Genomic DNA, 53,877 nt, shown 5'->3' with positions numbered 1-53,877 from the left:
CCGAGCGATCGCAACACGCTACGACAAACGTGCTACAAACTTTCTAGGTGCAATTTATCTGGCTGCTTCTGTCATTTGGCTCAATTGATGACACGCCCTAGAGCTAGAGTTTCAATACCCCTCACAGCTTGAGGCGGGTTGAAAGGCTATCAAAAGCCCAGGAGAAGAGACGACATGGCTAAGTTTCAATACCCCTCACAGCTTGAGGCGGGTTGAAAGGGCATTGATTCAAAAATACCCCATCATCATATTTTTGTGTTTCAATACCCCTCACAGCTTGAGGCGGGTTGAAAGGCTTATGTTTCTGACAGCTTTTTAAGCCCATCTAGTAGTTTCAATACCCCTCACAGCTTGAGGCGGGTTGAAAGAAGCTGGTAGGAGTTTTATATGGCAATTCAAAACCAAGTTTCAATACCCCTCACAGCTTGAGGCGGGTTGAAATATCCACACGATAGTCCAGTAGCATTTTTTATGTAAAATTACAAATTACCTTAAATGTGAATTAAGCCTTGAAACCCTTGAAATTTCGTAGGTAGTTCCTAAACAATGATTTTGAAGGAATCTTGAAACCCTGATGGGATCAGAGGCGTTTCTAATTCACATCAGGCGTAAAGTTCAAAATAAAGAGGTGGGTTGAAAGGAATGTCACCTTCCCAATTTTTATTCTTGCAGTGACTGAGTCCAAATTTGCATTGATAAATTCAGGTTCAGCATAGAATAAAAGGAAGTGAGTTGTTGAAGAGGACATTAATTTGTTAACAGTGACGCTAATTTGTTAAAAATGACATTAATCTGTTAACAGTGACAAATAATTAGTTAATGTACAATTTGCATCAAAAGCGGGCGATGGGACTCGAACCCACGACGTTCACCTTGGGAAGGTGACATTCTACCACTGAATTACACCCGCAAACAGCAGCTAACTATAAAGCTATAATTAGCTACTATTATACCACAATTTGGCAAAGTTGAATTTAAGAAGCAGATTTTTCACGCTCTGATGGTAGGCTGATGACTTCATGTTCGCTGGATGCTGGGCGGGGTGGTTTTTTGCCGAAGCCGTAGCGCAAGGTGTTTATTATCCAGTTTTGGAAGTTGTCTATATAGCTAAATATGACGGGTACTACCACCAATGTCAGCAATGTGGAAGTTGTAAAACCACCCATGATGGCGATTCCCATCGGTTGACGGACTTCGGAACCGACGCCAATTCCTAAGGCTAGGGGTAGAGTACCGGCGATTGTTGCCAGGGAAGTCATCATAATTGGGCGTAAGCGGGAGACGCCAGCTTCGATGAGTGCTTGACGTTGGCTTTTGCCTTCTTCCATGTTGATGATTGTATAGTCTACTAATAGAATTGAGTTTTTGGTGACAATTCCTAATAGTAGTACAATGCCAATTAGGGCATAAAGTCCTAAGGGTTTTTGCATTACCATTAAGGCTATTAGTGCGCCGCCTAAACAAAAGGGTAAGGCTGCCATAATTGAGAAGGGATGGAGAAAGTTGTTATATAGCAAGACGAGAATTGCATAGATGCAGAGAATTGCTAATCCTAAGGCGCTACTAAAGCCTCTAAATATATCTTGCATAATTTTTGCACCGCCTGAGGGTTGTTGCATGACTCCTGGGGGGAGGTTTTGCATGATGGGTAGTTTATTGACTGCTTGGACTGCTTCTCCCAGGGCGATACCTTGTAGGTTGGCTTCGACTGCAACTTGACGGGCGCGATCGTAGCGGTTGATGGTTGCAGGGCCGCTACCAAAGCGGATATCTGCAACGGCAAGGAGGGGAACTAAGCTACCATTTTGGCTGGGAACTTGGAGATTTTTGATATTGTTGATGTCTGCGCGTGCTTTGGGATCGATTTGCACGCGGATGGGAATTTGCCGATCGCTTAAATTATATTTGGCTAAGTTGGCATCGTTATCACCAATGGTAGCTAGGGAGGCGGTACGAGCGATCGCTTGTACGGTGACACCCAAATCTGCGGCGCGTTGCGGATCGGGTATGACTAAAATTTCTGGTTTCACCAAACTGGCGCTAGAAGAGACTTCTACTAATCCGGGTATGGTGCGCATCCCCTTTTCTAAGGCTTCTGCTGCTTGACTTAAGGCTTCGGGATTTTCGCTTCTGAGAACTATTGATAAACCTTTACGGCTATCACCTGGTACTTGGCTTTGGAAACTGATTCTCGCTCCTGGTATTTGTTGGAATAAGGGGCGGATTTCTTCTTCAAATTGTTTTTGGGAAATCTTGCGTTCTTCTTTGGGTTTGAGGTTGACCGCGAGGGTAGCTGTATTTAAATCTTCAGTGGCTACTACCTGGGCAACATACGGATTTTTTAAAAGAATGTTAGTTGTCTGTGTTACTACCTGATTCATGTCTGCTAAGGTGGAACCAGGGGGAATTTCTATAGAAATACTAGAAAGTCCGTAGTCGCCGTCATCGACGAAACCCTTAGGAATCAGGGGCACTAGCATTAAACTAGCCATAAAAAAGGCGATCGCGATCGCAATTGTGGTTAATCTATGTCTTAGTGCCCATTGCAACATGGACTTATAAGGCTGAAAAGTTCGGGGCTTGATCGTGCTAAGTTTTGTATTTTTCTTGTTGTTCTTGGGTAGTTTTAATTTAAAGTTGAATAATTGGGTAAATCTTGCCTGTTTCTGATTTTGGCTTTTATCCTTGAGTAAATACGCCCCCATCATGGGTGTAACCATCCGGGCTACCAAGGTTGAGAAAATTGTGGAAACGGCAACGGTGACGCCAAAGGGTTGGAAAAATTGCCCCGGTATCCCACCCATAAAGGCTACGGGCATAAATACAGCAATAATTGTGGCGGCAGAAGCGACTACTGCTAATCCCACTTCGGCAGAAGAATCATAAGCGGCTTGCAAAGGTGATTTCCCCATCGCCATGTGCCGTTCCATGTTTTCAATTTCCACCACAGCATCATCGACTAGGTTACCGACTGCTAGGGCTAAGGCTAGCAATGTCATGTTGTTGAGGGTGTAACCTAATGCTTGCTGGACGGCAAAGGTAGGAATTATGGATAAGGGGAGGGCAACGGCGGTAATTAATGTGGCTCGCCAGTCACGTAAAAATACCATGATGACAATTACCGCCAGTACTGAAGCCTGAATCAATTCATCGATGGTGCTTTCATAGGATTGGCGAACTACATCAGCCCTGGTAAAGACTAAATCTAGTTTGACATCTGGGGGTAGGGTTTTTTCTAATTCTTTAACTGCAGCTTTGACTCCCGATTCTACTGTTACCATGACGCTACCAGTACTGCGGAGAACCTGAAACGCTACAATCGGTTTGTTATTCAAGCGTGCAGTTTGGCGGATGTCACCAAATTGATCCTCGACGGTTCCTAAGCTGGAAAGAGGTACGGAACCGCCTCCGGGAAGGATGATTTCGTAGCTTTTCAACACATCCACGCTAGCGGCGCTACCTAATGTCCTGATACTTTGTTCGCTACCACCTAATTCGGCTCGTCCACCGGGTAGGTTAATGTTCAAAGCGCGCACTTGATCGTTTACTTGGGTGGCGGTGATACCTAAAGATTGTAAGCGATTGGGGTCGAGGTTAATTCTGATTTCTCGGTCAACCCCACCGACACGTTTAATTTGGGCGACACCTTTAACTGCTAGCAAGGCGCGGCTGATGGTTTGGTCTGTGAGGTTGCTTAATTCTTCTACAGAACGGCGATCGGATTTGACTACATAAGTCATGATCGCCCCACCGGCAAAGTCTAGACGTTGGACTACTGGATCGTTGATGTCTTGGGGTAAAGTTTGGCGAATTTGGGCGATCGCATTTCGCACGTCATTGGTAGCGCGATCGCTATTTGTCCCCAACAAAAAACTGATGGTGGTTGTCGAGTTACCATCAGTAACCTTCGATATCATGTTATCGATATTACCCAGCCCAGCCACGGCGTCTTCAATCTTCTTCGTCACCTGAGATTCAAGTTCTGCGGGGCCTGCACCTGGTTGGGTGACGGTAACTGTAACTGCAGGAATATCTACGTTTGGGTTAGTATCTATACCTAAAGAAGTGAAAGAAAACCACCCAACTATCGTCAGAATTAAAAATAAAACTATCGTCGGAACAGGCTTTTTAATCGACCAAGCAGAGATATTGAAGGACATAAATTAATTCAAAATTCAAAATTCAAAACTTGTACTGAGCTTGTCGAAGTATTCAAAATTAGGGAATTTTAGACTTTATCCTTCGGGGGATATCAAGACTTTGTCACCATCTTTGAGATAACCTGCTCCTCTAACAACCACGCGATCGCCTATTTTTAACCCGCTTTTGATTTCCACTCTGTTACCGTTTATGGGTTCTCCTAGTTCTACTTTCTGAGCGCGAACAATGTCTTCACCCGATAGCATGAATACCACGACGCTACCGTCAGGTTGAGGTTGGACGGCTTTTTGTGGTACTGTCATGCCCATAGCGTTATTGGTGGTAATCGCCGCCCTAGCAAACATCCCTGGTTTGAGTGAATTTGTTGCTGGTAAGTCGATTTTGACGATAGCTTCCCTTCTTTGGTCGTTTACCATCGGTTCTATCTCTCTAACTCTTCCTTCCAACTTCACAAGCCGATTCATATCAGAGGAGACTTCTACCGTTGCGCCTACTTTCACCAAGGAAAGTTGAATTTCTGGGACTTTGGCTTGCAGTTCTAATTTGCGATCGCGAATAATCGAAAATAGCTTTTGTGTACCGCCAATAATATTACCTACTTGGGTTTGGGGTGGGATACCGGTGACATCGCCAACTCTGGCGAGTTTTTCGGCAATAATTCCCGAAACAGGCGCTAATACTAAAGTTTGCCCCAATTGCGTCTGTAATTGTCCTACTCTCGCCGCACTACTACGCACATCAGCCTGCGCCTTATTCACATTTGCTTCGGCAATACTGATATTTGCTTGACTACTACCCACATTAGCTTGGGCGCTACGCACATTTTCCTCTGCAACCCGCACTGCTTCAGTTGCAGTTTTCACAGTGAAGGAACGAGTATCCAGTTCTTGTTGACTAATTGCCCCAGAAGCCGCAAGTTGTTGATAACGCTGAAAATTCTTCTGGGCTTCTTCCAATCGCGCTTTTGCTTGGGCTAAGTCTGCTTGTCTTTGTTTGACAATCGCCTGATTTGCTGAGACAGTTGCTAACTTAGATGCCACATCTGCTTGCTTAGATTCCACATCTGCTTGCTTAGATTGGACATCGGCTTTAGCTTGGATAATTTGAGTTTGCAGGATAGAATCATCTAACACTGCCAAGACTTGACCCTTTTTGACAAAAGCCCCTTCCTTAATATTTTCGGGAATTTGGCGAATTTGCAGTCCATTACTTTGAGGTAACACAGGAATTAAATCGGATGCGGCGACAGTACCAGTAGTATTGAGTTTCTGGGCTATACTCGCCGGTTCTACAGCTGCAATGGTTACCGTCATCGCAGGTTTAGCAGATGATACTGGGTTATTGGCAACAGCCTTTTGTGGAGAATTGGTGTTATGTTTGAATGCACCCACACCACCAATGGCGATCGCAAACCCTAAACCAGTACCTAGCAATAAAGGCTTTAACCACAGGCGATTTGACTGAGAATTGAGTTTTTGCCCAACATCAGCATCATCAGCCTTTAAAGCGTCTTCCATTCCCAATTCTGATGAACTTTCGTCACTCACATTCATACTTTTATCTCCTGTAATATAAATACTCTAATAGTTTTTTTAAATAAAGTTGAATATTTGTGAAGAAATATTAAATAAGCTGAATTTGTTGAGGCTTTAACTGTCATATCTCTCAGCCTATAAGCATGACATCGGTAGTATTTTTATTACCATTGAAGAATATTTGCAATATATTTAGATATGCAAAATATTGTCAATGAGTATTTGCACCGAATTAATTGAACATCTTTAGTATTTAATATGCAATTAACTGTTGACGGTTGACACTTCGACAAGCTCAGTGCGGCGCGGTTGACTGTTGACTGTTGACTGTTGACTGTTGACTGTTGACTAAATTTCAAGGGTGATTTGCTGATTACTTGCCCAAAACACTAAAATGACTGCGTGATTTACCGAAATGAGTAAGCGTTAAGGCATTTTGAGAACTTGTTAAGACATTTCGTTTGCGGAAAACACTAAAATGAGTTGATGATTCATTAAAACGAGTAAGCGTTAAGGCATTTTGAGAACTTGTTAAGACATTTCGCTTGCGGAAAACACCAAAATGAGAACTCGTTAAGGCGTTTCGAGAACTAGTTAAAGCATTTTAAGAACTAGTTAAGGCATTTTGGCTAGTAAAATCAACTTAATGTATTTTGGCGTTGCTGAATCGAGGTACAAAAGTCAAAAATTCGATCTCTCAAACTCTTACTCTCTGCGCCTCTGCGTCTCTGCGTGAGACAAATTCATACTTTTACTCAGCAACGCCTGTATTTTTTGATATAGCGATCGCTTATCTTCCCCCTTCCCCTTTAAGATCCAGACTGACAAAGATTGTTGATTTTGTCTGAATTATGAAAGGATAGGCTATCCTATGGGAAAAATAAACCAATAGAAAAAAATCTCATAGGATAACAAAGGAGAAAACCTGTATTCATAGTCAATTCCCCAAAGGCGAAACTAATCTAGTACAACAAGTGACGGTTGACGGTTGACGGTTGACGGTTGACTATTGACTATTGACTATTGACTGTTGACTTCCCCATAGCGGTACTAGAATTTTTGCCAATAATCAAAATAATTCTTAACAAAGAGAGTAACCACAGATGTTCAATGCTACAGAAATTTTAATTGATGCTTTTGTTAATCAAATTCGTGAAGGCTATCGTCGTACCTATGGCGCTTACAAAAATGATTATCAAGATATCATCGCCTGGGCTGGCAATATGGCTTTAGAAAATATTGCCAATAGTGACGCCCTTTATCATAACGTCGAACACACTATTTTAGTCACCCTGGTAGGACAGGAAATTTTACGCGGTAGACATATCCGCGAAGGTGGGGTTTCTAGTGACGATTGGTTACATTTTATTATCTCCTTAGTATGTCATGATATTGGCTATGTCAAAGGAGTTTGTCGGCAAGATCAAGAAGCCGAAGGTTTATATGCTACAGGTAAAAATCACGAAATGATTTCTTTGCCGGCTGGTGCTTCTGATGCTAGTCTCATACCTTATCATGTCGATCGGGGTAAACTATTTATTGATGAACGGTTTGGCGGACACAAATTAATTGATGCTGAGGTAATTAAGTCGAATATTGAATTAACTAGGTTCCCCGTTCCCAAAGCCGAAGATCATCAAGATACCATTAACTATGCAGGCTTAGTCAGAGCAGCCGATTTAATTGGACAATTAAGCGATCCGCGTTATTTAAAGAAAATTACTTCTTTATTTTATGAATTTGAAGAAACCGGGATGAATAAAGTCTTAAACTATCAAAATCCTGGCGATTTGCGGAAGAATTACGCCAAGTTTTACTGGAATGGTGTTTATCCCTATGTGAAAGATGCATTACGTTACTTAGCATTAACACAACAAGGTAAACAAATATTAGCAAATCTTTATTCTAATGTGTTTGTTGTAGAACATGAAAGACAGCAAGAAGAATTAAGATTATTAGTCAATAGTCATTAGTCAATGGTCAATGGTCAATGGTCAATGGTCAATGGTTAATGCTTAATGGTTAATGGTCAATGGTTAATGGTCAATGGTTAATGGTTAATGGTTAATGGTTAATGGTCAAAGAATTCCGGACTATTGACTCTGGACTATTGACTGTTGACTCTGGACTATTGACTATTGACTGTTGACTTTTGACTCTTAACCCATGACTATAAACTATTGACCCTTGACTTTTGATTAAAATTATGGATTGGTGGCAAAGACTAAAGAAGAATCCTTTGGCACGATTTGGGGCAATTTTGCTATTAGTGTTTTATATAGCGGTAATTGCTGCTGATTTTGTCGCCCCTTATCGACCATGTGACACTGCTGATTTATCTAGCGGTCGGTGTGATGCGCTAAGTAATAGTTCCTTATTGCCACCAACAAAGATTTACTGGACTACACCTTCAGGACAGTTTATCGGCCCTCATGTATATCCGACAACCCAAGGAAACACTAATTTAGAAACAGGCGATCGCCAACTGATAGTAGACTTTAAAAAACCTTCACCCCTACGTTTATTTGTCTTTGGTTCCGAATACCGCCTGTTTCAACTCAGTTTACCCCTACCCCCCACCTGGGATGAAGTTACCATTATCCCCGGTATTCCCTTTAATTTGCATTTATTTGGTACAACTGGCGAAGGTAGATTTAATATTTTAGGTACTGACGACCAAGGACGTGACCAATTTAGCCGATTATTACATGGTGGTCGCATCAGCTTATTTATTGGCATCTTTGGTGTAATTATCACCTATCCTTTAGGTTTAATCATCGGCGGTATTTCTGGTTATTTCGGCGGTATAATTGATACCTTAATTATGCGCCTAGCAGAAGTGCTAATGACTTTCCCCAGCATATATTTATTGGTGACATTAGGCGCAGTCTTACCGCCAGGATTAAGCAGCACTCAGCGCTTTTTATTAATTGTAGTCATTACTTCCGTCATTAGTTGGGCGGGTTTAGCCAGGGTCATTCGCGGACAGGTACTCTCAATTAAAGAACGAGAATTTGTCCAAGCAGCACGAGCAATGGGGGGTAAACCAATATATATCATCCTCCGTCACGTTTTGCCCCAAACCGCTACCTATGTAATTATTTCCGCTACCTTAGCCGTTCCCAGTTTTATCAGCGCCGAAGCTGTACTCAGTCTCATTGGTTTAGGAATTCAGCAACCAGATCCATCTTGGGGTAATATGCTTTCTCTTGCCAGTAATGCTTCAATTTTAGTATTGCAACCTTGGTTAATCTGGCCGCCAGCCGTGTTAATTATTCTCACAGTACTTGCGTTCAACTTACTCGGAGATGGGTTAAGAGATGCACTCGATCCCCGCAGTTTACGGCGTTAAATCTTAGCCTGAATTAACATTGGTATTGATTTCGTATTGAGGACTTTAGTCCGGAAATTATGACTAAAGTCCTCACTACAAACTTTATTATTCGTAACATTTTTTGAAATATTTTGTAATAATGGAGAGAAGAAGATTATTTATTTTTTAATTCAGATATAAACAATAAATTAGATATATAAACATCTAACTTTAGAGAGATATAAAATCTGACTCTTTTTATATTTTATTAGTATTAATAAAACGCTAATCTAGATTGATAACGCAAAATATCCGTTGAAAAAGATTTCAGCAAGCTATAGGGTTGCTGCCTATTTTCTATTATAGGAATCCAATTTAATTATTGAAAATCTATAGTAGCTTAACATCTCAAGTTTTTAGCGGGCAATGTCCAAAGTAATGACTAGCTTTGGCGTAAACTTTTCACATTCATAATCAACCACACAAAAAAAGTGCAGTTGTCAAACATTAACTAGTGCAAAACTAGTGAAATTTTTCGTGTCTATGTAATAGCAAAATCAATATTTGTATGTTTGAAATATCACTATGACCACTACTACTACTCGGCGTAAATCTAACACCTTCTATGTCATATTAATTGCTGGTGCGGCTGCACTGGGAGGTTTTTTATTTGGTTTTGATACGGCGGTGATTAATGGCGCAGTTGCGGCTCTAGCTCAAGCTTATAATGCTAATAGCGTACTCACTGGTTTAGCCGTTTCTCTAGCATTATTAGGCTCTGCAATTGGTGCTTTTTATGCAGGTAAAATTGCCGATCGCTATGGACGAGTTAAGGCAATGATTATTGCTTCGGTATTATTTAGCATCAGTGCTATTGGTTCGGGAATCGCCTTCACTATTTGGGATTTTATCTTTTGGCGGATATTGGGAGGATTAGCTGTAGGTGCTGCTAGCGTGATTGCGCCGGCTTACATTGCAGAATGTTCTCCTTCAAATTTGCGGGGAAGATTGGGATCTCTGCAACAACTAGCGATAGTCGTCGGTATTTTTATTGCTTTGTTATGCGACTATTTTATTGCAGTATCAGCAGGTTCAGCGAGTTCGCCGTTTTTGTTTGGAATAGCAGCTTGGCGCTGGATGTTTTGGACAGAATTTCCGCCAGCTGTGCTTTATGGAATGGCTGCGTTAATGATTCCCGAATCGCCACGCTACTTAGTTGCACAAGGAAGGGAACCGGAAGCTGCTAATGTTTTAACTAAGATTTTAGGCGGTAATGTCTTTGCCAAAATTGAAGAAATTCGTCAAACAGTACTCCAAGAACGGGAACCAAAATTTTCCGATTTGTTAAGTAGAAATGGTGGATTGTTGCGGATTGTGTGGATTGGCATCGGCTTATCTGTATTTCAGCAATTGGTGGGGATTAACGTCATCTTTTACTACAGTAGTGTTTTGTGGCGTGCAGTCGGATTTTCTGAGCAAAATTCGCTAACGATTACAGTGATTACTGGAGCCGTTAATATTATTACTACCCTAATTGCGATCGCATTTGTCGATAAATTTGGTCGTAAGCCTTTACTTATCTTAGGCTCAATCGGCATGACTGTTACCTTGGGAACAATGGCTTACATGTTTGGTAACGCTGTAACAGATGCTGCTGGTAACCCCACGTTAACAGGTAATGCAGGTATCATTGCTTTAGTCGCCGCCAACCTATATGTATTCTGTTTTGGTTTCTCCTGGGGGCCTGTGGTTTGGGTATTATTAGGAGAAATGTTTAATAACCAAATTCGTGCGGCTGCGCTTTCTGTGGCTGCGGCGATACAATGGATAGCTAACTTTGCTGTTTCTACGACATTTCCACCAATCTTGCAATATTTAGGCTTAGGTGCTGCTTATGGGTTGTATACAACTGCTGCGGCTATCTCGCTGTTTTTCGTTTTGTTCTTTATCAAAGAAACCAAAGGTATGGAATTAGAAGAAATGTAAATTTTAATTCGTAGTTCGTAATTCGTAATTCGTAATTATTGGAATTACGAATTTTTTATGCTTTATTCCTTACGGTTACTGCTTAAATATCTTTGGGAAGATGACGCTAATAGGGGAATCATTATCCAATAATCTCATGCAGGCAACATTGGGGATATGGAGACTAATGGTATGAGATGGCAAGCGATTTGGAAATTATTCCAAGAAACTTTTAAAGAATGGAGTGACGATAAAGCTTCAAGGTTAGCAGCAGCATTAGCTTATTACACAATTTTTTCCATCGCCCCATTGCTCATAATTGTAATTGCAATTGTTGGTGCAGTTTTTGGTGAAGAAGCTGCTAGGGGTGAAATTGTTCGTCAAATTCAAGGTTTAGTGGGGAGAACAGGCGCAGAATTTATTGAAACTGCAATCCAAAATGCTAACCAACCAGAAACGGGAACTATTGCTTCAGTTATTAGTATCCTCGTTTTATTATTAGGTGCGACTGGTTTATTTAACGAATTACAAGATGCTTTAAATACGATTTGGGAAGTTAAGCCAAAACCAGGCGCAGGTGTAAATACGATGGTGCGCCAACGGGCTTTATCTTTTGCGATGGTTTTGGGAATTGGTTTTTTACTGCTGGTTTCTCTTGTGCTTAGTGCTGGATTATCCGCACTGGTGACTTTCTTTAGTAACTTGGTACCTGGTGTTGATTTTATTTGGCAATTTGTGAATTTCTTGCTGAGTTTTGTGATTACCACAATATTGTTCGGTCTGATTTTTAAAGTTCTACCAGATGTAAAAATTACTTGGGGTGATGTGATAATTGGTGCTTCTATTACCTCAATTTTGTTTTCTATCGGGAGATTTTTATTAGGACAATATTTAGGTAATGGTAGTTTTGGTTCAACCTATGGTGCTGCTGGTTCGGTAGTAGTTATTTTGGCTTGGATTTATTACGCTGCACAAATTCTCTTTTTTGGCGCGGAATTTACTCAGGTTTATGCAAGAAGATATGGCAGTGGAATTAGACCGGCGAAACATGCTGTACCTTTAAATAGTCCAGATATTCCAGAGGATAATCATCCACCTAGAAGACCTAATAATAATAGAAAATCTTCGTCTAATATTATTAGTAGAATTATGCGATCGCTGACAAAATCTAAGTCTATGAAAAAGCGTAATAGGAGTTAGGAGTTTATGAGAAAATAGGGTGCATTATTTGGCTGGCTTTTTAAACGCAAAGGAACGCGGAGGTTGGCGCAAAGTTTCGCGGAGTATTTATTAAGTCAATCAGAGATGACAAAGGACAAAGGACAAATGACTATTGACTATTGACTATTGACTATTGACTATTGACATTTAATTACACCAACCTATTTAATTTGCTCAATCAAGTTAGCAATGTTGACTAACAGCTTTTCGGCTTCGATGGGTTTGGAAATATGTTGTTGAAATCCAGCAATGTAGGCTTGTTGGCGATCGCTGTCGCTAGCGTGAGCTGTGAGAGCGATCGCTAAAATTTGCCGATTTTTATTTAATGCTTGCATCTGGCGTAATAAACTATAGCCATCAACCTGTGGCATCCCAATATCGCTAATCACTAAATCTGGCTTGATTTGGGCAAATATTTGCAAAGCTTGCGTCGCTGAAGCAGCTGTATTTGCGATCGCACCTTGTTGTTCTAACAAAAACGCGACAAATTCGCGAGAATCTGCATCATCATCTACAACTAAAATTCGCAACCCCTGCAAATTAATCGTCCGTGCTAATTCCCGTTCTGTTTGCTTGTGTTGCGCCGTAGCAGTCATAATTGGTAATTTAACCGTAAAAGTCGCACCCTGTTTTTTACCTTGACTCTCGGCTGTCACTGTACCACCATGCAGTTCGACTAAATGATGCACAATAGCTAATCCTAACCCTAAGCCATTAGAGGCGCGTGTAATTGAACTATCGGCTTGACGGAAGTAATCAAATACATAAGGTAAAAATTCCGGTGTAATCCCCTCACCGTTATCTTTGACGGTAATTTGAATTTGCGTATCTACCTGCTTGAGTTCAACTTCAATTCGTCCCCCTGATGGCGTGAATTTCACCGCATTAGACAAGATATTCCAAATTACCTGCTGTAATCTATCAGGATCGCCTAATACCTTCGCGACATCTGGCGGAAAGCTCACATTAATAGCTACATCCTTAGCTTGAGCTGCTAAACGTACAGTTTCCATCGCCGCTTCCACAGTTGCCGCTAAATTTACCGGACATTTTTTCAAGTTCAGCTTACCGCGTAAAATTCGCGATACATCAAGCAAATCTTCGATTAATTGCGCCTGGATTTTGGCGTTGCGTTCAATTATCTCTAAGGCGCGATTTAAGGTTGTGCTGTCATACTGACGAGTTTGTAACAGTCTCGCCCATCCTAAAATCGGATTGAGAGGCGATCGCAATTCATGAGACAATACTGCTAAAAATTCATCTTTAATTCGGTTCGCTCTTTCTGCTTCTGCTCTGGCTGCTTGTTCGCGAATTAATCTCGCTCGTTCCTGTTCAACTCGTTTAGTTTCTGTGACATCGCGACTAAAAACTAACACATATTCTGCCAAACCTTGAGAGTTTAACTCTGGCACAAATCGCGATTGATAAATCCGCTCTTCTGTAGGTGTGGGTAATGCTAATTCTATTAACTGTTCTTGCGCAGTCGTCAAAGCTAAACGCAGCGAACGTTCCCATGCAGCATAAATATCAGCAGGTAGCTCCATTTCCGCCAGGGTTTTTCCAAGAAACGTGTTAGGGGGTTTGCCAGTGGCTTTTTCTATCGCCAGATTCACATACAACAACCGCAAATTCCCATCGAATTGAAAAATCACGTCAGGAGAATTATCTAACACCGTCTGCCAATGTTGTGCTTGCCAAGGCAGAGTCAGGGTAGGCGGTAGCGAAGCATTTGCGGATGATACTGAACGATCTACCTGTAGATAGATTTCTAGTTGCTGACGCTCCGTGATATCTTGGAAATATATTGTGGAGCCTGTTTGACTAGGGTAAATACTCACCTCAAACCAAGCATCCAACATCGGAAAAAATTGCTCAAATCTAACTAAAGATTGTTGTGCGATCGCCCGATGACATTCATGATAGAACCTAGAGCCAACAGTTTCGGGACAATTAAACCAAAAATTTTGTTCTAGTAAATCTTCACAGTTTTTATTAAATATTTGGGCAGCCTGAGGGTTAATCGAAGTGACTCGCCACTCTTGGTTGTAAGTAACAAAGCCTCCAGATAGCCTGTTAGCCACCTCTCCAACTTGATTTTTCACAAACTAACCTCATTGAGAAGCCAACAATTTTATCAATAGCCAAAGATGCAACAAAAACACACTTCCTGGAAAATAGTAGCAATGTTACTAGAGAGCCAGTTGGTTTTGGTTAAAATATCGATTGGCTAATTTATTACGCAAGTTGCTGACAAAAGCTACAGTAGTTTAACAAACTTATAAGAGTAAAAATAGCGACCGTAATATCAGCCGCTAATTACCATATTACGGCCTGATTATCAAAGTGTGACAAAAATTATATTGCGCTTTGACTCTCAGCTACAAAACAGTATCGTCATTGTTAGTCATGCGATCGCATTTTGACCGATGCAATTGTGTTACATTGTAATGCGATCGCACGAGCGCCTGTTGCATTGCAGATTAACTACAGTCTGTAATCTATTCAACCCCGACTCGGTAAAAACATCTTAATTAATCTATCTGATGTGATTTTTGATATCTAAAACCAACTATTTACTGTCAATTGCAATTAACTACCGTATCGTCAATTAAACCCAATCCTTGATTAATTATTTCCAGCGATTTACAAGTTGGGTTAAATATCTTATATTTGCGATTAGCATTAAGCTGGAGATAAGGGGGGAAATTCTCTGGTTTGAGAGATTTACACTGACTATAAATCAGGCGCATTAATTCCACATCAGCTTTATCGATTGGTAATGCAGAAGAGCGATTGCGAATTTTTCTGCCAAAAATTTTACCTTTAACTTGCGTATCTAGGTTTTCGACTAAACTACAAACACCTAATTGTCTGGTGACTTGACAAGCACCAATACAGACATTAGTATCATCCAAAATTTTCAGCGTATCATAAAGTTCTGTTTTAACTTGAGCAACAGATTTAATTTTTTGAGCAGTTTCGGTGCTACCAATAGCCGCCGGATTGAATACAGTTAAGCTGATTGCAGTAGTCAAAAATAAGGTTTGCAATTTCATCTATCGTTACCTGGTGATGAATAATCAAATGCAGATATGTTGTCTGAATTCAGGAAATGAACACTAAGATGGAAAAAATGCGAACATCTTGCACATCTCGATTTCAGTTTCCTCTAGTCAATCTTTCCCGACTGGTAAAGTAGCAAGATAGGCTATTCTGCTTTTAAGTTGCACAATCCATCGTCAGGGCTGTTGACAGTTGACAGCGATGCACTGAGCTTGCCGAAGTGTTGACAGTTAACAGCCCATAAGTAGTTATGCAATTTAGACGCCCATTACCTGAGCAGCTGTTTTCACAATAGAGGCTTAAATCCTCCTATGCTTTCTCAACGTGGTTTTGCGGTTACCAAGTTTCCACAAGCTGCAAAGTTAATCGTTCTTGCTGGATTACTTAATTGACAGTATAAAAAATAACTTTATTTTGCAGTGATCCGAAACACTGCCAAAATTAGGAAAAACGAATAGCAAGTATCAGCTATTCTGCTTTTAAGTTGCACAATCCATAGCGAGAGCTGTTGACAGCGCCGCACTGATACCAATTCTCTGTAAACTTGCACTTAATACTTGCTTCTTTTCTCTTGGCGTACTTGGCGTCTTGGCGGTTCATTAAATAAATATTAAATGCATCATCATAGCGAATTGGTATGAGTTTGTCGAAGTGTCAACCATTAACAGTCAACAGTAACAGCCCTGATAAATAAACTATCCTTGAAAAATATTTCCTTCTAACTTCTGCCTTCTATTTTATCGTCAATAAAAGGGTTTAAGACCCCTGCGTCTATACGTAGTATTATTTTCAGTCGGGGTTTAAATCCCCATCTGAAAATGTCTTTAATTTTGAATTTTGAATTTTGAATTTTGAATTGTTAAGATTAATAACTTGCCACTGTCGGGGCTGATAAAATAACGAACGACTAGTAATTTTACCTGCTTTGACCATAAAACGAAAAGATTCAACGATATCAAAAGAACGTACACCTTCTTTGATATATATCTTCGCACTATATAAACCCGGTAATAAGCAAAAATAAGGCATCTGCATTTGAATTTCCACCCTTCCCGGCAGAATCTTTAAGGGTTGATTATCGCTTGCAGAAGTTATATATAAAATCCGCTCATTTTGTCCCGATAAAGCTGTAATCGATACGCCTAAGTTAGCATTATCAACTTGTTTATAAGCTTTGCATTCTACAGATAAATAAGCTAATTCTCCACATAAAGGAGATGTCAAGAGATTACCATGCGCATCTTGAAAACAGAGAGAAACAATATCTATACCTAAGCTTTGACTTTCTGGCTTTTCTGGTAAAAACATCATTCCTAAAGCTGTATCTGTCCCTGCTAAACTTAAATCTTCTTCATATTGACGAATTACAGCTTCGGTTTCGCCAGATTTAATTAATTTTCCTTTCGCTAGATAAACCGAATTTTCACAAACGTTTAAAACTACATGGGGATTATGAGAAACTAACACAAAAGCTGTCCCCGCTTCTCGCAGTTTGGCTAATCGCTGATAGCATTTGACGCGAAAATTTATATCCCCAACCGCCAGCACTTCATCAATTAATAAAACATCAGGTTCTATGTGAACTGCGCAAGCAAAACCCAATCTCGCTGCCATCCCCGAACTATAGGTTTGTACTGGTGCGTCAATTGCATCTGCAATTCCAGCAAAATCGACTACAGCATCAAATCTTTTTTCTATTTCTGGTGTCGATAATCCCAAAATGGACATATTTGCATAAATATTTTCTCTTCCTGTCAAAACCGGATTAAAACCAGCACCTAAAGCAATTAATGGTGCTAATTTCCCCCTAACTTTCACCGTTCCCGTATCAGGATTAATCAATCCGCTAATAATTCGCAGTAAGGTACTTTTTCCGGCTCCATTGGCTCCCACTAAGCCTAAAGCTTCTCCCCGGCGCAGTTGAAAGCTGACATCTTTTAACGCCCAAAATTCTTGAGGACGTAAAATATCACCGTGACGATTTCCTCCGGTTAACTCTGTACAAATATCTTGGATACCATATAGTAAAGAGCGTTTTAAATTGCGACAAAATTTTTTAGAAACTTTATCGACGCTAATCAGTAATTCAGAATCATTTGGGTGATTAATCATGATTAAGAACTAACTCTCTCAACTACAAAAGGCATAGCTAAACGAAATGTTATCCAGGTGATAATTAAACCGAGTATAGTAATTGCACTCACAACCCAAAAACCAGCAGGATTGGAGATAATACCAGTAGTTGCTAATTCTCGCGTTGTTACTAATAAAGGGGTGACAGGATTAAGCTGGACTAATATACTAAATATTCCCTGTTTGGGTACGGGATAAACTACGGGGGTGAGAAATAACCAAAAGCTTGTAATTAAAGTTAACCCTCGCGATATATCCTGATATAAAATCCCCAAGGGAGCTAATAAAATCCCGAAAAATGTCCCCAGTAAAATTAAATGAATCAGCGCTACTGGTGCGAGAATGACTGTCCAACTTACAGGAATTTTCCACCAAAGAAAAAATGCTACAATTAAAATTAATTTGATAGCAAAGTTAAAAAATACCTCACCTAATTTAGCTAAAATTAACGCTTCTCTCGGAAAGTTAACTCTAGCTAAAACTGGTTTAGCGGCGATTACAGCTTGTACCGGGCCATTTACAGCTTCAACAAATGTTTGCCATAATGCAGTGCTGAACAAGACATAAGCTGGGTAAGGTAAATCTGTATTTTGAATATTAATTACTTTGGCATCATGGGCTAATGTAAATCCTGCTGCCATAATAATTGGTGGTAAAAAAGCCCATGCTATTCCTAAAAAAGATTGACGATATTGGGCGCTAATATCCCGCACTAACAATCGCCAAGCAAGTTCGCGAGATGCTAATAAGTCTCGCCACATTTGTTGCGCTAATTGTTTGGGATTTCGCAATCTACTTTCAGGTGTATAGATAACTTCTTTTAGCTGAGATTTGAATTGCTGAGGCTGCTTCATTGCTGATTTCTGCTTATCTGGGCATAACTATACCAAAGTCTGATGAATCACCAACTAGTAATCCAGCGATTCAGCACTCTATCTACCCCCCGCAGGATTTTATTGACAACCTGAAAACCAAATTTTCCTAAAGACAATTTCCGCGCTACTGGACGAATAATTGTCATTTGTCTGCGCGATCCTAAGCGTTTGTATCTATTTTGAAAATATTCATCTTCGCTTAAGTTCCATTTTTGGCGCAGATGTTTTAAGCTGGCTAATTCCCAGCGATCGCTCCACCGCAACATATAGTAATGTAAATCTGTCCAGTCTAATGGCGACCCTGGTACATAAGTCACCACAGATCCAGGCTCTAGGTAAACTGTACCACCAACCGCCGCCACCGACATACACAAATCTACATGTTCTTTAGTAGAAAGTAACGCTTCATCTAAAAACCCAATTTGCGCAAATATCTCTGTGCGGACTAGCATACAGTGAAACTCGGCTAAACCAGTGGGTTGCTGTGTTAATTGCGGACGTACATCTGCAACTTTTCGTCCTTGATCGTAAATTTTTTCAATAATTCTGCGGCGATCGCGATCTAAGCGTACCCCTGTTTCGCCACCAGCACAATGTACTTCTTGATGGATGGGTGTACCTTGACATAATAACGGACTAACTATGGTTGCATGGGTGGTTTCTGCACAGTCTACCAAAGGTTGTAGCCAATTGGCACTGACAACCACATCGTTATCTATAAACACAACATACTTAGTCTTCACTTCCTTCAACCCAATATTCCGCGCATGGTTGGGTGATAGGTAAGTATTTTGGCGAATCAGTTGAAATTGCTTTTCTTTGGCTTGCGCTGCTAAATAATCGCGAATCTGCGACGGTGAATTACCATCTACATAAATTAAGTTAAATGGATAATCTGTATGCTCGTAGATACTTTCTAAGGATTGGCGGGTGTAGCTAAAACGCTCTCTTGGTACTACTACAATTGTGACTGAAGAATGTGCTATTGCTGATGAGTTCATGTTGTTCACATCCTTGTTACCGCTAAAGATTTGTCTGCGATCTGTAAATTCTGATTGCTAATTTGCTGATAAATTTGTACTAATTCATCGTTAAGCTGATTGATATTGTATTGTGTTTCGACAAAAACACGACCGGCTTTTCCCATTTTTGCCCACATTTCTGGATGCTCAAGTAGATAAATTAATTTTTTGGCGATCGCATTCGCATCTCGTTCGGGAACAAGAAACCCAGAAATTCCGTCTTCTACTAATTCAGGAATACCTCCATGTCTTGTACTAATAACTGGTAAACCCATAGCCATTGCTTCTTTTAATGTATTCACAGGTGCATCTTGATTTCCATCCTCGCTAGTAATACTCGGAGCCAAAAAAATGTGAGAATTATCCAGAAATTCAACAATTTCTAGTTGATGTTTCCAACCTAAAATCTGAATTTTATCCCTAATATTCAATGCTGTAATTAACTGTTCTAACTCTTGCCTTAAAACACCATCACCGATGATATTGTACTCAAGATTTGGGTACATTTTCGCCACTTGAGCCACGGCACGAATACTGTATTCTAAACCTTTTTTCGCTACTAAGCGAGCAGTTGTTAGCAGGTAAATTTTTGCATTTGCTTGAGGTGCAACTCTGGGTTTAAATTGAAATCGACTACAATCTATCCCTGAACCATGTACAACAATTTTTTGAGGAGCGCAACCTAAACGAATAGCTTTTTTTTGAAAAAATCGGCAATTGGCTAAGAAAAAATCTCCTTTAATAAAGAGTTCGTCATAAACATCCTCTCCATATTTATGGATAAATGAACTGATATCGTAGCCGCGAAATGAAGTTACCAATTTACCGCGAATTGCACCCAAATCTCGCCACAGCATAGTTTCTAGTCCCTGGGGGCCAAACTGACAATGAATAATATCGTAAGCTGGAGACTTTAATAGGGGAATGACTGAGTACAGTAATTTTAATGAAGCTGCTCGTTTACCATATTTAAAAATATTCAGCGATCGCAGTAAGACTAAAGGAGCTTTCTTGAAATTCTCAATCATTAATTTAATTGCTTTCAGCAATCGCCAAAATCGATTCGTGGGTATGCTTGGTTGATAATAAGTGCGGGATAAAAGCTGATACTTATGAAAATTGGGATGTACTTTAGAACTATGACTAGGTTGATAAGCATAAATATCAACCTCATGTCCCCGTTCGATTGCACCTGTGATTTGATTAATGATAAAGGTTTCCGATAATATCGGAAACTTCCCAACTATAAAAGCTATTTTCATTATTCATGCGCCGATTAGTATGTATTCGAGACTTTAGTTAGACAATTTCTATCAAGTTACTTGCTGAATACTCCTTCATCAAAACTTCATGAAATAGAGTAGTAGGTATCTTTATATATGTGAAGTTTATTCTAATAGATACGAATGCTTATTTCAAGCAAAAATCTCGCACTAGGAAGAAAATTTTGGCAAAAAAGTATAATTTGATTCATTATAAAATGAGTTAATTTAACCTAGATTGTTGTTAACTAACTTGTGTTTGTATAAAATTAAGCTCGGATTCACTCACCCATTAAACTATTACAAGCACAGCAGGAGATAGAAATATTCAGCTAAATTATCGTCTGTATCAAAGCCATACAGCGTTTGCTGAACTACTTATAATTATCCAAAATAACTCAAAATAAAATTCCGTACATCTACCCATAATCTGATAACTTTAAGTTCAGCAAGTTGCAGGGATAATGTATTACCGCAAATATTCAATTGTTTTCAATCACCTTTGGGTTGATATTGAACATCACAATAACATCATCATTTGAACGAAAATGAACAATGAAAACAGAAGGCTGTCATTCTGACAAAGTTATTATCGCCAAAAGCCGATACTGAGACTTTGCATTCCAGCCTATTTACGTTTCTTAATATAGTGAGATGCAATTACCGACTTACGGAAACTGATTAATCAATCAAAGTATTTATACAGAGTAAGAGGCTGATAATAAGCAGTTGGAGCGATTATTTATCTGGTAATTTTTTCACAGTATGCATACAGTAATATCCTCTATTTATGGTGGATTTATTTTGAATATTCATATCAAAAATTTGATAAAACAGCATAATATTTCATTAATAGTTCATTAACTTCATGCTCGGAAATTGCTAAGTTAAAAGCGACTATAAAAAATTCACAGTTATCAAAATCATATGCGTATAAGCATTGCTATTTTCTCTTTAATTACAACATCATGCGCTATTATGTGTGTGAGTATGCCAGCGCAAGCACTGAAGTTGAACTTCACATACGATACAGAAGTCACAATGGAGGAAAAAGTTGCTGCGGAATTAGCCGGGAGTATTTGGGAACAATATCTTACGGATAATGCAACGATCAATATTCATCTGAAGAAGGGTAATTCCAGCAAATTACCTTCAGGAGTTCTAGCTGGGGCGATTCCAGCTTTTATGAACAATGTAAATTACAGCAGCTTTTACAACGCCTTAAAAAGCGATCGCACCACCGACAACAGCATTTTCACATATACCAATGATGAACTGGCTGTTGAAAATTTACCAACACCAACATTTTTCAGCAATTTAACTGCGGAAATGGAAGGTTTCAAAAATAAGTCCTTTAACGGACTTAGTGTGACGAGAGCCAATGCTAAAGCTTTAAATTTACTGGACACAAACAATACTGATTTAGATGGGATAATTGTATTCAACGATTTGATGAATACTGGTTTCGGTTGGCAAAATGATTATCTCAGTCTTGGTGTTGGCATTAACAAATTTGATTTTACTAGCGTCTTAATCCATGAAATTGGACATGTTTTAGGTTTTGTCAGTGGCATAGATGCTGTTAATAATAGTAATTACAATAATGAAACTGAACGAAATAAATATATTACGTCATTTGATTTATTTCGTAAATCATCCCTCAGCAGCGACCATGAAATAAATATGGCTTATGGAGGAACTGGTAATTCCACTCCTTTCTTTTCTATTAACGGAGGAGATACAGCTTTAGCTAATTTAGCTACAGGTGAAGATGAAGGTTTAACATCTAGTTTTTTTCTGACAAATTACCTACCAGATGGTTATCAAGGAAGCCATTGGAAGCGGAATATTACTGGAATTCCTCTGGGAATTATGGACCCATCTTTACCAACAAATACTAGAAGAGGTTTGAGTAATTTAGATTTACAAGCCTTGGATGTTATTGGTTATAACCGAGCTTCTAGTATTTTTAGTTTACTGTCATTAACACAATTATCTACCCTTAAAAGCCAAGCTCAAACAATTGCGAGTACTAAGGGAAATAGTAACCCAGTAAGTAGCATTAATAAAATGTTTAAACAAAGTCGCTGGGGTGGTACGACAACTACAACAACCCTAAATCAAGGTCAAGATTTAGTTGACTATTTGGCGCAAGAAGCACTGTTTCAAGTGAATAATGGAACTATGTGGGATAGTTATGATGAAGAACCACAACAAGTCCCTGAACCTTCTGCTATTGTAGGATTGTTGAGTTTAGGTTTATTTGGTTTGCGGTTAGGGAAAAAGAAAATAGATTCAGAGACTATTAATTAAGTAAATTTCTCATCTTATACCAATTTGAAAAAGGAACGAGACAAATTTTAGAGGCATGGCACTGCCGTGCCTTATAGAATATATTGCTGTATCACCAATATTCTGAAAATTGGTATTAATGATGGCTCTGATATGGTATTATATCCATAATTATTTAACCAATTATTTAACAATATCAATACTCATAAATTTCTAATGGTAAGTTATCCGGGTCTTTAAAAAAAGTAAACTTTTTTCCTGTGATTTCATCAATTCTAATATTTTCTACTTCTATACCTTGGGCTTGTAAATCAGTGACAGTTTGCTCTATATCATCAACTGCAAATGCTAAATGTCTTAAACCGCAAGCTTCTGGATTATTAGGCCTTTGGGGGGGATGGGGAAAGGAAAATAATTCTATTTGGCTATTTTCACCAACTTTTAAATCTAATTTATAGGAATTTCTCTGAGCGCGAAAAGTTTCGGCAATAATTGGAAATCCTAAAACTTCTACATAGAATTTTTTAGAACGTTCGTAGTCCGAACAAATTATAGCTATGTGATGAATATCTTTTATTTTCATAAAATAGTTTGGCGAAATTAAAGATAACTGGCTGTCATTAGTCAGAGACGCGATGAATCGCGTCTGTACAATTGTCATTAGTCATTAGTCATTGGTAAAAATTTCCAGCCTGTTTACAGTTATTAAGATAGTTTGGTTTCTTGCCACTGACTTACCAAATTACGAATTACAAATTATTCTTGTAAAATTGTCTTAGAAACAATTCTGGTTTTCTTGCGCTCTGCTTCTGAGAGTTCTTCCCCAGCTTGCAGGCGGGTAGCGGAAGTTTGTAGTACTGTGGCTGCACCTTTATCTCCAATTTGCAAGGCGGTTTTCGCGGCGGTTTGTAGCATGGTTGCAGCACCAATGAGATCGCCCTGTTGCAATTTGGTTTCTGCTAACTGGGTTTGGCGATACTTGGCTAAAGCTAAAATTGACTGCTGTACCTGGGGATTGAGATTTGGTTGGTAAGTAGAAACTACATCTGCATATACAGGTGCGATCGCAGAAAGTAAACCTTGGCGATCTAGCGCCGGATCGTCATAACGAATTTGTACCTGTCCAATCTCCTGTCTACCTTCCGGTAAATTACTGAGATAAATATTAACTAAAACTACTCTTTCCACATTTTGCATCAAGTCGCCTAAACGCACGGCAAAGCTTCCATCTGCTTCCTTTTGTACTGGTAATTCTATTGTATCTGGTGCTACTTGGGCAATTGGTTTAAGTTCGGCTAACCGTACTTGCGGTATCAAGGATAATAGCAAGTAGGCGTTAGTTAAACCCACCGATTGCATCCGTCTAAATAAGCGGCTAAATTCTTGGACAGCTTGTTGTGGATGCTCAATATAAGCTAATGTGCCACCACCAGCATCGGCAATTTTCTCCAGTAAATCAGAGTTCCAGTTACTGCCAAAACCCAATGTATTTACAGTTAAGTTCAATCTAGCGGCTTTTTGGGCAAGTTCTAGACAGCGTTTGTTGTCATCCGCGCCTAATTGCCATTTCCAGATGCGCAAACTGCTTTCACCATGTCCATCTGTGAGTAAAAAGGCTTGGGAAACAGCGCCTTTGGTACCTTTCATTAATTCTGTAATTCCCAGTTGCAAACCTTCGGCAATGACTGTACCACCGCTTGCTTTAAGTTTGTTTTTAATTTGTGATTTAATGTTACCTAAATCTGCAACTACCTGGTTAGGGATAATTACTTCTGCCGAACCCGCAAAAGCGACTACAGAAATGCGATCGCCTGGATTTAATCGATCTAATAATCCCTCAACTGCTTGAATCACATTCTTGATTGGTTCTCCATGCATCGAACCACTGCGATCGAGAATCAAGCATAAGTTGAGGGGTAAATTGCTACCAAACTCCTCAGCAATTGCCGCAACAGAAATTCCCAGTTGACGCTGGCTATTAGCTTGAGCCAGGTCAACATTACTATCATTGAGTACAGACAGTAATTTTACTTTCATGGGTGAGGCGTATCCTGCAATACTGTTTTGGAGACAATCCGCGTTTTCTTGCGATCGCTTTCGGATAACTCTTCACCAGCTTGCAAGCGAGTAGCGGAAGTTTGCAATACGGTAGCTGCACCTTTATCGCCCATTTGCAATGCAGTTTTTGCTGCTGTTTGTAACATTGTCGCAGCTCCAGCGCGATCGCCTTGTTGTAATTTCGCTTCTGCTAATTGAGTTTGGCGATATTTAGCTAAGGCTAAGATAGACTGCTGCACTTGGGGATTAGCATCTGGCTGGTAAGATTTAACTACATTGGCATAAATGGGGATATTGGAGGTAAATAAATTGGTTTGGTTGTTAGCCGGGTCATCGTAACGGACTTGCACATTCGCGATCGCTTGTTTACCTTCAGGCAACTGTCCCAAATAAATATTAGCTAAAATTACCCGCTCTACATCTTTCATCAAATCACCCAAGCGCACAGCAAAGCGTCCATCTGCTTCTGGTTGTACAGGTAACTCAATAGTATCGGGAGAAACTTGGGCGATGGGTTTAAGTTCCGCCAACCGTACATTGGGCATTAAAGAGAATAGCAAATAAGCATTAGTCAAGCCAATTGTTTGAATCCTGTTAAACAGACGGCTAAATTCTTGGACTACCTGATCGGATTTTTGAATATAAGACAGCGTACCCAAACCAGCATCAGCAATTTTTTCTAAAATATCCTGATTCCAGTTATCACCAAAACCCAAGGTATTCAAAGTCAAATTATAACTAGCCGCTAATTGAGCAAATTTCAAACAGCGATTGTTATCTCCATGCTCATTTTCGCCATCAGTTAACAAAAATACTTGAGAAACAGTATCTTTTTTCGCCTTTGCTAACTCCTCAATCCCCAGACGCAAACCTTCATCAATCGCCGTTCCCCCATCAGCACTAAGGCGATTAATTTGCTTTTTGATCTGTTCGCGATCTTCAATTACTTGATTGGGTACTAAGACTTTAGCGCGGTGATCGAAAACCACAACACTGAGACGATCCTCAGGACTGAGTTGATCGACCAAACGAACTGCTGCTTGCTTGACAGTTTCTAACGGACGCCCATTCATCGAACCACTATGATCGAGAATTAAGCATAAATTCAGTGGCACATTGCGATCCAAAACTTCGCCAATCGCAGAAATCGAAAGCGACAATTGACGCTGACTGCTCAGTTGATTGACATCTAAATTACTATCATTGAGGATCGGCTGCAAGTTAACTTTCATAAACCAAAGTCCCTAGAGAGGATACACATTTTTATAAATAACTTCACAAGGCAACATCAAACCTACGGAAAACAATATAGATTAATCAGCTGTAATTTTTGCAAATGTCCAGAGTCAAGAGTCAAAAGTCAATAGTCCAGAGTCGCGAATTTCTTTACAAATGACCAATGACCAATGACCAATGACCTATATTCAAGAATATCTTAGAAGCTAAAGATTGGCAGATACTCAGCACCCTGAGGCATTAGCCAGAAATCCACACCTTGAAGATAGCTAGCATCGCGCTAGTATGTATTACAGTTAACGGCATAATTTCAGGCGATCAGTTGCTATGGACATTTCCCCCATCAAGGCTGTTCAAGCCCCCTACTACGGCGATAATTCTTACCGGACACCGCCGCCAGATTTACCTTCCCTGTTATTGAAGGAGCGAATTGTCTATCTTGGAATGCCCCTGGTGCCTGCTGTCACAGAATTGATCGTCGCTCAACTACTGTATCTACAGTCCGACGATCCCGACAAGCCGATTAAAATTTATATCAACTCTACCGGCACATCGGGTTATAGTGGCGATCCCATTGGCTTTGAAACCGAAGCCTTCGCTATCTATGACACCATGAAATACATCAAGCCACCTATTCATACTATCTGTATCGGTTCAGCAATGGGTATGGCAGCGATGTTACTCGGTGCTGGTACCAAAGGTTGCCGCGCCAGTTTACCCAACGCCAATATTATCCTGCATCAACCAAAGAGCTACGCCCAAGGTCAAGCAACGGATATTCAAATTCGGGCGAAGGAAGTTCTGGCTAACAAAGCCTCAATGGTTGATATCATATCTCGCACCACAGGGCAAGCCCCAGAAAAAATTACTAAAGATATGGATCGCCTCTTTTACATGACTCCCTATCAAGCAAAGGAATACGGTTTGATTGACCGAGTTTTTGAAAAAGAAGAACTTGCTAATCCACCTTTACCTGCGAGCATTCTTTAATTTGTCAAGGGTCAATAGTCAATGGTCAATGGTCAATAGTCAATAATATTTGACTGTGGACTGTGGACTTTGGACTCTGGACTAAGTACTAAATTACAAACGGAGTAACACAAATGCCTATAGGTGTTCCTAAAGTTCCTTACCGGATGCCGGGGGGTCAATTTACGGATTGGATTAGCATCTACGATCGCCTGTACCGAGAAAGAATTATTTTCTTGGGACGGGACATTGATGACGAAATTGCTAACCAAATTATCGCTGTTATGTTATACCTGGACTCGGAAGATCCGGGTAAGGACATTTATTTGTATATCAATTCTCCTGGCGGTATGGTTACCTCAGGTTTGGCAATTTATGACACCATGCAGCACATCAAATCCGATGTGGTGACAATTTGCGTTGGTTTAGCGGCTTCAATGGGTTCTTTCCTGTTGGCGGCTGGTACCAAAGGCAAACGCATGGCATTGCCGCACTCACGGATTATGATTCACCAACCTTCTGGTGGTACGCGCGGACAAGCAACGGATATCGAAATTGAAGCTAGAGAGATTCTGCGGATTCGTAACCAGCTCAACCAGATTTACGCTAACAACACCGGTCAAACTTTAGCCAAAATTGAAAAGGACATGGATCGTGACTTTTTCATGTCTGCCGCAGAAGCTAAAGAATACGGTTTGATTGACCGCGTGATTGAAGAACGCCCGTAGGGGATGAGGCAGGGGCAGGGAGCAGAGGGAGACAAGGGGGATAAGGGAGACAAGGGAGACAAGAAATTTTGGATTTTGGATTTACGATTTTGGATTGGAATTCAATCTAAAATCCAAAATCTAAAATCTAAAATTGTTTCCAATGCCCCATGCCCCATGCCCCATGCCCCATACCCAATGCCCCATGCCCCAATTTGTCAATCCTGAACTTTAAATTAGAATATAAGTCTTTATTATTAATGACCTCAGACTTTAAGTAACAAGCTTGAAGCTGAATATTTGATGGCTGATAGCTCAAGATGGATCTTGGAGATTGCTACCGTTTATTGGGTTTAAGGTCGGGAGCCTCTTTTGCTGACATTAAGGCGTCTTACAGACGACTGGCGCAGCAATATCACCCCGATATTAACCCAGATGACCACAAAGCTAAAGACAAGTTTATTGCCTTAACAGAGGCTTATAAATTTCTGTTGACTGTAGTTATACCAGAAGATACTGTTGGCGTTGCTAGTCAAACGCCTGTTTCTGCACGGGAGGAAACAAAAACAGCACCTCAGGAGAAGGCACCAGCAGCAGCAAAAAAGCGACAGGCGACGACACCAAAACCGCCTGGTGTAACTGCTATAGAACAGCGCCTCAAGTGGAATACTTATGAGCAGTTACAGCGATTTTTAAAAGAGAAACGGTTTCCGCAAGCGATCGCATTGGTAGAAGCTTTGGCAGATCGGTTACCTGAAGATGCTGAAGTGCGTCAGTGGCAAGCTATTACCTATCAAATATGGGGGCGAGTGCTGATAGATCAACATCAAGTACTTAAAGCCAGAATTTACCTCAAAAAAGCGCTGAAGACAGATCCCAATAATAAAGCTTTGGGGAATGAAGTGCAGCGAGATTTACAGCGTTTAGAGCAGATGTTTTGATAGTAGGCGGTGCAATTGTCATTTGTCATTTGTCAATTTGAAAAAAGAATGCGACAGATTGTAGGGGCACTGGCACTGCCATGCCCCAATGCCCCATGCCCCATGCCCAATGCCCACTCGCCCTGAGCGAAGTCGAAGGGATGCCCAATGCCCCATGCCCCATGCCCATTTACGACATCTGCTGATTATCTTCACATTGTCGTGAATAGTGAAATTCTAGGTTTTGTTTATCCCTAGTTCCTGTGTAAGCAATGGGGCAAAATTTTGTATTCGCACTCATGCAATCCATGTGGGGTGTTTTGGCACACACTATGAGTAAGCCGCCCAAAATGAATAATAAACCACACATTGCGGCTGTTTGAATTGAGGAAATTTCTAACGCACCGTGAACTACTACTTCTCGCAAGACAGATACAATGGTAACTTCGACTGCTACACCCACGGCAATACTATGCTCTTGCAGGTAAATCATCATCAGCCGAAATAATTCTACCAAAATTAATACAAAAAGTATTTTTGCTGTGACTAATTTGTAATCTAATGGCTGGGTAATGGCAATAAATATGCCCCATAATTGCAGCAACATCACAGCAAATAAACCTAAACACAAGATGATGACAATTAAGTCTTGAAACGCTTCCATGTTCTGCACGATCGCACGACGATCAAACCAGCGATCGCAAAATAAAAACCGACTTTTGACGCGCTTTTGCATTTACAATACCATTGCGATGGGTTAGGCTTAGACCACGCCAGATAGTCTAGTCCACAATACCAATTCACTCAAATTAACCAAAAATGCCAAAATTAAAAGTTCAAATCGCATCTGATTCTTTTAATTTTGACTTTTGAATTTTGAACTGGTATAGCCCTATTGTTGCTCAATCTTCAGGATTCGCGCCTTAGCGAGGTTGGTAATTTAAATTCTGTGCTTGTTGTAACAATTGTTGAGCATTTCTCGCCCATTGGGGATTATTTTGTTGACTAAATAAATCTCGCGCATATTGAAAAACTTGTGCGGCTTCTGCATATTTTTTTAATTGCATAAAAACTAATCCTGCACCATAATAAGCGCTGGCATAATTGGAGTTAGCAGCCGCAGATTTTCTAAAGGCTTCTAAGGCTTCGGGTAATTTACCTTGTTGAAACCAAAGTGAACCAAGATTATAGTGCGCTTCTGCATATCTAGGGTTAATTTTAATTGCTTGGCGAAACGCTTCTCTGGCTTGGTCGATTTTACCTTGTTGTAAATAAACTAATCCTAAATGGTAAGCTGGCTCTGGTGCATTTTGGCTATATTGCAGTGCTTTTTTAAAAGAGGCGATCGCTTTTTCCCAATCTCTCTGCTGTACTTTCAACAATCCCATATTATAGTGAGCAAAACCGAGTTTACCATCGAGTTCGATAGCTCGTTGTAAGTAATCATTGGCTAACTGTAAATTATTTCCTTCTAACAGCGAACCGCCTAAATTAGCAAAAGCGGGCGCAAATTTGGGATCGGCTTGGGTAGCTCGATAAAATGCATCCGCCGCAGGTTGTAATTGCCCAGCTTGGCGTAATGCTAGCCCTAAATTATAGTACGCTGGCGCTAATCTGGGATCGATTTGGGCGGCTCTTCTAAATAAAGCGATCGCATCTTGCAATCTCCCTGCTTGAATCGCTTGTAAACCCTGATTTAATACATCTATCGCTGGCGGATTACCAGACTGAGCTATTATTTGAGGTGGAGATATCGCCAAAATAGCACCAGGATAAACAATACCACCCCAAAGCAAAATAAAACTCAGCGCTATAGTTGGGCGCAAAGTATGCAATCCTGGAAAATAGCCAACCATTTTATATATTAAGTTTCCTTTCCTCCTCCCTGATTGCTGACTCCAAATCCTGAGTAAGTTCATTTCAACAGTCATACTTTCAACTTGCACGTTTAGTTAACTTTTCTTCATATTTTTTTGAATAAAAATCGGTTGAATTAACAAAAGTTCAACATCTGGTATTAAAGTTTGATTTAATTAACTTTTCTTTAGCTAAATCTTACAACAAACTACAATTTTTCGTTGCACCGATTAAAGGGAGGATAATAACTGATTAAAGAGGAGATGATTCTCCTTTAGAGAACCATTTCTATCCTTGAATACACAGGATAATGCGGTTAGTGATGACTTACCGCAAGGGAGGTTTTATGAACGAAAAAGTAAAATCGGGTTCGCGGAACGTTGCAATTGTCGGCCCCTATTTAAGTGGAAAAACAACTTTACTTGAAAGTTTGTTATTCGTCACAGGGGCGATTTCCCGGAAAGGTAGTGTCAAGGATGGTAATACAGTTGGAGATAGTGCGAATGAATCGCGCGATCGCCATATGAGTGTAGAAGTCAGCGCGGCTAGTGCCGAGTATAAAGACTTACGCTTTAACTTTATTGACTGTCCCGGCAGTGTAGAATTTGCCCAAGAAACCTATAGTGCCTTAATGGGAGTTGATGCGGCGATTGTAGTTTGCGAACCCATCCGCGATCGCGTCCACACCCTTGCTCCTTTATTTAAATTCCTCGATGATTGGGAAATTCCCCACATCGTCTTTGTAAATAAAATGGACAGGGCAAATATTCATGTTCTCGAAACATTACACGCCCTTAAAGCCGTTTCCAGCCGTCCCCTAGTCGCCCATCAATATCCCATCATGCAAGGGGAACAGCTCACAGGCTTTATTGATATGGTCACAGAACAAGCATATCAATATCATGCAGGCGCACCAGCTGATTTGATTCCCTTCCCCGAAGATTTAAAAGAAGAAGAACATATTGCACGAGCCGAAATGCTCGAAGCTTTAGCAAATTTTGACGATCACTTATTGGAAGAACTTTTAGAAGATATTGAACCACCCCAAGAAGAAATTATCAAAGATTTAAAAATGGAATTAGGGGCAGATTTAGTAGTCCCCGTATTCTTTGGTGTGGCGGAACAAGATTATGGTGTGAGACCTTTATTAGAAGCATTAGTCAAAGAAGCACCAGAACCAGAAGTTACAGCAGAACGTCGCTTAAGTAAAGTTGGCAATACACCAATTGCCCAAGTATTAAAAACTTACTACACTCCCCAAGGCGGCAAACTTTCCTTAGTCCGTGTCTGGCAAGGTAAATTAACAGATGGTATTGTTCTTAACGGTGTGCGTGCTGGTGGTATTTATCGGTTGATGGGACAGCAACAGCAGTCAGTGAATGAAGTATTAGCTGGAGAAATTGTTGCTTTAAGTCGTTTAGAAGGCATCAAAACAGGCGATATCCTGACTCTAGAAGGTCAGGCAAAAGTAAAATTACCCCAAGCTGGGCAATTGGAACCAGTGTATGCTCTGGCGATTACTCCCGAAAAGCGCAACGATGAAGTTAAACTCAGCAGCGCGATCGCTAAACTCTTAGAAGAAGATCCATCTTTAACTTGGGAGCAACATGGCGATACCCACGAAGTAATTTTGTGGGGACAAGGGGAAATTCATCTGCAAGTCGCTTTAGATAGACTGCGGCGCAAATATAACCTCCCCATGACAACCCACCTCCCCCAAGTTCCTTACAAAGAAACCATCCGCAAACCTGTAGCCGCCGTTCACGGACGCTACAAGCACCAAAGCGGCGGACACGGGCAATTTGGTGATGTATTCCTCGATATTCAGCCCCTACCCCGTGGTGAAGGCTTTAACTTCCGGGAAACCATAGTTGGTGGTGTCGTTCCCAGACAGTATATTCCTGGGGTAGAAATGGGTGTGCGGGAATTTTTGGCACATGGGCCTTTAGGCTTCCCGGTTGTGGATGTAGCGGTAACATTAACTAATGGTTCCTACCACAACGTTGATAGTTCCGAACAAGCCTTTAAACAAGCCGCTAGGTTGGCGATGCAAACGGGAGTACCCCAAGCACAACCCACACTGCTCGAACCGATTCTCAAAGTAGAAGTAACCACACCCAGCGAATTTACCTCGAAAGCGCTGCAACTACTTAGCGGTAAACGGGGGCAAATTTTAGGCTATGAAGGCCGAAATGATTGGCAAGGTTGGGATAATATCTCAGCTTACCTTCCCCAAGCAGAGATGCAAGACTTTATTGTTGAATTGCGATCGCTTACTCTTGGTGTTGGTTCTTTCCATTGGGAATACGATCATCTGCAAGAAGTACCGGAAAAACTCGCCGAACGTGTAATTGCTGGTAATGGCAATGGCCATAGTAACGGTAACAGTAACAGCAAGTAATTTTGATGGGATTTTGAATTAAAGAAATCCCATCAAAATAAATTATCCAACACGTAGGGGCACAGCATTGCTCAGTGGTGTTAACTTAACGCGAAACCCATAGCCCGACTAGGAATGAATTCCTAGTCTCATAGCAAAAGTCATCTAAAGATGACTAAAAATTCTCACAAATCCCTAGTCTACTTCAGTAGACTTGAACTATTAGCCTTGGAATTCATTCCAAGGCGGGTGACAAAGCTATTCGAGAGGCTATTTATAGCTTAAGTTGACACGTATGAGTAATGCTGTGCCCTTTCGATAGTAAGCTTTTGTAGGGTGCGTTATAACGAAGTTTAACGCACCGAAAATCTCGGATGGTGCGTTAGCCTATGGCATAACACACCCTACTACTTCAATTTAGTGGTTAGTAATGGTAACACTTCAATTACGACAATTAAGTGTTCCGCCGGGACACAGAGTGATGCTTCACAATGTTAGTTGGCAAGAATTTGAAGCAATTTTAGCAGAACTTGGCGAGCGTCGAGCAGCGCGATTAGCTTACAGCCAGGGAACTTTGGAGATGAGAATGCCATTACCAAAGCATGAGGTAGCTAAAGTTATTATTGGGGATTTAGTAAAAATTTTGTTGGAGGAATTAGAGATTGACTGTGAAAATTTTGGCTCAACTACCTTTAAACGTGAAGACATGGCTTGTGGTGTAGAGCCGGATGATTCATTTTACATTCAAAATCATGCTCAAATGATTGGTAAAGAGCGCATTGATTTAACAGTCGATCCACCACCTGATTTAGTAATTGAAGTTGATGTTACTTCTAAAACTCAACTGGAAGCTTACGAAGCTTTAAGAGTCCCTGAACTTTGGTTATATGAAGATGGCATGTTACAAATTAATCTTCTTCGGGATGGTAAATATATTCAATCAGAAATGAGTCCTAATTTTTCTAACTTGCCTATTGTGGAAACAATTCTTCGTTTTGTTGAACAAAGCCGAACTGTGGGGAGAAGTCCAGCATTAAGAGCATTTAGAAAGTGGGTAAGAGAGCAAATATAATATCGCGTTTAATTTGAGTTTGTGTTTTCAGGATCGTAATCAACGCAAAGAAATAAAGCAGTTAGTAATTCTTGCATAATGGCTGCGGATACTTTCCCTAAACACCTTACAAATCGCTCAGTTGTTACACTACGAACTTGCAAAACATTACCTGCTGAGTTTGAATCTAAGCCATTTTCATCAGTTTGCTGAATGGGAATCATGAAAGGGCGATTTTGGAATTTAGGTTGCCATGTTGCCACCGGAACAATCATCCGCATTGGAATAGAACTGAAAATATCAGAACTAATTACAACAGCAGGGCGAGTTTTTTGAATTTCCTGTCCTCTGGTGGGGTCGAGTTGCACTAACCAAATCTCACCTTTTTTGGGATTATTCATTTATTCTATCTCCCAATCTTCGCCATCTAAAACTGAAAACTCTGTTAATTCCGGGTCATTTAAAAAATCTTCGGCGGTGGCGGCGATAAAAGGTTTAAGTATTTTGTGGCGTTCTGCGATTGGTAGCCTAGCAATTTCTTGGAGAGATAATCTTTGTTGCGGTTGGGATACAGTTTCATCAACTAACTGGTTTTGATTTATAGTTCTTTGAACAAGAAACTCCACAAAATCCAGCACTTCTTGTTGCTTTTCATGGGAGAGACTGCGGAGATTTTCTAATATAGCTTGTTCAATATTGATGGTGTCAGACATATGTTTAATTGCTCATTAGCTATTGTTGAATCAATGCTTGAAAGCGCTCATCATCCCGAATGCTATCAAAATCAGAGTCAGTTTTTGCCCATTCACGACATTTTTCTGGATTAAGCTTAATTGCTGTTTGCAGGTTTTCAAATGCTTGCTCAATATCACCTTTGACAGCATAATAACAGGCTTGATTGTACCAAGCTTCGTGGTCATCTGGTTTAAATTCCAAGGCTTTGTCATAGCTGGCGATCGCTTCTTCATAGCGTCCTAAATTCCCGAGCGCATTCCCCCGGTTGTACCAAGCTTCGTGGTCATCTGGTTTAAATTCCAAGGCTTTGTCATAGCTGGCGATCGCTTCTTCATAGCGTCCTAAATTCCCGAGCGCATACCCCCGGTTGTACCAAGCTTGGTGGTAATCAGGTTTAAATTCCAAGGCTTTGTCATAGCTGGCGATCGCTTCTTCATAGCGTCCTAAATTCCCGAGCGCATACCCCCGGTTGTTCCAAGCTTGGTGGTAATCTGGTTTAAATTCCAAGGCTTTGTCATAGCTGGCGATCGCTTCTTCATTGCGTCCTAAATTCCGTAGCGCAATCCCCCGGTTGTTCCAAGCTTGGTGGTAATCAGGTTTAAATTCCAAGGCTTTGTCATAGCTGGAGATCGCTTCTTCATTGCGTCCTAAATTCCCGAGCGCATTCCCCCGGTTGTTCCAAGCTTGGTGGTCATCTGGTTTAAATTCCAAGGCTTTGTCATAGCTGGCGATCGCTTCTTCATTGCGTCCTAAATTCCGTAGCGCAATCCCCCGGTTGTTCCAAGCTTGGTGGTCATCTGGTTTAAATTCCAAGGCTTTGTCATAGCTGGAGATCGCTTCTTCATAGCGTCCTAAATTCCGTAGCGCAATCCCCCGGTTGTACCAAGCTTGGTCGTCATCAGGTTTAATCTCTAAAGCTTTGTCGTATGATGCGATCTCTTCTTCATAGCGTCCTAATTTCTCTAGCGCAATCCCCCGGTTGTTCCAAGCGTAGTCGTCATCAGGTTTAATCTCTAAGGCTTTGTCGTATGATGCGATCGCTTCTTCATCGCGTCCTAAATTCCGTAGCGCATATCCCCGGAAGAACCAAGCTTGGTGGAAATCAGGTTTAAATTCCAAGGCTTTGTCATAGGAAGCAATTGCTTCTTCATAGCGTCCTAAATTCCCTAGCGCATATCCCCGGTTGTACCAAGCTTCGTGGTCATCAGGTTTAAATTCCAAGGCTTTGTCATAGGAAGCAATTGCTTCTTCATAGCGTCCTAAATTCCCTAGCGCATTCCCCCGGTTGTTCCAAGCTTGGTGGAAATCAGGTTTAAATTCCAAGGCTTTGTCATAGGAAGCAATTGCTTCTTCATAGCGTCCTAAATTCCCTAGCGCATACCCCCGGTTGAACCAAGCATAGTGGTAATCAGGTTTAAATTCCAAGGCTTTGTCATAGGAAGCAATTGCTTCTTCATCGCGTCCTAAATTCCCTAGCGCATACCCCCGGTTGAACCAAGCTTGGTGGTAATCAGGTTTAAATTCCAAGGCTTTGTCATAGGAAGCAATTGCTTCTTCATCGCGTCCTAAATTCCCTAGCGCATATCCCCGGAAGAACCAAGCTTGGTGGTCATCAGGTTTAAATTCCAAGGCTTTGTCATAGGAAGCAATTGCTTCTTCATAGCGTCCTAAATTCCGTAGCGCATATCCCCGGTTGTACCAAGCTTCGTGGTAATCAGGTTTAAATTCCAAGGCTTTGTCAAAGTTGGCGATCGCTTCTTTATAATTTTGTCCAGCAGATTGCAATTGTCCCAAATTAATCAGTAAATCACATTGACGCTCAGGTGTTTGATGCTCTGCTGCTATTAATTCTTGAATTGCTAATATTGCTCGAGTTCTTTCTTCTGAGGTTAGCTTGAGATATTTTTCATAATCACCATCCTGAATAATGCGTGATGACTCTTGTGCTAAAGTTTCCGCATCTATAGGAAATTCAAATAACCCAGAACGCCAATCAAAAAAATCAGGCGCACGTTGAATAAAATATTTAATTGCAAATATCGGTAGCAAGAATACAAAACAGATATTAAAGTTATCTCTAAACCGTTCTCGCTGTTGGTTGAGGTTAATTAAAACAGGCGGTACACCCTTCCAACTGTATGAATAAATATCTCTACTATTCCAACCTGCAAAGCTTTTGCACTCTTCATATGCATAAAACGACTGCTCTAATCCTGTAATAAATAAAATATTTATTTCTTTTTTATTATCTAAATTATCAATTATTTCATATAAATTATTCACAGCTTGCTCAAGTCGTAGAACTGCAATTTTTTTATTGGGAATATCTTCTTTCACTTTGCTAATTAACTGCTCACCCTCAGCCGGAGAGCAACGAACAAATAATAAGCCAAAGCCTTCTGTAAAATTCAGCGTGCGGATTAAGGCTTTATATTCTTCATCTCCTTCTGTTGGTAAATCCCGATCCCAATCCGTCAGTTCTAGGGTCATAATCCAATACAGTTCAGTTAAAGATAATTGTAGGTTGGGTTGAACGTAGTGAAACCCAACAAATCGCCGAAAATGTTGGGTTTCGTTTCTCAACCCAACCTACACAATTTCTAATTGTATATATCTTTATATAAAATTATAATACAGCCCACGCAGGTGGGCTTCGTTCGTATAGCGACACCCTTCAGGGTGTTGCGTTCTATGCCGGATACAACCGATTAAAGGTATCTTGAAATTCCTTAATTCCCTTAATGAGAGGATGAATATCATACCAAACTTGACTTTCTCCATCTCCATTTAAATAACGATATTCTAAAATACAGCGATTAAATAATAAGCCTCGATACAAAGCATCATTTTTAATTTCTTTAGAATAATACACATTTGCCAGTGCTTCCCATTCATTGGCAAAAATCGTATTACGATAAGTATTTCGTAACTCGCTAAATGAACGCTGTAAAGCTCTGGTAGGAATAGGTAAACTGTTAGTGTATTTAATCGCCTCCTTCATTAATAATAATAAATTTCTGACATGACCTCCACTCATGAGGCATAATCTTTCTAAAGCTTCTCGCTGCTCAAACATATCGACAATAGATAAGCTTGGATCTATCAAACTCAGACGTTTTTGCAGAATTTCTGTAACTTTATTAATACCCCTTTGGTATGGTTGATTATCTGGCGTTTGTATCATAATCATCGGCAATACCTGAGTATTACCATAAATATTCGCTAGGTCAGCAGCACGGTTAGAATACAGTAAAGAAATGGGTATTGTATACAGCAAATGACAATCTAAAGCTTGGAGTTGTTCGCTACGATCGAGAAAAATTTGGTCGTGATTGCTGCGTCCATCTTCTTGAGGGATGGGTACAATTCTGTCTAAGTTATCAGCAATTAATACCAGTTGAGAATATCCTGAAGGTAAGTTCTTTTTAGCGTCTTGAATAAATTCATTTAAAGCTGCAATTAAAGTAATTGTATGGGGATTGACGCGATCGCGGATTTTTTGGCGTTGGGTGGGTTCTGTGCGCAAGTTTGCGGTTAATTTGGCGAATTGGGCAATTTGCCCTTCTATACTTAAGCTTTGTAAGGAAACTTCTGTTAATGCTAAATCTTTTAAGTCTTGCCAGCGATCGCTTAACCAGTTTAATAAACTAGCTGGGGAAGTGGTATCTTTTAATGATTCTAGTAAATGGCGGGTACAAGCTAACAGAATATCTGTATATTGGGCATCTTCTGGATCGATATCTTGTTCATCGGCGGGAAAATATACTACAAAGCAACCTTGCTCATCTAAATGTTGCTGTAACCGCAGTAATTCTGTAGATTTCCCCGCACCGCGATGACCTGCATATAATTGAGAGGTCATTCTGTCAGAATACAAAATCTCTCTACCTACTTCTACTAATATGTCTCCATCTCCCCGCACTTCTGTACAATCAACATAAGCCGGATCTCCTGCGGGTAAGGGGCGAAATGGATCAAAAGCATTGTATATCCGCTTTAATAGGGCAAAATCCGCAACCATAAATCTGAGTTTCCGATTTTAGCGCCATATTATCGCAAATTTACGGAGATAGGTAGAGAATTAAATTTTCGGGTGGGTTATGACTCAATACGGTTCAGTTAAAGATAAACGTAGGTTGGGTTGAGGAACGAAACCCAACATTTTCGCCGATTTGTTGGGTTTACACACGGTAAGCCCAACCTACGCGGTTTAAGGTTTTTGACGCTAACTGAACGGTATTAGGTTATGACTTTAGCGCCAAGTATTACTAAAATTGACGGTGCGTTAGCCTGCGGCGTAACACACCCTACTTGAAAAATGAGGCTCAAACGCTCATTAACGAAGAAAATATCCTCATTAACCAGGTTCCAAGACTCATTAACCAAGTTCCAAGACTCATTAACCAGGTTCCAAGACTCATTAATCAGGCTCAAAGACTCATTAATCAGGCTCAAAGACTCATTAATCAGGTTCCAAGACTCATTAACCAGGCTCAAAGACTCATTAATCAGGCTCAAAGACTCATTAACCAGGCTCAAAGACTCATTAACCAGGTTCCAAGACTCGTTAAGGAAACTCCAAAAAATAAATTATGCCAAATTGTAGGGGCGGGGTAATCCCCATTGGTGTCAACTTAACGCAAAACCAGTCTACCGCAAGGAACTGAAGTTCCTTGCTAATAGCCAAAGTCATCTAAAGATGACTAAATATTCTCAAAATCTTGAGTCTACTTCAGTAGACTTGGGCTATTAGCCTGAGAATTCATTCTCAGGCGGGTGACAAAGCTAAGAGTGAGGCTATTTTTAACTTAAATTGACACCTATGCGGGGTAACCCCGCCCCTACGAGTTGCGGGTTTGGTAAGTTAATGATTGGAATATTTTTTTATTTGGAAGTCCCTAACCAGCGCCGAAAATGTTGGGTTTCGTCCCTCAACCCAACCTACGCCTATCAGAAATCAGTGCGTAGCGGTAAAGGTATCTCGATCAATTAAGGATAAAAATGATAAAGGCTGACTCATATTAGCTGCAAAGCCGAGAATCCCTGGATCGCGATGTTCATACAGTAACTCGCCTTGGGAATTAAACAAAAAAGTTCCTCCTCGCTGAGTTAAGTATGCAGAGTTAGGTACATAAGTCTGCCAATTGCGCAGCACTTCTACCATATTTCGCAGTCGCAGAGTAGCTAATTCAAAGGGGCGTTGAAACCCACCGCCACCAGCTAATTGGAAAAATGAGCCTTTAAAAGCAGGTAGGGGAGTACCTTGAATAATTTCATCATCGCCAATAAGTTGCGGTGCTTGACGATCTCCCCGGTATCCACGAAAAACTTCTTTGAGGGTTCCCGGACTGCCTAACCCCGCACACATTAACATGAGATTAAGCCAAGCTTTCACAGATACCGAAAGTCCAGGAACAGCCAGATTCAACCCAGAATAAAGTTTGAGTTGTTGATGTAATTTAGCATCAGGTTCCATAAATAAATGTTGGGGTGAAAATCCTGTATATTCACAGAATTTTGTTCCCGAAGTGCGATCGCCTATTCCCACTGCACGAATAGCGAGTTGTTCCGCAGGAAATTTTGTTGCTTCGCGCTGTAACCACCAAGCATATTCCAGACTATCAAAATCCCCCAGTTGCGGCCAGACTAAAACAAGGATATGGGAAGCAGTCTCACAATTTTCTAGTATGGGTAGGGTGATGCCATCACTCACGCGCTGAAGTTCGGTCTGCTGAAGGATATTATAGGGATTCATTACCAAGATTAACTGCTATTTTGCTATGCAAATTTTAGCCTAATCGACAATTACCCATAAACCCGCCCCTACTCTGGGTTTACAGCAGATTTCAGGTAAATGAGTACGCGCTTCGGGGCATGGCAGTGCCAGTGCCCCTACAATCTGGTAGTCTGTCAATTTTGTTTTGAGGGGTTTTTGGTAGTGCGGGCAGCGTTCGACTGAGCGCTCACGCCGAAGTCTTGCCCGCGTGAGCGAGACGCTCACACTACTGTCCCTCATTTCAACCCTGACAGACTACTAGATAGATTGAGCAAATAGAGAGGCTGGCAGTTTTCATAACCTTTTCTTAATCTAAAAACAGACCTGTAATAGTTTAATTACTGACAATGACAGAAACAGAGGTGAAACAATTCTCCAGGTAGATTGTCAGTCACCGGGTTTTGCACGGCTTCATTAGGATTGCTATATGCTAATTCTCCTCACTTTTTCCCAAAATCATCTGGAAGCCTTCTCTAGTAAAGATGTTGATGTCATCCTGGAAAGAATTAGTAGCTGTGACAATATCTGGTTGCGCTGTCTTCGCTTTCGCGATCGCACTGCCATTGCCAAAATTATCAACCACTTTGGAATTAATCCATCTCGCGTTGATATGATTTTTAACCATTTTCCCATAGGTATTGATGAAGAGATAGAAGATTGTTTATTTGATAGCTATGAAATTATGACTAATCAAATCAAAAATCGCGATTTTGAGATAGCGCGTGGCAGTATTATAGTCAGAAATAATTTTATTATCACTTTTGAAACTACAGAAATTAGAATTCTCACTATTCTTAATAATAATCTTCAAAAGGGAATTTTAGATATAAAAAATTTTGGCATAGATTATCTTTTATATTTAATTTATAAAGATATCCTCAATAATTATCATAATGTATTTGACTATATTTCTAGGCAGCTTGATGATTTAGAAGATGCTGTTTTAGATAACTCTGGTGATGAATTAACTTATAAAAAGATTGCGACGATGCGACAATCGACTCGCTGCGGACGGCGAAATTTTCAAAGCATCAAATCACTTTTAGTCATGATGGATTATGAGGATTTTCAATGGTTAAGTCACCCAGTTAAAGAACTGTTTCAACAAGAATTAGTGCATCAAGTCGATAAACTTTTACAAGAATATCAAGCCTTAAGAATTTGGATGTCAGAATTGCTGGAAATTCAACGGGATAATATTGCTAGTAAAACCAGCGAACGCATTAATCGTTTAACTATCCTTTCGACAATATTTTTACCACTCACTTTTATTTCTGGCTTTTATGGTATGAACTTTAAATATATGCCGGAATTAGAGCAACATTGGGGTTATCCGATGGTAATTGTTGTGATGGTTATAATTGTGATTGGTAGTATCATGTATGCTAAAAAACAACGCTGGCTTTAGCAATATTACGTAACAGTAATTCTCAAATAGATGCGTAGGTTGGGTATAAGGTCGTGAAACCCAACATATACAAGGCGTTGGGGTGTTGGGTTTCGTTCCTCAACCCAACCTACATTTGTAGCTAGGGGGGATCGAAGTCTATGCAGCCTCAGAAAAAATCGGTATAACAGCAATTTTCAAGTAGTTTAATTAACGACATTTGCAAGGTAGTTAAAAAAATATATTTTGTAATTTTTGTATCTTTCATCTACCCTGAGATAGTTTTCTAAAATCTCCATTGAGGCTGGTTGATATTATTTAGGACAAATTTAAATAAATATATATTTAACCTTGAGTAAACCTTGGCTTAACTATAATTAAAACAAAACCCAGCTAAAAAATCTTCTAAAACTTGAGGATTTAAAGCTTAAATAGAGTTGATTAAATAGAACTAGGTCGTGGTATTGTAAGGGAAATAATTTCACAGTGAAAATCTTAATTTAATAAACACAATAATTATGAGTAAAGCAAAAAAGGCTAGCAAAGACCTTAATTTAAATAGTGCTGATTATTACTTTAATCGAGAACTTAGCTGGTTAGAATTTAATCGGCGAGTTCTCCACGAAGCGCTAGATATTCGCAATCCATTATTAGAAAGACTGAAATTTACGGCTATATTCAGTTCTAATTTAGATGAGTTTTTTATGGTGCGTGTCGCCATTCTCAAAGAACAAGTTCAAGCACAGGTATTGCAGCAAAATAGCGATGGACTAACGCCACAAGAACAATTAAAAGCAATCTATCAACGCCTACATCCAATGGTGATTGAACAGCATCATCACTTTGAGCAGGTGTTACGCAAAGAAATGGCTGCAAATGGTATTCATCTTTTAAATTACATCGATACTAATCAAGAACAGCGTCATTATTTAACACAAATATTTCAAACAAAGCTGTTTCCAGTACTAACACCACTAGCAGTAGATCCTAGTCATCCCTTTCCCTTAATGGCAAATCTCAGCCTGAATTTAGCAGTGGTAGTTAAAGCTCCCAATACAGGCGAAGAAAAGTTTGCCAGAGTAAAAGTCCCGAATATTCTGCCTCGGTTTATTTCTCTACCCCAGGAATTGCAACTACAAAATGGTAAATTGAGCTACTGGACAGCTGTACCTCTAGAGCAAATTATTGCTCATAATTTAGAATTTCTATTTCCGGGGATGATTATTAAAGAATATCATCTGTTTCGCCTAACTCGCGATGCTGATTTAGAATTAGCGGAAGAAGAGGCTGATGATTTATTATTAGCAATTCAACAAGAATTACGTAAGCGTCACTTTGATGGTTCGGTAGTGCGATTAGAAATTCAACCATCAATGCCTAAGTCTGTGAGACAGATGCTCACAGCAGAAATGGAATTGACTGAAAGTGATATTTACGAAATCAACGGCTTATTAAATTTAAAAGATTTAATGTCCTTATTGAAATTACCTTTACCTAATTTGAAAGATCCTAGTTGGAAACCTGTGATTCCTTCTCGGTTACGCCATTTACATCAGCAGCAGAAAATTGCCAATGTAGATAGCCCATATCACAATATTTTTGAGGTAATTCAGCAAAAGGATTTATTAGTCCATCATCCCTATGAATCATTTAGTAGCTCTGTAGAAACATTTATCGCCCAAGCTGCTCGCGATCCTCATGTCTTAGCAATTAAGATGACACTTTATCGCACTTCTGGAGATTCTGATATTATTAATTCTCTGATAATGGCGGCTGAAAGTGGTAAACAAGTTGCTGTGATTGTTGAACTCAAAGCCCGGTTTGATGAGGAGAATAATATTACTTGGGCTACACAGTTAGAAAAATCTGGGGTGCATGTTATTTATGGATTAGTTGGACTGAAAACGCACACAAAAATTGTGTTGGTAGTGCGTCAAGAAGGAGAAGAAATCAGGCGCTATGTGCATATTGGGACGGGAAATTATAATCCGAAAACAGCTAATTTATATACTGATGTTGGGTTATTAAGTTGTCGAGAAGATTTAGGTGCAGATTTAACTGATTTATTTAATTATTTGACAGGTTATTCTTGCCAAGAGTCTTATCGTAAATTATTAGTATCGCCTGTGAATATGCGCGATCGCATTATCGCCTTAATCCACAGAGAAATCGAATACTGTAAAAACGGCAAAAGCGGTCATATTATCGCCAAAATGAATTCTTTGGTCGATACGCAAATTATTGCTAGTCTATACGCCGCTTCTCAAGCTGGGGTAAAGATTGACTTGATTATCCGAGGTATTTGTTGTTTGCGTCCGGGAATTCCCGAAGTGAGTGAAAATATTCGCGTTATTAGTATTATAGGGCGATTTTTAGAACATTCGCGGATATTTTACTTTGCAAATGATGCACAAAGTGAAGTATACATTGGTAGTGCCGATTGGATGCCACGTAATTTAGATCGCCGCGTAGAAGCAGTTACACCTGTAGAAGATGTTGAGATTGTGCAAACTTTGCACAATATATTAGCAATTATGTGGACAGATAATCGACAAGCTTGGGAACTACAATCAGATGGTTCTTATATCCAACGTCGTCCCCAGGAAGATGGAGTAGAACGGAGTTCGCAAAAGATGCTCATGGAAAAGATACAACAATTATCCACTAATAAATTGTTGACAATTCAAAATTAAGAAAGCCATATTTAGCAAGGGTTTTTGAGTTGGGATCTGTTGCTGAATGTTGGAGAATTGGTATGAGTTACAGATAAACACCTGATTTGTTGCCAATTCTCCCGATTTTTAGGAATTATCGTCCATAAAAGGGTTTAATATCCCTACGTCTATAAGTAGTAGAATTTTCAGTCAGGGTTTAAATCCCCGTCTGAAATTGTCTTTAATTGGGAGCATCCCAAATGTGCAAAAACGCCCTCACCCTATAAGGGTGGGGCTAGAAATACGAAGCCTGCCTTGGCAGGCTATCAAACTTTTAGCCTGCCAAGGCAGGCTTTGTTGGTATAGCAATACCCTTCTAGGGTATTGCGTCAAAATTGGGATGCTCCCCTTTAATTTTGAATGTTGAATTTTGAATTGTTAACATTTTCTCCTTGAAACAGTGCAATCACATCAGCCGCATGACGGGCGTGCATATCCAAGAGATTCATTTCCCAGGGTAAAAATCGCCGGGGTTGGCGAAAATGGGTAGACAAGACACCAACTAAATTACCTCTTTGAGTGGTGAGGGGTTTAGATTGAGTGGCGCGATATCCAGATGCTTTGGCGATCGCGCGATCGCTAAGGAAATTGGTATCAGTTTCCATATCTTCAACAATCACAGTCTCACCAGAACACAAAGCAGCAATGCAGGGTGAATATTCAGCGATGCTGACTGTATGTAAATTATCGAGGGATCTGGCATCAAAGCCGCATTGCACTGCTAGTAACAGAGTACAGGTATCTTTATCAAATAGATGAATGTAGCCCATATCCGTGCGGTGCATAGCGATCGCTCTTTCTAATAAATTCTCCAGTGCGTCTTGCAACATGGGCGATATCGGTAACTGCGGGTACAGTGATGTGGTGTTGTGGAGTTGGGTTGATGATAAAGCATTGCCCTCACATACCAAACTCACCAATAAAGGAGCGATCGCTTCTCGGGGTAAAATTTGGTGAACGCAACCAGTAGCGATCGCCGCTTCTGGCATACCAAAAGCCACAGAACTAGCTTTATCTTGAGCCAGAACAATTCCCCCTTGTTGAGATATTGTTTGCACGCCTTCTGCACCACCTTTACCTGTACCTGTCATCACAACTACAACAGCGCGCTCTGCGTAACTCTCTGCTACAGACTCAAAAAAGTAATTTACTCCATGATGCCAACCATGTTTACTGGATTGGAGAGCCAGAGAGATTGTACCGTTGCTATGAACCACAAAATAATACCCTGGTGGGCAAACATATACCACTCCCGGCTTGAGTCGTTCCCCTTGATGTGCCCAGCATACCGTTAAACTCGTGCGTAACTGTAATACTTGCGCCAACACATTACTTTCAGTGATACTCAGATGCTGCATACAGAGAATCGGTACCGGAAAATCCGCAGGTAAACCAGAAAGTACCTTCCGCACTGCTGTAACTCCACCAGCAGATGCCGCGATCGCTACAATCGCAATTTTTGATTTCTGCAGATGTCTATTACTATGCATTTTTTTATTTAATTTTGTTATGGGCATGGGGCATCCCTACCCTTCGGGTTCTGCTTTGCAGTACGACTTCCCTCAGGGCGAGTGGGGATGGAGCATGGGGCATTGAAGAGGCTTTTCTCCCCTGCCCCCGTTCGGACTTTGGCGTCAGCGCTTAGTCGAACGCTGACGCCGAAGTCAAAAGCCTGCTCCCTTGCCTCTTCCCCTTTGCCAAGAAAGCAATAATATATTTTTTTAATTACAAGTTCCTTATCTGTCTGCTTACTCTTCTGCTTTCTGCACCAGCTTTGCAACTTTCGCCTGAATTTGCTGGATTCTTTCCCTAGCTTGTCTAGCTTCCTCCTGAGCCTGTAGAGCTTTTGCCTTAGCCTGCTGAGTTACCTGAGTAATCTTTCTCGCTTCTTCCCTGGCTTGTTGTGCTTCTTCACTGTCTAAATGGACTTCTCGAACACACCACCTGATTCTTTCATCCAATGGTGGCTCTGAAAGAATGACTGGATTTGGCGCGTGCCAATCATCAAAACTGTTAGACATTACAGAAGTAAAGGCAATTCTTTGAGAAATTTTTTGCTCATAACATAAGCTTAGTCTATCTAAGAGCTGCTACGATAAAAGATTTGCAAAAACTCCTAATTTATCCTTTGTCAGGATTTAGATAAACACTTTTACGCACCTGGGTAGATGCGATCGCCGCTCTATTCATGGTAGCTGGAATGAATTATCTCAAATTGTATGTGGGGAGTCACCCCGTCCCTATGAGTTGTTACTTACAAATGACCAATGACAAATTACCAATCTAATACTCAATTTTACACTTGGCAAAATTATCGCTGTGCTTACGAAATTCAGCAACTAAATAATTCTTCACCTCAAGGTATACCCTTATTACTAATTCATCCTGTTGGCGTAGGTTTATCGCGGCAATTTTGGCAAAGATTTTGTCGAGAATGGTATCAATCTGGACAGCAAAACCAAATATATAATCCTGATTTATTGGGATGTGGTGAAAGTGATATGCCCCATGTAGCATACAATCCCGATGATTGGGCAGAGCAGTTAAATTACTTTTTGCAAAATGTAATTCAAAAACCCGTAATTATCTTAGTACAAGGTGCTTTATTATCGATTGTTATTAAGTTGGTGCAAAAATCACCCCAGTTAATTCACTCCTTAATATTTGCTGGGCCTCCAGCTTGGGCGACTATTACGAAAACAGCACCAAAATGGCAACAAAAACTTGCTTGGAATTTGTTTGACTCACCTTTTGGTAAAGCTTTTTATCTTTATGCACGCACGCCAAAATTTTTGCGCTCTTTTTCAACCCGGCAACTTTTTGCTGCCGGCGATACGGTAGATGCAGAATGGTTAAATGCGTTATTAGCGGGTGCAGAAAATACTGCTAATCGCCATGCAGTTTTTTCCTTTTTAGCGGGATTTTGGCGACAAGATTATAGTCAAGAAATTGCGTCTATTCATCAACCGACATTAGTTGTCGTTGGGGAACAAGCCTCAAGTATCAGCCGCGAAGGTAAAGCCGAAACTCCAGATGAACGCCTAGCAGATTACCTCGCCTGTTTACCTCATGGACGAGGAATCAAACTAACTGGGCGTAATGTTCTACCATATGAATCGACTGCTGAATTTGTAGCCGCGATCGCACCTTTTATCGCTGAACCTGCTGGTAGCCGCTCCTAGCTGGTAAAATTGTACACTTATTGACATTTAGACTCGCGATCGCCTCATACTATCCATTGATTGATAATTTTCGGAGGTATTATGCTGTCAAATCGCCGAGGACAAAGAGTCCCCAATGTAACATTCCGTACTCGTCAAAACAATCAGTGGGTAAATATCACCACTGACGATTTGTTTGCTGATAAAACAGTGGTTGTCTTCTCCTTACCAGGCGCTTTTACTCCAACTTGTTCTTCTACCCACCTACCAGGTTATAACCAGTTGGCGAATGTGTTTAAAGAAAATGGTGTTGATGACATTGTTTGTATTTCTGTCAACGACGCCTTTGTGATGAATGAATGGGCAAAAGACCAAGAAGCTAGTAATATCATTTTAATACCTGATGGTAACGGTGAATTTACTGAAGGTATGGGAATGCTTGTAGATAAATCAGACCTGGGCTTTGGTAAACGCTCTTGGCGTTACTCCATGCTGGTTAAAGATGGTGTAATTGATAACATGTTTATCGAGCCAGAAGAACCAGGAGATCCCTTTAAGGTATCTGATGCAGAAACCATGCTCAGATATATTAATCCCCAAGCAGTGAAGCCGAAACTAGTGTCTTTATTTGCAAAAGTAGGTTGCCCTTACTGCGCACGTGCTAAAGCTTTACTCAAAGAACATGGCTTAAATTATGAAGAAATTGTCTTAGGTAAAGATGTAACTACTCATTCTTTAAAAGCAGTTACAGGTGCAACAACAGTACCCCAAGTCTTTATTGATGGACAATTAATTGGTGGTTCGGAAGCTTTAGCAGTTTATTTTGGTAAAGGATAGTTTATAGTTTATAGTCAATAGTCAATAGTCAAGGGTGAAAATTGTTGACTGTTGACTGTTGATTGTGGTGACTGTGAGCTTCAAGAACTTGGAAATTTTGCTCAACCTATTTTTTTGTAAATTTTACAGTTAAATGAATACACGGAAAATAATTCTTTTAATTACTTTGGTTATCCCCGGTTTAGCAGTGGTAGGGGTATCGCTTTATTGGTTTATTTTAGATTATGCAGCATTAGGAAAAGCGGAAATTTATATAGAACAGTTGGCACGAAATAAGCAAGCGAGTGATAGACAATTAGATTATGCCTATCATCGCACTTTAGCCCATCGGATTAATGTATTTGCTGATGGAACTTGGGGATTAATTGGCGGATTAATTACGGGACTTGGTATACATGGAATAGCTACTATTCAAGAGCAACCTCAGAGTAAAAATAAAGCAGAATAATTTGTAATTCGTAATTACCGCAGATTGCCAGTTGGTGAGGTACAGATAAGTGTTTATTGTAGGGGCACTGGCACTGCCATGCCCCAAAGCGCGTACTATCATAGAAAAAAAAGAGCTTGGTGATATTATTACCAAGCTCTAAGTTATCTCAATCAACCATTGAAGGAAAAAGCTTCAAACTAAGCAGTAGGTTGTTCTAGATTAACTTTGACAACCTTGTTTTTTTCTTGCTCAGATTTGGGTAATGTCAAAGTCAAAATACCATCTTGATAATCTGCGGTAACATTGGTATTTTGAATTCTCGCTTTTAGGGGAATTACACGCTGAAATTTACCGTAATAAAATTCAGAACGAGTCCGCTCTTGATTTTCAGTTTTCCTTTCTGCTACTACCTTCACAGCATTTTCAGTTACTTCAATATCTACATCTTTAGCTGCTACTCCAGGTAGTTCGAGTCTGAGATACAAAGCATCGTCAGTTTCCGTCAATTCGGCTGCTGGAGTCTTCAAGGTTTGTGCTTGTAACTCTTCAAAAATTTTATCAATTTGACTTTGCACTGTAGCGATTTCAGCGAATGGGTTGTAACGTAAAATAGCCATATCTTTTCTAACCTCTAATTGTTTATTTACTGGAGTTACGATTTAATTCGTTGCTTTGATTCTTATATTAATCACGATGAAAACTTGTGTAAATTCGGTTTTTATCACCGCAATCGTGATGATTACCGAACTCAATTATGCAGGAAAATATATTACGGTTTCCGCGAATTTTACGGTTCGGTAAACCAGAATGTAAATTGCTCTAATTACCTATAATTAATATTCTCAAATTAGAGATTTACAGCGATTCAAAGTATCTTGGCTGATGACTAACTATTCTTTCCTGTTCGCTGACTGATGTGAGGGCTATAATAAAGCATCATCAGCAGATAGCTGAAGAAAACTCAAGACTAGACTGGCTGGTGAGAAATTATATGGTAGTAAGTTATACTAATTAGACTGGTATTGAGAAAATTTATCCCCTTGTGGGGAATAGAAAATGCGATCGCCTAATCTGACATATCATGAAGTATCATATTTGCGACAAAGAAGCGACACCCGAATGGCTCACCCTAGAATCCATTGATTACATTGCTGATTGCTTAGAAGCTTGCGAGACAATGGAAATGTTAGCTGATTTACGCGCTATTTTCCCCAGAGTGGCGCTACGCTGTGCAAGTATCAAGGTAAATGCTGTTCAACGTCAAATCATTGGGGAATGGTTGCAGCAGATGAACCAAGATGAAGCTGCTGCATAGCAAATCCTGTTAACCGATGAAAAGCTAATTAAAGTCAACAGTCAACAGTCAACAGTCAACAGTCAACAGTCAAAAGCTTAATATATCAAGTCTTGTGACTGTTTGAATTGGTAGATTTATTTACGCCGTGTTCTACTGGCTTCCTGTCTTGAGCAGCACAAAAGTATCAGATTGGCTTCATACTTCAATATGTATTGAATTACGCTAAAATTTATTTAATTTAACTTAAACTTAATCATACTACTTTACACAAATAACCTCACAGCTACGTAGGGTAAAAACATTTTTTACCATAAGAAATATTTGATGTCTTACTAACATTATTTAATTAAAAATTAAACCAATTTGAAAAAAGAATGCGACAGACTGTAGGGGCATGGCAATGCCATGCTCTCTAGAATATATTGATGTATCACAGACAATATTTAAATTGATATTAAGTTGATAATATCTAATTTTCTCCCTAAAGATAGAGACATTTTAAAAAAGTTGCAGAACACTGGTAAGAACAACTTTCAGCTTCAATCACGGTGTAAAAATGTGGCTTAAATATGGTGTAGATATAGAGGAAAAATTGATATGTATCTCTCAATTGACGGCAATAATCATGAATTTACCATGTGCATGGGTTGTAAATTCATATATTAAATTTATTAAAGTTTGTTGAACTTATTGAAGTTTTTTAAATGTCCTAGTTTTTAAAATTTGCAGTGTTATCTTATACAAGACAAGTTCGATATATTGGGAAAAACCATGAAAAGTCTTGCTAAAATCGGACGGCGATTAATTTCAATGTTTTTGCTTGTGCTTGTGAGTAGCTTGATGTTTTTGCCATCTCCAGCGCTGGCTGCTGATTGGGTACAAGTTAATCGGGACAATTTTTACGGCACAGTGTTGCACTCTGACAAGACTGTAATTTTACTGGTGCTTCCATCCTTTTACACTGAGTACGATCATGGAATGTTTCAAGAGCAAATAGCAAACATCAAATCAGAAGTTGAAAATGCTTATGGTGATAAATATACAATTGCTATCAGCAGCGATCGCGAAAATCCAGAAATTTACTATAGTATTCCTGCACCACGGATCTTCCCACCTTTTCCTGTAATTACTGCTTTTAAACATGGGGAACGGTTATTTGGAACATTTATTTCGCCAGACTCTCCCACATTTGCAATTGAAAGGATTAACGATCAAATCGCAAATAGCTAATTTTTCATTTCTCAAGCATCTGGTAAGCGTGAGACATCTTTGGCTTTGTTAGGGTATGTAGTAGGAAATTCATCGATCAAACTCATATTTGATTTCTCAAATTAAAGTAGGGTGGGTATTGCCCACTCTACTTATATTATTTGGCAACTTTGATTATTCATGTTCAATAATAGGACAAATAGTGGAATGATGCTTATCTGGTTTAATTTCCCAACCGGAAAGCAAACCAGATAATTCTTGTCTCAAAATCATTAATTGCTGAATTTGTTCATCAATAGCTTTTACTTTATCTTCCAATCTCATCTTGATATGTTCGCAAGGTAGTTTGCCGCTATCATGAACGTTTAAAAATTCTTTAATTTCCGATAAACTTAATCCTAAACTTTGAGCGCGTTTAATAAAATGCAGTCGTTCTAACACATCAGCGTTAAATAATCTAAATCCGCCTTCTGTTCTTCCTGATGATTTGAGTAAACCAAGTTCTTCATAATAGCGAATAGTTTTAATCGGTACGCCGCTTTCTTTAGCAACTACACCTATCTGCTTTGCTTCTGCTTGAGCTAACATACTTACCAAACCCTGAGTGCGATATGATTATCGATTTTATGATAGACTCTCCATTTGACTGGAGAGTCAAGAACGTTAACGTCAACGGGAGCATCCCAAATGTGCAAAAACGCCCTCACCCTATAAGGGTGGGGCTAGAAATACGAAGCCTGCCTTCGCAGGCTAAAAGTTTGATAGCCTGCGAAGGCAGGCTTTGTTGGTATAGCAATACCCTTGAGGGTATTGCGTCAAAATTGGGATGCTCCCACGTCTTCAGCTCACAGCCTGGGGCTAAACAAACAAAGCCTGAGAAATATTGAGTTGTAATAAATACGCAAACGCGCCTTGCCCCCATGTCTAAAGCCCGGTAGCTCTCCACGGCGCGATGACTTTGGTGACTCTGGAGTACCCAAATACGACTTTGAAGAACTCCAATACGACTTTGAAGTACCCAAGTACGACTTTGAGGTACTCCAATACGACTTTGAAGTACCCAAATACGACTTTGAGGTACTCAAATACGACTTTGAAGTACCCAAATACGACTTTGAAGTACCCAAATACGACTTTGAAGTACCCAAATACGACTTTTAGGTACTTTTTTGCGAATAAGGGACTTCCAAATAAAAAAATATACAACTATTTATTGTGGGGTGGGCGTCTCGCCCGCCCATAGTCAAAGGCGGGCAAGACTTCGGCGTGAGCGCTCAGTCGAACGCTGCCCACCCCACAAGATTGGATAATTTATTTCTTGGAAGTCCCTAATAAGAATCAGTTTCGGCAAAATCTTTTCGCTCTTGCAAGTCAGCAACACTAGCAATTGTCGCCAAGTTTCTTTCTGAGTTATTTTCTGCAGCTTGAACTGCGATCGCACCATGAAACATATTCATTCCACAACTAAAAGCATACTCGCCTGGTGTGTCGGGTGTAAATTCTACTGTTGTGACTTGATTCAGGGGTAAATCTGCGGCGATACGAAAGTCGGGAATTATTACTTGTTCTAAACAACTACTGGGATCTGTGCGGGTAAATTTCAGGCGTACTGGTGTCCCGGCTTGCACTACAATTCGACTGGGATCGTATCCGCCATCAACGGTAATGGTTACTTCTTGAATATTTTCTTTTGTTGCAACTGCTGTTTGAGATTTGGGTTTACTCAGCAAAAACCACCAAATTTCTAAACCCATTAATCCCAATCCGCCAAGAGTAACGGCGATTTTATTTCCTATTGGTTGTTCAATGCGTTGAAATTGCTGGGTTTGGATTGTTGGCGATGAATGCGCTTCGTGGGATGTTTGCGCAACTGCTTTACTAGATGCAATTCCGAATAATATCCCAAAAATAATTATACTACCGATTAATGCTGTTTTCTTCACTATGAAAAAACCTCTTGTTTTATTGCGCTTTGCTTGTTTAGAGACGCGATAACCCTTGTCTCTACAATTTGTCTAGCTCGTAGCCCCTTTAGCTTGGAAGTTACGCAAACGCAGGGCGTTAGTTACTACGGAAACTGAACTAAAAGCCATTGCGGCACCGGCGATGATGGGATTAAGTAACCAACCGAAGAAGGGGAAAAGAATTCCGGCGGCGATGGGAATTCCGGCGACGTTGTAAATGAAGGCAAAGAAGAGATTTTGACGAATATTGCGAATTGTAGCGCGGCTGAGTTGAATTGCTGTGACTATACCTTGTAAATCGCCAGATATTAAGGTAATATCACTGGCGGCGATCGCAATATCTGTAC

The 53,877-nt window shown here is 40.1% G+C and carries 43 protein-coding genes, 1 tRNA gene and 1 CRISPR repeat array (1 of these 45 cut by a window edge); of the genes, 18 read left to right on the top strand and 26 right to left on the bottom strand.

Annotation, left to right across the window (positions count from 1 at the left end; translation table 11 throughout):
- Positions 1-108 precede the first annotated feature (108 nt).
- A CRISPR array of direct repeats spans positions 109-442; the repeat unit is 37 nt; unit sequence GTTTCAATACCCCTCACAGCTTGAGGCGGGTTGAAAG.
- A 396-nt stretch (positions 443-838) separates the two neighbouring features.
- The 3 genes from AACW45_RS18220 to AACW45_RS18210 all read right to left on the bottom strand — a co-directional run bounded on the left by AACW45_RS18220 (position 839) and on the right by AACW45_RS18210 (position 5,714).
- A tRNA-Gly gene (locus tag AACW45_RS18220) sits at positions 839-910 on the bottom strand.
- A gap of 64 nt (positions 911-974) precedes the next feature.
- Positions 975-4,160, bottom strand: a complete 3,186-nt coding sequence (locus tag AACW45_RS18215; RefSeq protein ID WP_190634011.1) for an efflux RND transporter permease subunit — start codon at positions 4,158-4,160, stop codon at positions 975-977.
- 75 nt (positions 4,161-4,235) lie between these two features.
- Entirely contained in the window at positions 4,236-5,714 is a 1,479-nt protein-coding gene (locus tag AACW45_RS18210) for an efflux RND transporter periplasmic adaptor subunit (protein ID WP_190634009.1), read from the bottom strand.
- A 1,085-nt stretch (positions 5,715-6,799) separates the two neighbouring features.
- Here AACW45_RS18210 and AACW45_RS18205 point away from each other — a divergent pair.
- The 4 genes from AACW45_RS18205 (at position 6,800) to AACW45_RS18190 (ending at position 12,174) form a co-directional block, all read left to right on the top strand.
- Positions 6,800-7,669: an Npun_R2479 family HD domain-containing metalloprotein gene (locus AACW45_RS18205; protein ID WP_190634007.1), complete on the top strand. Its 870-nt coding sequence runs from the start codon at positions 6,800-6,802 to the stop codon at positions 7,667-7,669.
- Positions 7,670-7,902: 233 nt separating this feature from the next.
- Positions 7,903-9,048, top strand: coding sequence for an ABC transporter permease (locus AACW45_RS18200; RefSeq protein WP_190634033.1), 1,146 nt, complete (start codon positions 7,903-7,905; stop codon positions 9,046-9,048).
- A gap of 546 nt (positions 9,049-9,594) precedes the next feature.
- Positions 9,595-10,995, top strand: coding sequence for a sugar porter family MFS transporter (locus AACW45_RS18195; RefSeq protein ID WP_199331176.1), 1,401 nt, complete (start codon positions 9,595-9,597; stop codon positions 10,993-10,995).
- Between the two features lie 171 nt (positions 10,996-11,166).
- On the top strand, positions 11,167-12,174 hold the full coding sequence (locus tag AACW45_RS18190) for a YihY/virulence factor BrkB family protein (RefSeq protein WP_190634030.1): 1,008 nt from the start codon (positions 11,167-11,169) through the stop codon (positions 12,172-12,174).
- A 182-nt stretch (positions 12,175-12,356) separates the two neighbouring features.
- Here AACW45_RS18190 and AACW45_RS18185 read toward each other — a convergent pair whose 3' ends face one another.
- The 6 genes from AACW45_RS18185 to AACW45_RS18160 form a co-directional block, all read right to left on the bottom strand.
- A complete protein-coding gene (locus AACW45_RS18185; protein ID WP_190634005.1) occupies positions 12,357-14,297 on the bottom strand; it encodes a hybrid sensor histidine kinase/response regulator in 1,941 nt (646 codons plus the stop codon).
- Positions 14,298-14,774: 477 nt separating this feature from the next.
- A complete protein-coding gene (locus AACW45_RS18180; protein ID WP_190634003.1) occupies positions 14,775-15,251 on the bottom strand; it encodes a hypothetical protein in 477 nt (158 codons plus the stop codon).
- Positions 15,252-16,047: 796 nt separating this feature from the next.
- The gene (locus AACW45_RS18175) at positions 16,048-17,370 is read right to left on the bottom strand and encodes an ABC transporter ATP-binding protein (RefSeq protein ID WP_190634002.1); all 1,323 of its coding nucleotides are present in this window, start codon (positions 17,368-17,370) and stop codon (positions 16,048-16,050) included.
- Positions 17,371-17,372: 2 nt separating this feature from the next.
- Complete coding sequence (locus tag AACW45_RS18170; protein ID WP_190633999.1) at positions 17,373-18,245, bottom strand: ABC transporter permease; 873 nt, start codon at positions 18,243-18,245, stop codon at positions 17,373-17,375.
- A 47-nt stretch (positions 18,246-18,292) separates the two neighbouring features.
- On the bottom strand, positions 18,293-19,267 hold the full coding sequence (locus AACW45_RS18165; RefSeq protein ID WP_190633996.1) for a glycosyltransferase family 2 protein: 975 nt from the start codon (positions 19,265-19,267) through the stop codon (positions 18,293-18,295).
- 5 nt (positions 19,268-19,272) lie between these two features.
- Entirely contained in the window at positions 19,273-20,550 is a 1,278-nt protein-coding gene (locus tag AACW45_RS18160; protein WP_190633993.1) for a glycosyltransferase, read from the bottom strand.
- 990 nt (positions 20,551-21,540) lie between these two features.
- Here AACW45_RS18160 and AACW45_RS18155 point away from each other — a divergent pair.
- Positions 21,541-22,863: an NF038122 family metalloprotease gene (locus AACW45_RS18155; RefSeq protein WP_190633991.1), complete on the top strand. Its 1,323-nt coding sequence runs from the start codon at positions 21,541-21,543 to the stop codon at positions 22,861-22,863.
- Positions 22,864-23,038: 175 nt separating this feature from the next.
- Here the strand turns inward: AACW45_RS18155 and gloA2 are convergent, their stop codons facing one another.
- The 3 genes from gloA2 to AACW45_RS18140 form a co-directional block, all read right to left on the bottom strand.
- Positions 23,039-23,425, bottom strand: coding sequence for an SMU1112c/YaeR family gloxylase I-like metalloprotein (gene gloA2, locus AACW45_RS18150; protein ID WP_190634027.1), 387 nt, complete (start codon positions 23,423-23,425; stop codon positions 23,039-23,041).
- 173 nt (positions 23,426-23,598) lie between these two features.
- Positions 23,599-24,879, bottom strand: a complete 1,281-nt coding sequence (locus AACW45_RS18145) for a vWA domain-containing protein (RefSeq protein WP_190633988.1) — start codon at positions 24,877-24,879, stop codon at positions 23,599-23,601.
- On the bottom strand, positions 24,876-26,132 hold the full coding sequence (locus AACW45_RS18140) for a vWA domain-containing protein (RefSeq protein ID WP_190633986.1): 1,257 nt from the start codon (positions 26,130-26,132) through the stop codon (positions 24,876-24,878). The genes AACW45_RS18145 and AACW45_RS18140 overlap by 4 nt, the downstream gene beginning before the upstream one ends.
- A gap of 331 nt (positions 26,133-26,463) precedes the next feature.
- Between AACW45_RS18140 and AACW45_RS18135 the strand changes: the two genes are divergently transcribed.
- The 3 genes from AACW45_RS18135 to AACW45_RS18125 all read left to right on the top strand — a co-directional run bounded on the left by AACW45_RS18135 (position 26,464) and on the right by AACW45_RS18125 (position 28,753).
- Positions 26,464-27,126, top strand: coding sequence for an ATP-dependent Clp protease proteolytic subunit (locus AACW45_RS18135; protein WP_190545518.1), 663 nt, complete (start codon positions 26,464-26,466; stop codon positions 27,124-27,126).
- Between the two features lie 113 nt (positions 27,127-27,239).
- A complete protein-coding gene (locus tag AACW45_RS18130; RefSeq protein WP_045868061.1) occupies positions 27,240-27,833 on the top strand; it encodes an ATP-dependent Clp protease proteolytic subunit in 594 nt (197 codons plus the stop codon).
- Positions 27,834-28,132: 299 nt separating this feature from the next.
- A complete protein-coding gene (locus AACW45_RS18125; protein WP_190633984.1) occupies positions 28,133-28,753 on the top strand; it encodes a J domain-containing protein in 621 nt (206 codons plus the stop codon).
- Between the two features lie 169 nt (positions 28,754-28,922).
- Here the strand turns inward: AACW45_RS18125 and AACW45_RS18120 are convergent, their stop codons facing one another.
- The gene (locus AACW45_RS18120) at positions 28,923-29,468 is read right to left on the bottom strand and encodes a phosphate-starvation-inducible PsiE family protein (protein ID WP_190633982.1); all 546 of its coding nucleotides are present in this window, start codon (positions 29,466-29,468) and stop codon (positions 28,923-28,925) included.
- A 187-nt stretch (positions 29,469-29,655) separates the two neighbouring features.
- Positions 29,656-30,588: a tetratricopeptide repeat protein gene (locus AACW45_RS18115; RefSeq protein WP_190633980.1), complete on the bottom strand. Its 933-nt coding sequence runs from the start codon at positions 30,586-30,588 to the stop codon at positions 29,656-29,658.
- A 347-nt stretch (positions 30,589-30,935) separates the two neighbouring features.
- On the opposite strand from AACW45_RS18115, the gene AACW45_RS18110 reads away from it, so the two are divergent.
- Together AACW45_RS18110 and AACW45_RS18105 are read left to right on the top strand one after the other, a co-directional pair.
- Positions 30,936-32,990, top strand: coding sequence for an elongation factor G (locus AACW45_RS18110; RefSeq protein WP_190633978.1), 2,055 nt, complete (start codon positions 30,936-30,938; stop codon positions 32,988-32,990).
- A gap of 409 nt (positions 32,991-33,399) precedes the next feature.
- Positions 33,400-34,041, top strand: coding sequence for a Uma2 family endonuclease (locus tag AACW45_RS18105; protein ID WP_190633976.1), 642 nt, complete (start codon positions 33,400-33,402; stop codon positions 34,039-34,041).
- Positions 34,042-34,049: 8 nt separating this feature from the next.
- On the opposite strand, the gene AACW45_RS18100 is transcribed toward AACW45_RS18105, so the two are convergent.
- From AACW45_RS18100 to AACW45_RS18075, 6 genes are all read right to left on the bottom strand, one after another.
- Complete coding sequence (locus AACW45_RS18100; RefSeq protein WP_190633974.1) at positions 34,050-34,421, bottom strand: type II toxin-antitoxin system PemK/MazF family toxin; 372 nt, start codon at positions 34,419-34,421, stop codon at positions 34,050-34,052.
- Entirely contained in the window at positions 34,422-34,733 is a 312-nt protein-coding gene (locus tag AACW45_RS18095) for a DUF2281 domain-containing protein (RefSeq protein WP_190633972.1), read from the bottom strand. It lies immediately after the preceding gene.
- 19 nt (positions 34,734-34,752) lie between these two features.
- Positions 34,753-37,245: a tetratricopeptide repeat protein gene (locus AACW45_RS18090; RefSeq protein ID WP_190634025.1), complete on the bottom strand. Its 2,493-nt coding sequence runs from the start codon at positions 37,243-37,245 to the stop codon at positions 34,753-34,755.
- Between the two features lie 199 nt (positions 37,246-37,444).
- Positions 37,445-38,776, bottom strand: coding sequence for an AAA family ATPase (locus tag AACW45_RS18085; RefSeq protein ID WP_190633969.1), 1,332 nt, complete (start codon positions 38,774-38,776; stop codon positions 37,445-37,447).
- Positions 38,777-38,994: 218 nt separating this feature from the next.
- Entirely contained in the window at positions 38,995-39,294 is a 300-nt protein-coding gene (locus AACW45_RS18080) for a hypothetical protein (protein ID WP_190633966.1), read from the bottom strand.
- Between the two features lie 418 nt (positions 39,295-39,712).
- Entirely contained in the window at positions 39,713-40,510 is a 798-nt protein-coding gene (locus tag AACW45_RS18075; RefSeq protein WP_190633964.1) for a peroxiredoxin-like family protein, read from the bottom strand.
- Positions 40,511-40,958: 448 nt separating this feature from the next.
- Here AACW45_RS18075 and AACW45_RS18070 point away from each other — a divergent pair, with 448 nt between their 5' ends.
- Together AACW45_RS18070 and ppk1 are read left to right on the top strand one after the other, a co-directional pair.
- Positions 40,959-41,939 (top strand): magnesium transporter CorA family protein, encoded by a 981-nt coding sequence (locus AACW45_RS18070; RefSeq protein WP_190633962.1) that lies wholly within the window; start codon positions 40,959-40,961, stop codon positions 41,937-41,939.
- Positions 41,940-42,436: 497 nt separating this feature from the next.
- Entirely contained in the window at positions 42,437-44,611 is a 2,175-nt protein-coding gene (ppk1, locus tag AACW45_RS18065; protein WP_190633960.1) for a polyphosphate kinase 1, read from the top strand.
- A 371-nt stretch (positions 44,612-44,982) separates the two neighbouring features.
- On the opposite strand, the gene AACW45_RS18060 is transcribed toward ppk1, so the two are convergent.
- Positions 44,983-46,149, bottom strand: a complete 1,167-nt coding sequence (locus AACW45_RS18060) for a chemotaxis protein CheB (protein WP_190633958.1) — start codon at positions 46,147-46,149, stop codon at positions 44,983-44,985.
- A 231-nt stretch (positions 46,150-46,380) separates the two neighbouring features.
- Positions 46,381-46,653, bottom strand: a complete 273-nt coding sequence (locus AACW45_RS18055) for a hypothetical protein (RefSeq protein ID WP_190633956.1) — start codon at positions 46,651-46,653, stop codon at positions 46,381-46,383.
- Between the two features lie 246 nt (positions 46,654-46,899).
- On the opposite strand from AACW45_RS18055, the gene AACW45_RS18050 reads away from it, so the two are divergent.
- The 3 genes from AACW45_RS18050 to AACW45_RS18040 all read left to right on the top strand — a co-directional run bounded on the left by AACW45_RS18050 (position 46,900) and on the right by AACW45_RS18040 (position 49,078).
- Positions 46,900-47,814 carry an alpha/beta fold hydrolase gene (locus AACW45_RS18050; protein WP_190633954.1) on the top strand — a complete coding sequence of 305 codons (915 nt, stop codon included), beginning with the start codon at positions 46,900-46,902 and terminating at the stop codon, positions 47,812-47,814.
- An 81-nt stretch (positions 47,815-47,895) separates the two neighbouring features.
- Complete coding sequence (locus AACW45_RS18045) at positions 47,896-48,630, top strand: glutathione peroxidase (RefSeq protein ID WP_190633952.1); 735 nt, start codon at positions 47,896-47,898, stop codon at positions 48,628-48,630.
- A 133-nt stretch (positions 48,631-48,763) separates the two neighbouring features.
- The gene (locus AACW45_RS18040) at positions 48,764-49,078 is read left to right on the top strand and encodes a hypothetical protein (RefSeq protein ID WP_190633950.1); all 315 of its coding nucleotides are present in this window, start codon (positions 48,764-48,766) and stop codon (positions 49,076-49,078) included.
- Positions 49,079-49,257: 179 nt separating this feature from the next.
- Here AACW45_RS18040 and AACW45_RS18035 read toward each other — a convergent pair whose 3' ends face one another.
- Positions 49,258-49,677 (bottom strand): Hsp20/alpha crystallin family protein, encoded by a 420-nt coding sequence (locus tag AACW45_RS18035; RefSeq protein WP_190633947.1) that lies wholly within the window; start codon positions 49,675-49,677, stop codon positions 49,258-49,260.
- A 464-nt stretch (positions 49,678-50,141) separates the two neighbouring features.
- Between AACW45_RS18035 and AACW45_RS18030 the strand changes: the two genes are divergently transcribed.
- Together AACW45_RS18030 and AACW45_RS18025 are read left to right on the top strand one after the other, a co-directional pair.
- A complete protein-coding gene (locus AACW45_RS18030) occupies positions 50,142-50,375 on the top strand; it encodes a hypothetical protein (protein WP_190633946.1) in 234 nt (77 codons plus the stop codon).
- 753 nt (positions 50,376-51,128) lie between these two features.
- Complete coding sequence (locus AACW45_RS18025; protein WP_190633944.1) at positions 51,129-51,587, top strand: hypothetical protein; 459 nt, start codon at positions 51,129-51,131, stop codon at positions 51,585-51,587.
- 153 nt (positions 51,588-51,740) lie between these two features.
- Here the strand turns inward: AACW45_RS18025 and AACW45_RS18020 are convergent, their stop codons facing one another.
- A complete protein-coding gene (locus AACW45_RS18020; RefSeq protein ID WP_190633942.1) occupies positions 51,741-52,154 on the bottom strand; it encodes a heavy metal-responsive transcriptional regulator in 414 nt (137 codons plus the stop codon).
- Between the two features lie 324 nt (positions 52,155-52,478).
- On the opposite strand from AACW45_RS18020, the gene AACW45_RS18015 reads away from it, so the two are divergent.
- The gene (locus AACW45_RS18015) at positions 52,479-52,727 is read left to right on the top strand and encodes a hypothetical protein (protein WP_190633940.1); all 249 of its coding nucleotides are present in this window, start codon (positions 52,479-52,481) and stop codon (positions 52,725-52,727) included.
- A 167-nt stretch (positions 52,728-52,894) separates the two neighbouring features.
- On the opposite strand, the gene AACW45_RS18010 is transcribed toward AACW45_RS18015, so the two are convergent.
- Both AACW45_RS18010 and AACW45_RS18005 read right to left on the bottom strand, forming a co-directional pair.
- Positions 52,895-53,509, bottom strand: coding sequence for a cupredoxin domain-containing protein (locus AACW45_RS18010; protein ID WP_313933785.1), 615 nt, complete (start codon positions 53,507-53,509; stop codon positions 52,895-52,897).
- Positions 53,510-53,581: 72 nt separating this feature from the next.
- A protein-coding gene (locus AACW45_RS18005; protein ID WP_190633938.1) for a heavy metal translocating P-type ATPase crosses the window boundary here: on the bottom strand, positions 53,582-53,877 show its end. The gene runs 1,969 nt beyond the window's last position; 296 of the gene's 2,265 nt are visible here — the last part of the coding sequence; its start codon lies off the right edge, out of view — the gene reads right to left on this strand; its stop codon occupies positions 53,582-53,584.

It is taken from the genome of Calothrix sp. FACHB-168 (genome assembly GCF_963889195.1).
GTDB classification, from domain to species: domain Bacteria; phylum Cyanobacteriota; class Cyanobacteriia; order Cyanobacteriales; family Nostocaceae; genus Aulosira; species Aulosira anomala_A.
This window is presented reverse-complemented; position numbering and strand designations above follow the sequence as displayed.

Bases quoted from the DNA above. Each gene is read 5' to 3' on its own strand.
- AACW45_RS18215 (WP_190634011.1), bottom strand. From the start codon at position 4,160: ATGTCCTTCAATATCTCTGCTTGGTCGATTAAAAAGCCTGTTCCGACG.
- AACW45_RS18210 (WP_190634009.1), bottom strand. From the start codon at position 5,714: ATGAATGTGAGTGACGAAAGTTCATCAGAATTGGGAATGGAAGACGCT.
- AACW45_RS18205 (WP_190634007.1), top strand. From the start codon at position 6,800: ATGTTCAATGCTACAGAAATTTTAATTGATGCTTTTGTTAATCAAATT.
- AACW45_RS18200 (WP_190634033.1), top strand. From the start codon at position 7,903: ATGGATTGGTGGCAAAGACTAAAGAAGAATCCTTTGGCACGATTTGGG.
- AACW45_RS18195 (WP_199331176.1), top strand. From the start codon at position 9,595: ATGACCACTACTACTACTCGGCGTAAATCTAACACCTTCTATGTCATA.
- AACW45_RS18190 (WP_190634030.1), top strand. From the start codon at position 11,167: ATGAGATGGCAAGCGATTTGGAAATTATTCCAAGAAACTTTTAAAGAA.
- AACW45_RS18180 (WP_190634003.1), bottom strand. From the start codon at position 15,251: ATGAAATTGCAAACCTTATTTTTGACTACTGCAATCAGCTTAACTGTA.
- AACW45_RS18175 (WP_190634002.1), bottom strand. From the start codon at position 17,370: ATGATTAATCACCCAAATGATTCTGAATTACTGATTAGCGTCGATAAA.
- AACW45_RS18170 (WP_190633999.1), bottom strand. From the start codon at position 18,245: ATGAAGCAGCCTCAGCAATTCAAATCTCAGCTAAAAGAAGTTATCTAT.
- AACW45_RS18165 (WP_190633996.1), bottom strand. From the start codon at position 19,267: ATGAACTCATCAGCAATAGCACATTCTTCAGTCACAATTGTAGTAGTA.
- AACW45_RS18160 (WP_190633993.1), bottom strand. From the start codon at position 20,550: ATGAAAATAGCTTTTATAGTTGGGAAGTTTCCGATATTATCGGAAACC.
- AACW45_RS18155 (WP_190633991.1), top strand. From the start codon at position 21,541: ATGCCAGCGCAAGCACTGAAGTTGAACTTCACATACGATACAGAAGTC.
- gloA2 (WP_190634027.1), bottom strand. From the start codon at position 23,425: ATGAAAATAAAAGATATTCATCACATAGCTATAATTTGTTCGGACTAC.
- AACW45_RS18145 (WP_190633988.1), bottom strand. From the start codon at position 24,879: ATGAAAGTAAAATTACTGTCTGTACTCAATGATAGTAATGTTGACCTG.
- AACW45_RS18140 (WP_190633986.1), bottom strand. From the start codon at position 26,132: ATGAAAGTTAACTTGCAGCCGATCCTCAATGATAGTAATTTAGATGTC.
- AACW45_RS18135 (WP_190545518.1), top strand. From the start codon at position 26,464: ATGGACATTTCCCCCATCAAGGCTGTTCAAGCCCCCTACTACGGCGAT.
- AACW45_RS18130 (WP_045868061.1), top strand. From the start codon at position 27,240: ATGCCTATAGGTGTTCCTAAAGTTCCTTACCGGATGCCGGGGGGTCAA.
- AACW45_RS18125 (WP_190633984.1), top strand. From the start codon at position 28,133: ATGGATCTTGGAGATTGCTACCGTTTATTGGGTTTAAGGTCGGGAGCC.
- AACW45_RS18120 (WP_190633982.1), bottom strand. From the start codon at position 29,468: ATGCAAAAGCGCGTCAAAAGTCGGTTTTTATTTTGCGATCGCTGGTTT.
- AACW45_RS18115 (WP_190633980.1), bottom strand. From the start codon at position 30,588: ATGGTTGGCTATTTTCCAGGATTGCATACTTTGCGCCCAACTATAGCG.
- AACW45_RS18110 (WP_190633978.1), top strand. From the start codon at position 30,936: ATGAACGAAAAAGTAAAATCGGGTTCGCGGAACGTTGCAATTGTCGGC.
- AACW45_RS18105 (WP_190633976.1), top strand. From the start codon at position 33,400: ATGGTAACACTTCAATTACGACAATTAAGTGTTCCGCCGGGACACAGA.
- AACW45_RS18100 (WP_190633974.1), bottom strand. From the start codon at position 34,421: ATGAATAATCCCAAAAAAGGTGAGATTTGGTTAGTGCAACTCGACCCC.
- AACW45_RS18095 (WP_190633972.1), bottom strand. From the start codon at position 34,733: ATGTCTGACACCATCAATATTGAACAAGCTATATTAGAAAATCTCCGC.
- AACW45_RS18090 (WP_190634025.1), bottom strand. From the start codon at position 37,245: ATGACCCTAGAACTGACGGATTGGGATCGGGATTTACCAACAGAAGGA.
- AACW45_RS18085 (WP_190633969.1), bottom strand. From the start codon at position 38,776: ATGGTTGCGGATTTTGCCCTATTAAAGCGGATATACAATGCTTTTGAT.
- AACW45_RS18075 (WP_190633964.1), bottom strand. From the start codon at position 40,510: ATGAATCCCTATAATATCCTTCAGCAGACCGAACTTCAGCGCGTGAGT.
- AACW45_RS18070 (WP_190633962.1), top strand. From the start codon at position 40,959: ATGCTAATTCTCCTCACTTTTTCCCAAAATCATCTGGAAGCCTTCTCT.
- ppk1 (WP_190633960.1), top strand. From the start codon at position 42,437: ATGAGTAAAGCAAAAAAGGCTAGCAAAGACCTTAATTTAAATAGTGCT.
- AACW45_RS18060 (WP_190633958.1), bottom strand. From the start codon at position 46,149: ATGCCCATAACAAAATTAAATAAAAAAATGCATAGTAATAGACATCTG.
- AACW45_RS18055 (WP_190633956.1), bottom strand. From the start codon at position 46,653: ATGTCTAACAGTTTTGATGATTGGCACGCGCCAAATCCAGTCATTCTT.
- AACW45_RS18050 (WP_190633954.1), top strand. From the start codon at position 46,900: ATGACAAATTACCAATCTAATACTCAATTTTACACTTGGCAAAATTAT.
- AACW45_RS18045 (WP_190633952.1), top strand. From the start codon at position 47,896: ATGCTGTCAAATCGCCGAGGACAAAGAGTCCCCAATGTAACATTCCGT.
- AACW45_RS18040 (WP_190633950.1), top strand. From the start codon at position 48,764: ATGAATACACGGAAAATAATTCTTTTAATTACTTTGGTTATCCCCGGT.
- AACW45_RS18035 (WP_190633947.1), bottom strand. From the start codon at position 49,677: ATGGCTATTTTACGTTACAACCCATTCGCTGAAATCGCTACAGTGCAA.
- AACW45_RS18030 (WP_190633946.1), top strand. From the start codon at position 50,142: ATGAAGTATCATATTTGCGACAAAGAAGCGACACCCGAATGGCTCACC.
- AACW45_RS18025 (WP_190633944.1), top strand. From the start codon at position 51,129: ATGAAAAGTCTTGCTAAAATCGGACGGCGATTAATTTCAATGTTTTTG.
- AACW45_RS18020 (WP_190633942.1), bottom strand. From the start codon at position 52,154: ATGTTAGCTCAAGCAGAAGCAAAGCAGATAGGTGTAGTTGCTAAAGAA.